Origin of the sequence: Acinetobacter sp. ABJ-A23_2, assembly GCF_044538765.1 — a bacterium.
GTDB lineage: Bacteria > Pseudomonadota > Gammaproteobacteria > Pseudomonadales > Moraxellaceae > Acinetobacter > Acinetobacter nosocomialis_A.
The window spans coordinates 1-57,671 of the sequence record NZ_JBIUCP010000005.1; the positions used below are offsets into that span (position 1 = coordinate 1).

A 57,671-nucleotide genomic window follows, 5' to 3' on the forward strand; every position below is an offset into this window, starting at 1 on the left:
AATGGGTGTTGCATCAATTTAAAATAAATGGTTATTATAAATATAAATAAGGTTGGAGATATTAAAGTGTTCAAAAAAGCGTTGGTTATTGCATTAATGGGGATGTCTTCATTTACTTTTGCTGGTAATTGGCAAGTAAAATTTGGTGGTAGTGTTATTGCTCCATCAGAAGATACAACAACTGCTTTAGGTATAGTAAAGGCTGATAATGAATATGCATTTACACCATCAGTTGAATACTTTTTTGGCGAATCTCCTTTTTCGGCAGAATTATTATTAGCAACGCCAGTTAATCATGATGTTTTATTAGATGGTCAGAAAGTAGCGCGTATTAAACAATTGCCACCGACAATTACCGCGAAATATCATTTTAAAAACTCAACTCGTTTTACACCGTATATTGGTATCGGGGCGACAGCATTTATTCCTTGGGATGAACAAGGTGTTGCTGACAAAGTAAAAGAAGATTTTGGTGTAGCTGGTCAAGTTGGTTTTAACTTTCAACCTGCTGATGCAAAAAATTGGGGTGTATTTGTAGATGTTCGCTACGCGGATATTAGCCCAGAAGTTACTTTAACAAATGGTGCTAAATTCGACTTGGATATTAACCCGTTTGTTTACACTTTAGGTTATAGCTATAAATTTTAAGCATAATAATAAATAGAAAAAATATAATAACAAACCTAGACTCAGGCACCTCACATAGATTTTATGTGAGGTTTTTTATTTTATTTTTCTCACTAAAAAAAGCATAAAACAGACAGTTTTCTACATATTCTTTCACCCTTTATTTTTAAACTATTTTTTATATATCTTTAAAGGAATAACCTCATGAATAGAAAATTCGCCATAGGCTTAGCACTTTTAAGTGGTATGGCTTTTACTCATAGTGTGCAGGCAGCTAGTTTCTCTTGCGATGCAGCAAAAACCAAGACGGAAGTAAGCATTTGTAAAAACCGTTCTTTAAATGATGCAGATGTCAAAATGGCAACGACTTATCAAATTGTTTTACATGCTTTGCCAATGGGTGGTCGTGATAATCAAAAAGATACGCAGCAGCAGTGGTTGAAAAAAAGAAATGCTTGCGCAGCTAATGTAAGTTGTATTTCCAAAGCTTATCAACAGAGGCAACAACAGTTAGATTCTATCTTACAAGATAGGGTATTAAGTCACGGTCCATTTTAGTTAAAGAAAAATTTTTTAATATTCAGGATTGAAAAATTCTAGAAGTACTCCATTCATAAAGCATTCGAGAACAAACAAACTTCAAAATTTAAGGAGTGATTTATGAGTGAACAAGCATCACAAAATTATAGTTTCCAAGCAGAAGTAGCACAGCTTTTACATTTAGTGACGCATTCTCTCTATTCGAACCCTGAAATTTTCTTGCGTGAGCTTATTTCGAATGCATCAGATGCATGTGATAAGTTGCGTTTCGAAGGAATTAATCATCCTGAATATTATGAAAATGATCCGGACTTACATGTACGAATCAGCTTAAATAAAGAAGATAAAACGTTAACGATTTCTGATAACGGTATTGGTTTAAGCCAACAAGAAGCAATTGATAACTTAGGTACCATTGCAAAATCTGGTACTAAAGACTTCATGTCAAAATTGACGGGTGACCAGAAAGCGGATGCTCAGTTGATTGGTCAGTTTGGTGTTGGTTTCTACTCAGGTTTTATTGTTGCCGATAAAATTACGGTGGAATCACGCCGCGCAGGTGTAGATGCTTCTGAAGGGGTGCGTTGGATTAGTGGCGGTACAGGCGAGTTTGAAGTTCAGCAAATTGATAAAGCTTCACGTGGTACTGACATTATTCTTCACTTGCGTGATGACGCGCTTGATTATTTAGAATCTTATAAAGTTAAGCAGATCGTTAATAAATATTCTGACCACATTAGCTTGCCAATTGAAATGCAAAAAGAAGTTTGGCAAGAAGAGGAAGTCGCTGAAGGTGAAGAACCTAAAGGTGGCCAAATGGTCAAAACTGACGAATGGGAAGCGATTAACTCTGCAAGTGCTTTATGGACACGTAACAAGAGTGAAGTGACTGAAGAGCAATATGTTGAGTTCTATAAAAACTTAACGCATGACTTCGAAGCACCACTGGCTTGGGCGCATAACCGTGTAGAAGGTAGTACGGAATATACCCAGTTACTTTATATTCCAAGTAAAGCACCTCATGACATTTTTACACGTGAAGCAAAAGCGGGAATTAAGCTGTATGTAAAACGCGTATTCATTATGGATGATGCGGATAATTTAATTCCAAACTATTTACGCTTTGTACAAGGTGTCGTGGACAGCGCCGATTTACCGCTTAATGTGAGCCGTGAGTTGTTGCAAGAAAGCCGTGACGTTAAGACAATTCGTGAAGGTAACGCACGCCGTGTACTCACTTTGCTTGATGGCTTGGCTAAATCAGAAGATGAAAAAGACCAAGAAAAATTCAAGACGTTCTACACTGAGTTTGGTTCAGTGCTTAAAGAAGGCTTGGGTGAAGACTTCGGTAATCGCGAGCGTATTTTAAAATTATTACGTTATGCAACTTCAACAAATGATGAAGTGGTAACTTCTTTTGCAGACTATAAAGCGCGCATGAAAGAAGGCCAAAAAGCCATTTATTACGTTACTGCTGACAGCTTAGCTGCTGCTAAAAACTCTCCACAGCTAGAGTTGTTTAAGAAAAAAGGCATTGAAGTATTGTTAATGGCAGAGCGTGTTGATGAGTGGGCAATGAACTTTGTTCATGAGTTTGACGGTACGCCATTGAAGAATGTATCTAAAGGCGCTGTTGATTTAGGTGACTTGCAAGATGCAGAAGAGAAAAAGGCACTTGAGCAAGCGGCTGAACAGTTTAAGCCTGTGGTTGAGAAATTAAGTGACTCGTTGAAGGCTAAAACTAAAGAAGTACGTGTAACCACCCGTTTGGTAGATTCTCCTGCGTGTTTAGTAACAAGTGAAGGTGAGTTATCTCCTCAACTGATTCGTATGCTGAAACAAGCGGGGCAAGCTGTACCTGAAATCAAGCCAATTTTAGAAATTAACCCTGAGCATCCTTTAGTGAAAAAACTTGAAGGTTCAGAACAGTTTGATGATTTGGCAAACGTGATTTTTGATCAGGCTGTGATTGCAGAAGGTGGTTTACCAGAAGACCCAGCAGCTTATGTGAAGCGTATTAATAGCCTATTGTTGAAATAATTTTTCGATATAAAAAAAGCCTCTGAACTGTCAGGGGCTTTTTTGTGGATAAAGAAAGAGTTATCCACAACTTAATGATTTTTGGTTAAAAATTAGCTTCCAGATTCATTTGTACACTAAGTTGATGCTTAGGGTCATCATCAATATGATTAAAAAAATTAAGATCATTTTGCATAAAAATCCAATCTCGCCATATAGGCTGACGCCATGAAAGATAGGGGCCCCAACTATTTACCCGCATGTCATTTTTGGTATATACGCCACCACTATAAATACCGTAAGTCAGACTATTGTCTTTTACAAACTCAAATTGTTGAAAAGTCCAATTACCCCAGTTGTATTCTTCATTTTCACTCTTATTCACATTAAATTTGTTAGCGAATAGGGTGTTGTCTTGCATTTTCTGTGTTAAGTTGAGCGTTGTTTCCGTATAGTTTCGGCTGGTTGAACCGTAGCGAAAGACCTGTTCGGTATCTATGCTTATGTTATGTCTTAAATTCCATTTTTTCTTGGCAAGAAATTGTACGTAAACATCACTGTCTGAATTTGAGCCTAAATCAAGATTATTTTCAAATGGCATCCATGTTGAAATCGTATCCCAGCCTGCGGTAAGTGGATTACTAACCGAAATATGGGGTGTTGAAGCTTTCTTCTTTTTCTTACCTAAGGTTTTATAAGGGTGCTTGGGCTGAGTTGCACGGCTCCATAACGTATCATTTCCAAACACCGCCATCAGGTCCTGAATAAGTGCGGCATCTGAATCATTATTTGTTTCTGCTTCACAGGGTGAAGGCGAAAAAGAGAGTATGTGACTATTATTTCTTATGAATAGGGTGGACGAATGTAGAGATCGTCTTGTAGAGCGTTGATGCTTGAAAGAAGTAGAGAAAAGTTGCGTATGAGGGATTAAAACCAGCATACCTAAACTATAAATACAAAGTAAGGCTTTAGATTTATATTCGAATGAAAAAGAAGAGAATTGATTCATTTTTCTGAAAATCAGGAATCAAAAGTTAGCTCAGTATTGTAAGGGAAAAAGCTTAAATTTTTATTTAAAAGTATTTTATTTTTCACCACCTTGGAGGCAACCTCCAAGGTGGTCCGTAGCAATTAGAACAGCGCTTCTAAACGCAAGAAAGTACTCACGAAATGATTACGATCTTCACGGTGGTCATTAAAGTAATTGACGTCGCCTTGTACAAAGAACCATTCACGTAAAAGAGGTTGGCGCCATGAGACAAATGGTCCCCAACTATTTAAACGTAAATCGTTACTATTGTAATAACCGCCGGTATAAATACCGTAGTTAAAACGGTTGTTTGCAAAGAAACTATGTTCACGGAAAAGTCGGTTCTCCCATGTTAAATCATCGTCTTGATCATCGGCATACGTTAAGCTGAACTGATTTGATAATATTGGCTGATTTGGACGAGCATGGGTGAGTTCTAGGTTAGTACGTAAATAATTTTCGCTATGAATACCATATCGATAAATTTCTTCTGCATAAAATTTAAAGTCATTACGGAGTTGCCAATCTCTTGATGCTTTTAAACGGACATACACGTCGTCTCCAGAGCGTATACCCAAGTCGGCATCTGTTTCAAACGGCAATTTTTTAGAGAAATTTGACCATCGTAACGCGATTGAACTATTGTCATCTCGTGTGCGTTTAGCATCAATTTTCTTGTTTGAATCTTGATTTGGATTCTGGTTGATATTGGCCGGACTGTTATTAAATTCATTATCTAATGAGTCATCACCAAATACCACGCTCAAACGTTTCTCTAGTGTAGGAAGCTTGATCTTACCGCGAATTCTGGGCTTTATTTCAAAGTTATCGTACTCATTCCAATAGTTATCAACCATCACACGGATCGTTGCTGTTGCTGGTTTTTGAGGGTCGACTTCACCAAACCAGTTGTCAATTTTTTCAGATGTATGATCGGCCCAATTGCGGATTTTCTTTTGCTTGCGATCAAACCAAGTCTGGTCTTCGGTTTGCTCGGTGGGTGGAACAATCGGTTGATTGGACTGTTCCGGAAAAATCGTTGGGGTGGCATCAATCCACCTTGGAATCTGGTCTAAAAGATTTTCATCTTTATTTTCTTCGGTTTGTACTCCAGATGACGAACCTTTGACTTGCTGAGTTGAAGAAGAGTTTACTTCTGCATGAGCCATGCATACTGAACCAAATCCTAAAGTTACAAGTGCGAAAAGCTGCCGATACGTAATAACGTGAAATGTTTTCATATCTATCTTTTATGTTTTGTTGTTATTGTCACTTTTGTTGATTTTTCTAATAAAATCAAGAGGACGACACAAAAGTTAAGTAAATTTAACTTTTCTTACATATTTGAAATAAGTTAAAAAGTTTAAGCTATTAGCGAGAATTTTTAAGCAAAAAAAATCCCCCAAACTAGGGGGATTTTAGATCAAGGAAACTTCAAATTCCGATCATTAAACACATAAAAAACAGAACATTACAGCGCGAATATTCTAAGCCGCAATCATAAACACATTTTAAACAATTGAATAGTTCTTTTTTTAGAACGCTCTATTGCTAAAACGGTGATAAAACATACGATTTGTTCACACTTTACAATTAAGACTGTTTATCTTGTGGAATATCACATGTTTCATCATTACAAACAGCTGCGTCATCTTGCTCGATTTCTTCAGCATTTGCTTTCAGTTGTGCTTGCTCTAACACTTGTAAAAACACTTCACGAGGCTGTGCACCTGCAAGCGCAATTCTTTGATCAAATACAAAGAATGGTACGCCAGTTACATTGAGCTGCTCGTGCGCAATTTTCTCGTCATGACGAACGAAGTCAGCCAATTCATTCGTATCGAGTACATATTCAACTTCGGCATTATCAAGGCCAATACGAGAAGCAATTTCCTCTACGACTTCACGTTCACCAATCGCTAAACCTTCAGTCATATAAGCATGGAAAAAGGCTTCTTTTGCTTGATTACCTAAACCTTTACTTTGGGCAAGGTGAATAATACGGTGAGCGTTAAAGCTATTGCCTGAGTTGGCTTTTTGCCATTGGAAGTCGATACCTTCAGAGGCAGCCATGGCCGCAATGTTGCGCTCCATTTCTTCCATCTCTTCATAGGTACGGCCATATTTTTTCGCTAAACGCTCAGTATTTGAAGTGTCATGTGTTGCTGGCGCATTCGGATCTAATTCGAAACTATGCCAATGAATATCAAGTTCAATACCAGCTTCAGCCGCGACATGTTCAAGGCGTTTTTTACCGATGTAACAGAAAGGACAAACTACATCAGACCAGACATCAACACGCATGGGAGAATCTCATAAATTTTAATTACTCATCATAATAGGGATGATGTGCAAGGATTTAAAGCATTGAATAGCGAATAGAGTGTTGCGTATTATGAAATAAATGACATATAAAGAAGAAAGAGCTCTATTTTATAACTATAAAGAGCAAAACTATAAGAATGGAAATAGGAGGTGTGTATGCGCCGAATTTTGATTGCAATTGCAGGTCTGGTGGTGATTGCAGGTATTGTCTTTTTTTCCTATCAACATATCAAACAGCAACAAGCTAAAGACAGTAGCGAAATGTTCGATGTCGTAATGAATGAAAAAATGAGTGAACTTTATGAACAGGCTCAAGATTGGTCTAAACCTGTACAACTCGATATTCATGATAAACGGCTTGCAGGACACTATAAGCAAGTCTCAGAGTTTCTTTTAAGTTATTGGGTTCAAAACGTAAATGCCCGCAATGAATATTTAAGAGAACTAAAAGCTGCAAAGTGGGATACTTTTTTAAATGTTGACCGTTTGGACCTTGATAAAAAACAAAAATATGCCGAAACAGAAAAGATGTTGGCGGATGTTCGGAAAGCTTCAGATAAGTATCAGTCTGAATATGAATCGATTCATAAGACCTTTCTCGCTAAAATTCAGGAATTATCTGTTGATGCAGATACGAGACAACTTCTTGAAATGAAATTGGGAACTCAGCAAAAGGCTGATCAAGACCATACGATTTTTATGATTGAGCTACAAATTTTAGATGACGCAGAGGAAATGTTTAAACTTCTAAAAAACTATTCGTGGCAAAAGAAAGATCATATGATCCTTTTTCATGAAAATGCTCAAGTTAAAAAATTTAACGAGCTTTACCAACATGTCTTAAAGCTTAATGCAAAAATTGAAAGTATTAAGAAAAAGAACGTGGCTGCTTTAGAAAATGAGCTAGAAGAATAATTATAGCATGAGCATCAACTACTATGTATTGGTGCTCTCAGCTTTGCCTTTTACCAAGAAAGATTGTAATAAACTTTGAGAAGTTTGTAGTTTGTTTAACTGCTCAGATACATGCATCAGTTCTGTTTGTAGCTTTTCTTGAACAATAGGGCAGAGCGTAAATATCCTTTCATCTAAATCAAAACACGGTAATAACACTTGGATATCTTTTAGCGTCATACCAGCATCATTTAATATTTTAATTTTTCTAATATTTTCAATATCTTTTTGCGTATAGCTGCGATAGTTATTGCTTGCACGATGTGGTTGTATTAGCCCTAAACTTTCATAATAACGCAGCATACGTGGACTAACTTTTGTAAGCTCGGCGACTTTAGCGAGGTTCATAAAATAGGCTTGACCTTAACAGTGGTGTCATAGTTTAGCATGCTTTTATCTTTCAAAATGGTACTTGTTCAATGATCAGAAAACTCATTTTATTGGTGTTATTCGGATCGATGTCATTTGTTGCAAATGCCAAAACATTGGAACTTCAGGAGAAGAACATGCGTCAAATATTTGTACTTCATGGTTATTCAGCTTCTATAAATGATCACTGGTTCTTGGATCTAAAACATCAAATAGAAGATGAACATACGGCTGTGACCTTAATACCATTTCCAGATTCTGAGCATCCCGATGTAGATGCTTGGCAGAAGGTACTAGATGAACAGATTCCTAACGTTAATGAAAATACCTATTTTGTGGCACATAGTTTGGGTGTGATTACTTTGCTGCACTTTTTGCAAAGACATGGTTATCAACATATTGGAGGAATGATTTTAGTATCTGGATTCTCTGGACCAATTGCAGATTCTTCACCTCTCACAGCTTATATAACAAAGAGCAAAATCGACACCAATTACTTTAAGGGTATAAGTAAAAAGCTGGTGTATTTGTCTGATAATGATGATCTGGTTCCACCAAAACTAACAGTTCAATTGGCTAAGGATATTGATGCACCGTACATTACAGTTCCTAATGGCGGGCATTTTTTAGGTAGGGAAGGTTATACGACATTTCCGCAATTAGTCGATTCTTTAAAAGAAATGTTAGAGAATAAATAAAATCTATAAAATAAAAACCACCCTATAAATAGTTATAACTCATTTATAGGGTGGTTTTTCTATTCAGCTTTTTATTAAAAAAATCCCTTACTATTACATTAAAAATTTTAATTATATTTACCGTTTATCCGAGCTTTACTGAATCAAAAAGTAGTTTGTTGTAGCCTATTTATAGAGACCTTTGTTTGAATCTTCATCTTTTAATTGAAATAGGGTGACTGATTTTTGGAGCTAGTTATGAACTTTCTAAAACAATCAGCTTTGATTGCTGCATTTGCTTTTATGGGTTTGCCAACTGTTCAGGCAGAAGAGGTAACGACTTTACCCACTATTCGAGTTATGGCTGAATCTGAGTTACGTGACGAAGTGGGCTTTGTACCGTTTCAAGAAGATAAGAAGGTACGCCAAGCACTACAACACCATGAATATAAAATACATAACAATATACAGAATGCTTTAGTCCCTGAAGGTATGACGACCGTAGATTATCAGCCAGTTATGGCGCAGCCTGATCTCTCACAACTGTCTCCATTTTTACGAGAATATATTTTGGCAGTAGCGGGTGGAATCCAATCTTCTGACCCAACCAATGGTATTTTTGAAATCTTAAAGCCGCTGAATATTAACCGAAGTAATGTTGATGCTTATCGTGATGGTACGATGAAAGTAAATCTTAATGACATTATAAATTTACAGCAGCAAATTCAAGATGGTTTAAAAGGCCGATAAAATAAAAATCCCCGCATTGAGCGGGGATTTTTTTATCTTGGTGTTAATTAAACACGTTCGATAATCGTTGCAATACCTTGACCAAGGCCAATACACATAGTCGCAAGACCAATTTGAGTATCTTGTTGTTCCATTACGTTTAACAACGTAGTGGTGATACGCGCACCAGAACAGCCTAGTGGGTGACCCAAAGCAATCGCACCACCATTTAAGTTAATGATGTCTTGCTTGTCATAAACGCCTAAGCCTTTCATTACTGACAAGCCTTGAGCAGCAAATGCTTCGTTTAATTCGATAGTTTGAATATCAGCCATCGTTAAGCCAGCACGCTTAAGTGCTTTTTGAGTTGCTGGAACTGGACCATAACCCATGATTGCAGCATCACAACCTGCAACTGCCATAGAGCGAATTACAGCACGTGGTTTTAAACCTAATGCTTGAGCACGTTCAGCAGACATAAGCAACATTGCAGAAGCACCGTCAGAAAGAGCAGAAGAAGTTGCTGCTGTTACTGAACCACCTTTAGGGTCAAATACAGGTTTTAATGCTTTGAATGCTTCGAGGTTTGCATCTGGACGAATCACTTCGTCGATGTCGCAAAGGATTTTGAAACCATTTGCATCGTGGCCTTCAACACCAACGATTTCATTTTTGAAACGACCTTCCTGAGTTGCAGCCCAAGCACGGCGGTGAGATTCAACACCGAATGCATCTTGTTCTTCACGAGTAATGCCGTTCATGCGACCTAACATTTCAGCCGTTAAGCCCATCATGTTAGATGCTTTTGCATAGTGTTTAGATGCTTCTGGGTTAAGGTCGATGCCGTGCATCATACCTACGTGGCCCATATGCTCTACACCACCAATAATGAAAATATCACCTTGGTTAGTCGCAATTTGTGCAGCAGCAGTATGAAGCGCTTGCATAGATGAACCACAAAGACGGTTCACTGTTTGACCAGCAACAGTTTTAGGCAAGTCAGCCAATAAACCGATGTTACGGCCAATGTTCATACCTTGTTCTAGAGTCTGGTTTACACAGCCCCAGATCAGGTCTTCAACTTCATTTACATCAAACTGGTTACGGGCAACGAGCGCACGAACCAATTCAGCAGATAAACTGTCGGCACGTACATTACGGAACATACCGTTTTTAGATTTGCCCATGGCAGAACGAACGCCATCAACAATCACAACGTCACGTGGATTTAAAGTAGCCATTCACGTCGCTCCTTAACCGTAGAATTTTTTGTTGTTAGCAGCCATGTCGCGCAACATTTGCGGCGCTTCATAAGCCTTACCTAAGTGTGCATATTTGTCGCAAAGCGCAACATATTCAGCAACACCTGTTTGGTCGATGTAACGGCATGGACCACCACGGAATGGAGGGAAACCTACACCCATAATCATCGCCATGTCTGCTTCAGATGCAGTTGCTACAATCTTGTCTTCTAAGCAACGAACTGTTTCGTTACAGAAAGCAAGCATCATACGGTCAATGATTTCTTGGTTATCAAATTCGCGTTTTTCGCTAGTGACGAACGGTGCAATCACTTCATACGCTGTTGGATCAACAGTTTTTGCTTTCTTGCCTTTCTTGTCGAGTTCGTATTTGTAGAAACCTACGTCATTCTTTTGACCAAGACGCTTCGCTTCATACATTGCTTGGATTGCGCCTTTGTAGTCTGGCTTCATACGGTCAGGGAAACCTTCCGCCATCACTTCAGCACCATGTACACCTGTGTCGATACCTACAACGTCGATGAGGTAAGCAGGACCCATTGGCCAACCAAACTTAGACATTACATTGTCAATTTGCTGGAAATCTGCGCCGTCTTTTACAAGAAGGTCAAATGCACCGAAGTAAGGGAACAATACACGGTTAACCAAGAACCCTGGGCAGTCATTTACAACGATTGGTGTTTTACCCATTTTTTGAGCAAGAACGACTGTTGTTGCAATTGCTTCTTCAGAAGTTTTTTCACCACGAATAACTTCTACAAGCGGCATCATGTGAACTGGGTTGAAGAAGTGCATACCAACGAAGTTTTCAGGACGTTGTAATGCTTTTGCCAAACGTGTAATTGAAATTGTAGAAGTGTTAGAAGCAATGATCGTGTTTTCACGAACATTTTTCTCAGTTTCTGCAAGTACGATTTCTTTAACTTTTGGATTTTCAGTTACTGCTTCGATCACGATATCAACTTCTTTAAACTCATCGTAGCTTAAAGTAGGACGGATACGAGCAAGCGTTTCACCCATTTGCGCAGGTTTCATTTTCTTGCGTTCAACTTGTTTAGTTAACAAGCTGTTTGCTTCTGACATACCTAGTGCAAGTTGTGGGTTACCAATATCCTTCATGATAATTGGTGTGCCTTTGCTTGCCGCTTGGTAAGCAATACCGCCACCCATAATACCAGCGCCAAGTACAGCCGCTTGATTTACAGGGTGAGCACCTTTTTCATGTTGTTTAGATGCTTTTTTCACAACTTGGTCATTGATGAATAAACCAATCAATGCACCAGCTTGTGGAGTAATTGCTGCTTTAGCAAAGCCTTCAGCTTCAACTTTTAAAGCTTCATCACGTGCAAGGCTTGCACCCGCTTGTAATGAATCAAGTAATAATTTTGGAGCAGGGTATTGAGCTGGGTTTGCTTTAGCAAGTACAGCACCTTTTGCTGTGTTGAACGCCATCATTTGTTCAAGCGGGTTCAATTTTACAGCGTCAAGTTTTTCTTGGCGTTTTGCTTTCCAGTTTAAACGACCAGAAATCGCTTGCTTAACCAAGTCAGTTGCAGCATCAAGTAATTTGTCCGCAGCGACAACCGCATCTACAGCACCATCTTTAAGCGCAGCAGCCGGTTTTTTAGGAGCAGCCATTGCCATCCATTCAACCGCGTTATCGATACCAATAACTCGGCTTAAACGAACACTACCACCGAAACCAGGATAAATACCAAGTTTGATTTCTGGTAAGCCCACTTGTGCAGCTTCTGACATCACGCGATAGTCACACACTAAACACATTTCAAAACCGCCACCCAAAGCCATGCCATTAATAGCAGCAACTTTTGGAAGATCTAAATCTTCAAAGCTATTGAAGATTTCGTGAACAGGCATAAGCCAGTCAACAATCGCTTTTTCGCCTTGTGCGAAGTTTTCACCAAATTCAGTAATATCTGCACCAACAATAAATGTAGATTTACCAGAAGTTACAACTAAGCCTTTAATATCGTTATTGGCTTTTACAGCCGCGATAGCAGCTTTGAAATCTTCAATTGTTGCACGGTTAAATTTATTGACCGACTCACCTTGTAAGTCAAAGCGGAATTCTGCAATTCCGTCCGCAAGCATTTGGACGGTAATGGCATTGCCAGCGTGGATCATGCCTGATCTCCTTAGTTTTGGAGGATTTCTAAGTTGATGTTATGAAGCGTGTGTACAGCTCCGGTACACATTTATGCTTCGCTAATCTTACGATAACTATATCTAAAAAGAACCCGACAAGTTGTATCAAGCCGTGACGCAAGGGTCATCTTATTTTTTATTGAATTCATACCACTTAAATGCATAAAGAAAATCATATACATAGAGAGCGTATAAAGGCTTTTGTTTTAGTTTAAGTTTTTATTTATGAGAGACTTGAGTCATGAATTTTCTATATGAAAAATGGCATTTATAAAAAATTAATTTCTTGTCAAAAAAGTCAATTGCTTAGTAATACTGCTTAAAAAACTGAGCTATAAATTCACTAAACTTGGGCTATTTATATCTATAAAAAATAAGTTATGTTTTATATTTTAAGGGGATTGATACATCTAAATAGGTTCTTTAATTTTTTGCATTCGCTTTTTATAAGTCAATTTTGTTAAAATTTGCGCCAGTTAAATATTCTTCTGGTTACTATTACCTTCGAAAATTAAGGTAATGTTGCCCTAAACTTTTGAAAGAGTAGCAATATGATTAAGTGGATCGTATTAGCGATTTTTGTAATATCTGCATTGTATATCCAACATCGCGGCAAAGTGCGTCACTCGTTTTATCGTCAATTTTTTGACCATTCAACCTTGCTCGCACCGATTAACTTTTTAATGTACATCTTTTCAAAGGTACCGAATCAGCCTTATATCGATACTCAACACTTTAAAGATTTAAAAGTGTTAGATGAAAATTGGGAAATGATTCGAGATGAAGCGAAAGCTTTATATGACCAAGGCGGGATTAAAGCTTCGAGTACCTATAACGACTTAGGTTTCAACTCTTTCTTTAAAACAGGATGGAAACGTTTTTACCTGAAATGGTACGAGTCAAGCCATCCTTCGGCTGCTGAGCTTTGCCCAAAAACGACAGCTTTACTGAAAACACTACCGACCATTAAAGCGGCAATGTTTACCGAACTTGCTCCTGACAGCCGTTTGGTTAGACACCGTGACCCGTATGCAGGTTCACTTCGTTATCACTTGGGTTTAATTACACCAAATGATGATCGCTGTTTTATTGACGTTGATGGTGAAAGATACTCTTGGCGTGACGGTCAAAGCGTTGTGTTTGATGAAACGTATATTCACTATGCTGAAAATAAGACCGATCAAAACCGTATCATTTTCTTCGCGGACGTTGAGCGTCCGATGAAAGTGAAATGGATGGAACGTTTTAATCATTGGTTTGGCCGTAATGTGATGACTGCAGCAAGTTCACCGAATGAAACAGGTGACCAAACTGGCGGTTTAAATAAAGCTTTTGGTTATGTGTACCAAATTCGTATTAAAGCCAAAGCATTAAAAGCTAAAAACCGTAAATTATATTACTTCTTAAAATGGTTCCTCATGCTTGGAATTTTCTTCCTGATTTTTGTACGACCATATGTATTTTAATTAAAACGCCCGAAAGGGCGTTTTTTTATTGTGATTATTTAAATAATTTAGATTTATTTTTATGCATTTAAAACGATGATTATTAGCGTGGGGAGTATTTTATTTAAAATTTTAGGTGAATTTTATATTAATTATTGGGATCATAATGCGACTGGTAAATATATGCCTTTCTTGTACTTAATAAATTTTAAAAATTTGCGTGGAATATAAATGAATACGGTGATGAAACAAGCTTTAGTAATAACTACATTCAGTGCAGCAGTAATATTAACTGGATGTGGTAAATCTAAGCCAGAGCCAAAATCAAAAACAGAAAAAGTTGAGGCAATTTCGGATTGGAGCTGTACGCATCCTGACAATTTAAATCAGATTCAAACCTCTTTGAAAAAAGAATATTTGAAGCAAATCGAACGTAGCTTAAGACAAAGTCAATATCAGGTTGATGCTGATATTCTTAATAAAATTAATCAAGGTTTGAAGTTTGAAATTAAAAATATTCGCACTTTACCGTTAGAAGATGAAAGCCAAAAAAATACACAACTCAGCTGTGAAAGCCAGTTAGTTGTTTCATTTCCTAAAGGTTTACAAAAACGTGCGGAAAAAGCATATGTTGAAGAACTGCGTCACTCTAATGAAGAATCGCAAACGCTTAATGACTATTTTTCGGATAATGAATCATCTTTGACTCTTGAAAATGACCAATTGAAAGGTGAATTTTTCTATAACATTACAAAAACAGATAAAGAGGGGTTGGTGTTTGACTTGCCAAGTCAAAACACTGTGATTGAAGGATTGGTTTTTGTTGCTACTAAAGCTGTGCAATATGCTGCTTATGTTAAAGAAAATGAGTTGATTGACGAAAATATTGAAGAAAATCGACAAATATCTGAACAAAATAATGAAGAGCAGACTGCTTTGGCTCAAGAAGCCATGGATGTTCGTAAAAAAGAATTGGATAGCGACAAAGTGAAGCAAGTGGAACGCTTAAATCAGACTTGGGATAAATTGAGCGCTGAGAAAAAAACTCAATTTAAACAAGATCAATCGGATTGGTTTAAAAAACGTGATGTTGAATGTAAAGTACTGGCACAAAAAAGTGTGGAAGAAATTCCCGAAAAGGACTTAGAAACTTACCAAAAGCAATCCGATTATTGGACTGCTGATATGCGTAAACAAAATCAAGAGATGCAATATACTCAGTGCTTTATTCAAAAAACTGCAGAGCGAACAGTTTATTTAAATAATTTAAACTAATCTGAAACCCTCTATAAGTGCTTGGTCAATCGTGTTGAAATAGATGGGATTGACCAATCTTTAGTAAGCTCGAAAGGGATTTTTTATAGAATAAATTCGATAAATTGTTTTTGTGACTCATTTCACAGTGCTGGCAATTTGTTACAACTATTAAAAGCCAACGCATAATTTTGATTCTACAATTGCTCCGTTTTTTCGAAGACTGGTTAGCGGAAGTAGGTTTCAAAATGGCTCATGCTCATCACGTAGCTCATGCACATGTTCACCACATTAAATTGAGAAAAGAAGAAAGTTCTCAGGGTGACTTAAAAACGAAAGCGATGTTAAACAAAGCTTCGGCTGAGACTAAAAAGCATAGCCGATCAACTTCTAAAAGACATAAAGTAGAAGACCAAAATATCGATCTGCATAAGTTCTCAAGCAAACTTGAGAGCATGTCAGCAAAGCACAGTAAAGAAAAATGCGCCAAGAATATCCGTATTGCTTTACAAGCTGCAGGTGCAGATGTTTCAAAGCATCCAGTAGCTGCATCTGACTGGGGGCATACTCTAGAAAAGAACGGCTATAAGAAAATCAAACCAGCATTCAACCGTCCTCAAGAAGGCGATATTTATATTATTGAACGTACCAGTGGCCATACCTACGGACATATTGCTGGCTATACGGGCAATGGCTGGTTCTCAGATTTTCGTCAAAAAACCTATGCGGTGTATAAAGAAAAAGACGTGAAATATAGTTACTATCGTCTCGATTCTTAAAGATGTACGACACACTTTGTCGGTCTACTTTGTCATCCCTTGTCAAATTTAGGTTCTGGCACAGTAAAGCACTTGAAAAGTAAGGATGAAAACATCACATTAGGTATTCAGTATTAAGCCATGCATGCCAATAGTGAATCAAAACGCTCGTCCTCATATTGAAAAAATTTTAGCCCATATGACCCAGCTTCCAGGCGTTTATAAAATGCTAGGGAAAGAGGGTGAATTGTTATATGTGGGCAAAGCGAAAAACCTAAAAAATCGGGTATCGAGTTATTTTGTCAAAACCATTGAGCATCCGAAAACTCAGGCTTTAGTTGCACGAATTTATGATATTGAAACGCTTGTCACGCGTTCAGAAACTGAAGCGCTGCTTTTAGAACAAAACTTAATTAAACAACATCGTCCGCCTTATAACATCATGTTGCGAGACGACAAGTCATACGTCTATATCTTTGTTTCCGCAGATAAGCCATATCCGCGAATTGCCAGTGGACGTGGTAAAGGTAAGCACCAAATTGGCAAATTCTTTGGACCTTATCCAAGTGCTTATAGTGCCCGAGACACCTTACTGGTTTTACAAAAACTTTTTAATGTCCGTCAGTGTGAAAATAGTTACTTCTCACAGCGCAAGCGTCCATGTTTGCAATATCAAATCAAGCGTTGCTCGGCTCCGTGTGTAGGCTTGGTCTCACCAGAAGATTACAAAGAAGATGTGAATAACAGTATTCGATTCTTACAAGGTGACACCAAAGAATTAAACCAAGAGCTGATTGCGAAAATGGAGCAGGCAGCGGCGGATCTTGAATTTGAAAAAGCTGTTTTTTATAGGGATCGGTTATCTTTACTCCGTGAAGTCCAAGCGCAACAAGCTGTTTTCAAAGTAAAAGGTGAAGCTGACATTTTGGCAATTGCCTATCAGGCTGGCGTGACATGTGTGCAGATTATGCATGTACGTAACGGACGTATGTTGGGAGGTAAAAGCTATTTCCCTGACATGTTAGGTGATGACCTTGGTCAAATGCTAAGTGACTTTATGGCAAACTTTTACTTTCAGGTTGCCGATGAAGTACCAAGTGAACTGATTGTAAATACTGCCTTACCTGATCGTAAAGAGTTGGAAGAAGCCTTAGCACAGCAGTTTGGAAAGAAAGTCCAGATTAAGAGCAGTGTACGAGAAACACGTGCTGAATGGTTAGAACTTGCCGAAATGAATGTTCAACATGCGATTAAAGGGCAGTTGAGTAACCACTTAGAACTCAATGAGCGTTTCCACCAGCTTGAGCAGGTGGTTGGCCGTCCAATTGATCGTATCGAATGTTTTGATATTAGTCATACCATGGGTGAAGCACCGATCGCATCATGCGTAGTGTTCGACCAAGGCGGTGCACGTAAACGGGACTACCGACAGTTTGCCATTCAAGATATTACCGCGGGCGATGATTATGCTGCGATGCGACAAGCTTTAACGCGTCGTTATAAAAAGGCGATGCTGCCTGACTTGCTTTTAATTGATGGTGGTAAAGGCCAGCTTCATATGGCAATGGAAGTTATGCAAGAGCTTGGACTTGAGGCTTTTATGATTGGTGTATCAAAGGGTGAAGGACGTAAACCGGGACTTGAAACGCTTCATTTTACTGATGGTACAAAAATTCAGTTGCCTGAAGATAATAAGGCTCTACATTTGATTCAACAGGTGCGTGATGAAGCTCACCGTTTTGCCATTACCAAACACCGAGCTAAGCGTGATAAACGCCGTAGTACCTCAGTTTTAGAAGCAATTCCGGGCTTAGGGCCTAAACGCCGTCGAGATTTATTAACACATTTTGGTGGGATTCAAGGCGTGTTAAAAGCATCGGAAAAAGAGTTGACTGTGGTACCGGGATTAGGTGAAGTGATGGCAAGAACGATTTATAAAATTTTGCATGAGTAGCCACGTATTTAAAATTTGAGTGACAAAAGCGCTCGTAAATTAATAGCTGAATGATCATTCACATGATGGTCAAAATAATGAAAGATACTTCCTAATCACGCACATGACTTAGGGATATGCATGTCATTATTACAGCTATTTGAAGATGTAAAACAAAATGAATGGATTGATATACCCGCAGGGTGGTTACAGGGTCGAACGGTTTTTGGCGGCCTTGTTGCTGGGCTATTAATGCAAAAAGCATACTCCCACATTCAAGATTCAAATAAAAGATTATTAAGTTGTAATGTTACTTTTGTGGGCCCTGTACAGCAAGGTTCTGCCCGATTGACTACTGAAATTTTAAGAGAAGGGAAGTCAGTCACTACGCTTGAGACACGTTTATGGCAAGATGGTGCAGTACAAACCATTTTGGTCGCAAGTTTTGGGGCATCTCGTGTATCGAGTATTGAGGTAAAACAAGAACCTGTTGCTCCTACATATGTGCAACCTGAAAATTTATCTGTTATTCCTTTTGCCAAACATATGCCTGAATGCTTTCAGCATTTCGAAGTGTGTTGGGCTGATGGTAATTATCCAGTGACAGCAAGTGAGCATCCGGACTTTGGTGGCTGGTCAAGGTTCTCACCAGAGCAACATGAAAATCGTCAACTAACATTGCCTGATTTGATTGTTTTGATGGATATTTGGCCGCCGGGTGTTTTGCCCATGTTTAAGCAAGTTGCGCCTGCAAGTTCTTTAACGTGGCATATTACTTATATGAACCCAGTCCAGCATCAATTGTGTGACTGGTTTAAATATAAAGTTGTCACAGAACATGCAGCTGAGGGTTATTCCACAGAATATGCATATCTTTGGGACCAAAGTGATCATTTAATTGCAATTTTGCGGCAAACTGTTACGGTATTTACCTAAGCAATCTACTTTCTCGATTCACATATTTCGTATAAAGTGGCTGTTACAGATAGATACAATATTGAAGTATGTGTCTTTGTCTGTTAAAAGATGCGTGAAGACTAAATTGGCGGTGTTTATGACCACAGGGCGAATCCTGAATATCCCAAATATCCTAACTTTGGCGCGTATCGCGCTTATTCCTGTATTTTTGGTGATTGCATATTGGCCGCCTGCAATAGGTATTGGTGAGCACGTAGGAAGTATGACTCGTCATATTATCTTGACTGCAATTTTTGTGCTGGCTGCCGTAACCGATTGGTTTGATGGTTATCTAGCACGAACGTTAAACCAGACTTCAGCATTTGGCCGATTCCTAGACCCGGTTGCAGATAAACTGATGGTCGCAGCTGCACTTATTGTTCTAGTGCAGTGGAAACCTACCATTGCGATGGCTTTTGCTGCAATTGTTATTATTTCACGGGAAATTACTGTTTCTGCTTTACGTGAGTGGATGGCAGAACTTGGTGCGCGAACCAGTGTAGCAGTGTCAACTGTAGGTAAATATAAAACCGCATTTCAAATGATTGCGATTAGTGTATTCCTACTGAATTGGCAGCCTTTAGAAATGCTGGCTTATGCTTTGTTATATACGGCTGTCATTCTGACTTTGTGGTCAATGTTTATTTATTTAAAAGCCGCGTGGCCATATCTAAAGCAGCCATAAAACCAAATAAGATTCTAAAAAGCCTTTCCTTGAGAAAGGCTTTTTTATTGCAAAGTGCCAGAATAGAGTGACTCACATAATCAGTATGGTTAATAAATACCATTGGCAAAAAGGGTGTAAACTGGCATTGTTAGCTTGAGAAATGGCTAAATAGCAAGGGGAGATTGCATGACACTAGATTTATTTTCTCCAGAACCTTGTACAAATTTATTACCATATGATGGCGAAGTTCAGGACTACGGATGTATTTTAAGTGCCGAAGAAGCCGAGCAATATTTTCATTATTTTTACCAACATCTGGCGTGGCGACATGATGAAGCGAAGTTATACGGCAAGCACTTTATTACTCCCCGCAAAGTTGCTTGGTATGGTGACGAGCATTATCGGTATAAATATTCTGGTGTTTTTCGTGATTCTTTACCGTGGGACAGAGCACTTGCCAAATTAAAACAGCAAGTAGAGCAGATACTTTCAGAAAAATTTAATTCTTGCTTAGCCAATCTTTATGAAGACGGAACTCAAGGGATGGCTTGGCATAGTGACTCGGATGTATCTTTAGCCAGAACAACTACTATTGCTTCTTTAAGTTTTGGAGCAACGCGAAAGTTCTCTTTTAGGCATATTCAAAGCAAAGAAAAAGTTGAAATGTGGTTACAGCCAGGTCAACTCATTGTGATGCGCGGTGAGACTCAACAATATTGGCAACACCGTTTAAATCGTTCGACAAAAATTTTACAGCCACGTATTAATCTGACTTTTCGTCAGTTCAAGTTTTCATAAGTTTTTGCTAAAAATTAAGCAAGAAAAAAGCCCATGATGGCAGCATGAGCTTATTCCTCTGAGGGAGAGCCTTCTATTGATGAGCTGCTGATGAAAAGAATCATCAATAGGTGCTAAAATCATAATATGAGAATATTTAGATATTTTCAATGCTCTAAAGTGTAAGAAAACTTTAAATTATCAAAAATATTATTTTAGATCTCACCTTTTTCTGAAAGTTCCATAAAACGCTGCTCAATCAATCCAGCATTTTCTTGCAAAATTTCAATCAGTTTTTGAATATTTAAAAAGTCAAAACGGTTCTTGGATGCCACTAGCGTTAATGCTAAAGGAACTTCTTTACTCGAAAAACGAACGGGTACGGCAAGGCCTGAAACATTAGGGTCAATCTCACCTTGTGAGAAATAGAAGCCTTGTTTCTTTATTTTACGCATGCGTTGAATAAAGCTTGGTTCGTCTAGAGCAAACCCTGACTGCGACAGTTCATGTTTAAAACGTTCATAGTAGTCATGCATGCGCTGTTTACTTAAATGTGACACCATTGTTTTTGGTGATGCACCGACATAAATCGGGCGCGGACAGCCTCGGCCATACGAAAGTAATTCAGTATCTTTAAAAATCTCATGATGAATATCAATGCAGTAGTCATCATTTAAATAGGTGAGTAAACAGCAAAGTTCAGTACGCTCTACAATATTGCGCATAAACGGCGTACTGATTTGGACCAATGGGTCTGTTGTTCTTGATACATAGTCAAGAACTGCTATTTTTGAGCCTAAAGTGTAATCGCCAGAAGTACCATTAATACGTTTTAATAAGTCGGCTGATACGAGTTCTTTTAGATAACGGTAGCTGGTCGGTTTAGACAAGCCAAGTTCTTCGCAAATAATATCGACATTAATCACTGGTCGTGAAACTGAAAATAAATCCAGTACGGTTAAAATTTTGCCAAAACTTGAAATTGCCATGATGTCTTATTCGTATCCTTAATAAACGGGTCACACTTGAGTTCTTATAACAGAAAAATTGAAGCTTTGTCTCAATTCCAAGATAACTACCTGATTTAAATATTTTACGCTCAGAATCAGAAAAGTTCTCTTGATTCGCACATCATATATGATTAACTGAAAACATATCAAATTATCAAATAAAGATATTTTAGTTGACTAAATTACTTTAATTTGAAAAAATTGTGCAACAAAATATCTAATCGAGAAATTGGTTTATTCTACCGGCTTTCTCGATGTCTCTTCTTTCCTAAGCTTGGTCGTATAAATAGCGGTCAAACTGAAATCATCTCGGTACATCATGCAGAGATGTAGGAAAAATCATTGTATTGAAGGATGCTCTCATTAACTCATTTGTCTTATAGGCAAATGACAAAGTCGTATTGTCTTTTTTTAAAAGCAAACGGACACTGATGAGCATGCTCATCAGTTCAAATCTATATTTGAGATGAGTTCATGTTATTAAAGCAAATACTGGCTTTCCGCCCGAGTAAGCTTGATCTAATTTTTGCAATAAAGACATTTATTGCCGGTATGTTGGCATTATTTGTTTCGTTCGAATTAGACCTGATTAATCCAATGTGGTCGATCGGTACCGTCCTGATTATCGCCAATCCTTATTCGGGTATGGTGTCGTCTAAATGCGTTTATCGTTTATTGGGAACGGTAGGCGGGGCCATTATTGCCTTAACCATTACTCCGCATTTGATTAATACGCCGTGGATCTTTACGGTTGTGTTATCACTATGGGTGGGCTTTGCGCTTTATGTGTCTTTATTAGATCGGACTCCTCGCAGTTATGCATTTATGTTGGCTGGTTATTCAACCGCAATGATTGTGTATAACGCGATTACTTATATTGATCAGTACAATATTTTTGATATTGCTTTGGCTCGTGTACTTGAGATTTCAATTGGTGTGATTTCGAGTGCGGTTGTGTCTGCGACTATTTTGCCCATGCATATTGGTTCGGCAATTAAACAGCGTGTAACGAAAACCCTCAAAGATACAGAAAACCTGTTTGCTAATTTGTTAAATGCAGATCAACAGCAAAACAATACACAGCTTTTAGCTGCTATTACTCGTGATACGACCGATATTCATGCTCTGGCAGTTCATTTGAGCTATGAAAAAGGTGAGTTGCATGGCATGACCAAACCTTTGCAAGAAATGCTCCATCAAATGTCGATGGTGGTCGCGAACTTGGTTGCTTTATCTGAACGAATTAAACAACTGCAAGAACTCAATTTTATTGAAAGTCATTCAGATAAATTAAAGCAGCTTTCAGGGCATGTGATTCATTTTCTGGAACAAAAAGATCAGATGACTGATGAAAATATTCTGCAGTTACCTGACGAGTTTGAAAATGATTTCTTGAACTTAAATGATTCGGCTTCTGAACATCAGCAAGTGTTATTGGCTGCCATGAAAATGGATGTGCGTCATTTCATTAGTAATGTTTTAGCTGTAAAAGTTTTATGGCAACGCATCAAGCAAGGTAATAAAGAGATTCCAGATAACATTACCCCAATGACTACGACCTATCCAAGTTTACACCGAGATCATGGTGTGGCAGTCAGAGGTGGTATTAGTGCAGTGCTAATTACATTTATTGTGACTGGTGTGTGGATTCTTTCTGGCTGGAAAGCTGGGTTCATGATGGCACAGATCGGTGCAGTCACTGCCTGTATCTTAACGGCCCTAGATAACCCTGTTCCTGTCTTGCGTATTTTTATATGGGGCAGTGTGGCCTCGGCGGTTTTAGTTTTTATTTACGCGTTTGGTATTTTTCCTCATGTCACCACATTTTGGGAACTTGGACTCGTTTTATTACCAATGTTCTTGTTTGCGGTTTCCATGATGGCGAATCAGGCACTCATGCCGGTCGGGATGGTGCTAGGTATTAATACTATGATGGGGCTGAACTTGCACAATGCTTACAGCATGGACGCAGTGTCTTATTTAGATAGCTCATTTGGTATGGTCATGGGCGTATTAGTGTCATTAGTCGTTATTGATGTTGTGCGTGCTATGTCACCCGATACCAGTGCAAACCGTATTTTGGCTTTACATTACCGTGCGATGCGCCAAGCCATATACATTCCTTATGGTATTGAATTCAAAGTTCATTTACGTGCGATGTTAGACCGTGTGGGTGTTTTAAATACCAAAATGGTTCAGTCAGAAGAGATTAAAAAATCGATTCATCAAGCATTGGTTGAATCAAGTGCGATTGTTGATTTAAGCCGACTTCAAGAGTTAGCAAATCAGCTTCAGCCATCTTCAGAACTAGCTCATCACATTGGCCGTTTGCAACAAGATTTAGATGAGCTGTTTAGAGCCAAAGAAAATGAAAAAGATGAAAGTGATGTATTAGTACAGCACATTCATCAGACCTTGTTTGAACTTAAACAACTTGCTTCAAATATTGAAGATATGACTTTGCGTCAAAGATTATTTATTTCGCTAAATAATATTGCTTATAGCATGTGTCATGTTTCATCAAACCAAATGAATGCAGATCGTACGCTTACAGGAGCCACAGCGCATGGGTGAGTTTAATGTCTACGGTATTTACGTGCCCGCTTTGCTCGTCCAAGCCTTATTTGCATATATATGTTTCCGCTTGTTAAGTCCTTTAACTAACAAATGGATTGCACAAGGCTGGATTGCACTACCCAGCATTTTCAATTTGTGTTTTTACCTTTTACTACTTTTGGTGATACACCAAATTTTTGTTGGGTTAGGTGCTTAAAGATGATTGCCAGATTAAAGATTGAGTTAGGTGAGTAAAATGAATCAATTGGAGTTGAAAAAAGTCATTCGTCCAGTGATTTTGATTGTCGCATTAATGATTGCGGTCTATACCATTGTGCATTTATGGAACTATTATAATGCAGCGCCGTGGACACGTGATGGTCGAGTTCGTGGTGACGTTATTCAGGTCTCTTCAGATGTAGCAGGGCTTGTAACGGAAGTATTGGTTCAAGATAACCAGACTGTCAAAAAAGGTCAGGTACTTTTTAAAATTGATGTCTCTCGCCGAGCTTTAGATGTAGAGCAAGCAAAGTCTGATTTGGCAAAAGCAAAAGCGGCATATGCTCAGGCACAAGCAGGTTTAGCACAAGCCAAAGCAAACTTGATTAAGTCGAGCACGAACATTAAGTTAGCTGAGAAAAATGCAAACCGTTATTCAAACTTAATGGATGGCGCGATTTCTAAACAAGAACAAGATCAGGTTTTTGCAACTCGCGATCAATCACATGCAGAACATGAGCAACTCCAAGCTGCGATTCAACAAGCTGAAGCGACTATTAAACAGCAACAGGCACTGGTTGAAGCAGCGACAAGTAACTTACATTTAGCAGAACTCAATATGCACCGTGCGGCTGTTGTTGCACCGGCAGATGGAACACTTTCTAACTTTGATTTGCGTCCTGGTAACTATGTTCAAGTCGGACAAGCAGTTGCAGCATTGCTCGATCGTAAACAGCTTTATGTTGTGGGATATTTTGAAGAAACAAAATTAGACCGTATTCATATTGGCGATCAGGCAAGTGTGCAATTAATGGGTGACAGTCAGAAAATTAAAGGACATGTGCAAGGTATTGCATCGGGTATTGAAGACCGCGAGCGTTCAAGCAGTTCTAAATTGCTTGCAAACGTAAACCCAACCTTTAGCTGGGTTCGTTTAGCGCAGCGCGTACCTGTAAAAATTGTATTAGACGAAGCACCAAAAAATCAGTTGGCGTTTGTATCTGGCCGTACTGCGACAGTACATATTATTGAAAAATAAAAAGCTTAAGTTTTTAAACTCAATAAAAAAGCATGTGTAAAACATGCTTTTTTATTTTATGGCGTTAAGCCAACAGGATTACGATACCAGCTTTGAATCAGCAAAGCTGCGGCAAAACTATCTGCTGATAATTTCTTTGCACGGCCTTGTTCTTGATAAAAACCAAGTTCTTCTCTTGCTTCACGGGTGGTGAGTCGTTCATCTACCATCCATGTTTCAATATTGGTTTGATGGCGTAAACGGCGTGCAAACTTACGTGCACGTGTAGAAAGCTCTGATTCGCTATCATCCATATTTAATGGAAGACCGACAATAAACAAATCAGGTTGCCATTCTTTGACAATTTTTAAAAGTTGGTCCCAGTTGGGAATCCCATCTTTCATCACAAATAATGGCAATGGATTAGCACTTTCAATTGCAGATTGGCCGATCGCCATTCCCATTTTTTGAGTACCAAAGTCAAAAGCCATAATTGATTTTGATTGTGTTGCAGTCATTAAGCATGTCCGATTTCAGAAGCCAGCCATGTACGATCTACACCAATTTTTTTATAGGCTGCATCCCAACGGTCATCATACGGCAAGTTGAAAATCAGATCCATGTCGGCATCACAGATAAGCCAATCACCACGAGCGATTTCATCTTCTAACTGGTTTTTACCCCAACTCGCATAACCAAGTGCGATTTGGTAACGCCCAACACCTTCGTTATGTGCGATTGCATCGAGAATATCTTTACTGGTAGTAATGCAGACATTTTCCCCCACAGCAATCGAAGAGTGCCATGTTGGTTGACCAGTATGAAGCACAAAACCAGCTTCTGGGCGTAAAGGACCACCTTGTAAAACCTCATGCGGATTTACATTGTCTGCATCAATGTCTAAATCATTGAGTAGTTCTTTAATTTGGATGCCAGCAGGGCGATTGATAATAATACCTTGAGCACCTTCTTCGTCATGACGGGCAAGATAAATTACAGTATTTGCAAAAAAGTCATCTGCCATTTCTGGCGGGGCAATCAGACAACGGTGAGTCATATATTGTTTGGTCACCTAAGCGGTTCTCCCTCAAAAAATGTCGCTATAGGGTCTCTCGACCCTTTTATCTATATAGGTTCTTTTTATCAACATACAAGAGTTAATCGGATTTCGCCAATCTTTTTCTCTCATTTTCTTTATTAATTTGAAGAAGCCTGAAATTTAAGTTGGCGTAATTGTTTAGCGTGCTGCAAGGTTGTTTCATTAATTTCAACACCACCCGACATACGTGCCAACTCAGAAATAATCTGATTTTCATCGAGTTGTACAATGGTACTGCTTGCCGGATCAGTTTGTTGCTTTTTAACTAACAAATGTTGGTCAGATTGTGCAGCGACCTGCGCTTGGTGAGTAATACATAGCAGTTGGACATGCTGAGCCAAATCGGCAAGTAAACGACCAACCACTTCAGCCGTACCACCACTAATCCCGACATCAATTTCATCAAATACCAAAACTTCTGCCTCGGTCTTTTCAGCATTCATCACTTGCATGACAAGTGCAATACGTGAAAGCTCACCACCTGATGCCACACGTGCCAATGGTTGTGGTGGTATGCCTTTATTGGCAGTAAATAAAAGTTGAATAAAGCTTAAACCTTCTGAGCTTGGTTGTTCTAGTGGTTCAAACTTAAACTCAAAGTGTGCTTCAGGGAGTGCTAAAGGCTTCACTTGTTCAGTTAATTGTTTTGCAAGTGGAGTAGCAGCTTCACGACGAATATTGTCTAAATGCTGGGCTTTTTCTAAGAACTCTTGATGTGACTTTTCTACTTGTTCTGCCAGAGTCTCTGGGTCTTCAAGTTGATGCAACTGTTCAAGCTCATTTTGCCATGTTTCATACTCTTCTTTCAGCGTCTCTGGCTGAGTACGGTATTTACGTGCCAGACGATGGAAAACTTCCAATTTGGAATTCAGTTCTTCCATCCGTTCAGGGTCAAAGCTCTGACGGTCAATAAACTGGCGTAAATTTGATGTTGCATCATCAATTTCACTTTGAGCATTAAGTAAAGAATTATAAATTTCAGAAAGCTGTTCACTACGCCCCGCATGAGATTCTAGTCGGCGAATGATCGATGACATTTCTTGAGTAATGTTTTGTTCAGCTTCATCAAGCGCATTCAAGCTATAGCTACAATCTTGCATGATATGTTCATGATGACTGAGACGATCAAACTCTTGCTCGATTTCTTTGTAATCGGTCTGAATGACTTCCTCAAGTTCTTCGATTTGCAGCTCTAAGGTCGCAATACGTTGTAGACGAGTTGCTTGAGCATCTAAGGCTGCTTGGTGTAAACGAATCGTGCGTTGCCATGTGCTATAAGCTTCGCGGACATCATTCGCTTCAGCATAAAAATTGTTATAACGGTCTAACCAATGCTTTGGATAAGGTGGTTCAAGAAGCTGTTGCTGGCTGTGCTGGCTATATAATTGGACCAATAGGCGCCCCAATTCTTTAAGCTCAGAGAGACTACTTGGGCGGCCATTCACCCATGCTTTACTACGGCCAGTTGCGAAAATAACACGACGTAAATGAATTTCCCCAGAATCATCATCTAGCTCATGGTCTTGTAACCATTTTGCCTCTGGGCTATTGTCCTGATAAGTAAAAACAGCGGTGATATCCGCTTTGTCCGAACCATAGCGGACATAATTTGTATCTGTACGTTCCCCTAAGCAGGCAGAAAGTGCATCCAGTAATAATGATTTTCCGGCACCTGTCTCACCTGTTAGAACATTAAATCCTTGTTCTATATCAATAGCTAAATGATCAGCTAATGCAAAATTGATTAAAGTTAAATGTGTGAGCATAAACGCATCCAACGCGCCAAATTATGGGTTAAAGATAGAGAAGTTTTGAATTTGCTACAAGTGATCTATTATTCTAACTGAAATAATAGAACAGCAAGATTGCGGATCTTTACAATGAAAAAAACATTAAGCTTACCGAAAGCACCAATAGGAATGATGAACCGCCATAAAAAAATTAATCCTGCTGAAATGAATAAAATTTTAAATCAGCATTTTAATGCATTTAAACAGGCTGCTGCACAAGGCGATTATGCCAAAGCTTATCAGCATGTAAAAAAAGCGGTAAATCTAGTACCACAGCATCCGGGAGCATTATCTGATTTAGCTTATACTGAGCTGCGGTTATGCCGTTATGAAGATGCATATCAACATTATATGCAAGCCATTCAAGCAAGTGGTTCTAACGTTAATACAAATCTATACGATGGATTAACTGAAGTTTGCCATCATTTAAATAAAAAGGAAGAAAAGATTAAATTTGGGCGTTTAGCTATTTCAACAAAAAAAGAACTCACAAAGAATGAGCCTGCTTTAAATATATCCACTCATAAGCCTGTCCCCTTTAGTTCCAATCCTCAAGAAAACATTATTGCTTTTTCTTTATTTGGAGCAAATCCGCGTTACTGTGAAACTTCAATTTTAAATACCAAGCTCGCTCAAGAGATATACCCTGAATGGACTTGTCGGTTCTATATAGATGATACCGTTCCTGAATTTGTGCAGCAGCGTTTACAAGCAAATGGGGCACAAGTGGCACAGGTGAGTACCTCACAGAAACAATTATCCGGCTTATTTTGGCGCTTTTTAGTTATGGATGATCCAACCGTTAAGCGCTTTTTGATACGTGATGCTGACTCTATTGTGTCTTATCGTGAGAAAGCTGCCGTTGATGCTTGGCTCAAAAGTGATGAATGGTTTCATTTAATGAGAGATAGCTACTCTCATACTGAATTGATTTTGGCGGGTATGTGGGGTGGATGCTCAGGTATTTTTCATAATATTGAAGCACATATCAGAGATTATGTTGCCACTGGAAGGTATCCGGACAATCGAGTCATAGATCAACATTATCTGCGTTATTGTATTTGGCCGACTTTAAAACAAAGTGTACTCGTACATGATAGCCAGCAATTTGATGAAAATAGTGCCGATTTTCCGGTTTATGAGTCAGCTTCAATGCAAAATGACCCAGACAATTTTCATGTTGGCATGGATAATGGTTCACCAGTGGTTACAACTGCTGTTACTCACCCAACAGCAGAGAAAGTTTATTGGGTTTTACTCGATGAAAATTACGATGAAGTTTGCAGATATGATGCAATAGTGTCGAAGAGTCGAAATATTGAAGTAAGTTTACCCCACGCTTTTGCTAAAAAAATTCAGTTACAGCAGTGGAAATTACAAGTCTATCCATATGAAAACTGATTGATTAGTTATTTAGGCACAATTAAACTACATTCATCATAATTTATATAAATGCGGCATTATCTGGAGAGTGTGCATGAGTTCAACCCAATTTGATCATGTAACGGTCATCAAAAAATCAAATGTTTATTTTGGTGGAGCATGTATCAGCCATACCGTGCAATTTGAAGATGGAACGAAAAAAACATTAGGTGTTATTTTGCCGACTGAGCAGCCTTTAACATTTGAAACACACGTTCCTGAGCGTATGGAAATTATTTCAGGTGAATGTCGCGTTAAAATTGCAGACAGCAATGAAAGTGAATTGTTCCGTGCTGGTCAATCATTTTATGTACCAGGTAATAGCGTTTTCAAAATCGAGACTGATGAAGTACTCGATTATGTTTGCCACTTAGAAGGCTAAGAAATTACTGTTTAAATCGGGTACACTATGCCCAAAGAAATCCTGTGAAGTTGGCTTTACAGGATTTTTATTTTTTGCTTAAACGTTGTTAGAGGTCATGCATGGCAAAACCGGAATATTATTATGGCGTTCACTCAGTGGAGTCATTGTTAGAACTTGAGCCGGAGCGCGTGCTGACCTTGTTTACATTGAAAGGGCGCGACGATCAACGTTTGCAGAAGATTCTGCAATTGGCTGAGCCTTTTGGAATTAGTGTACAAAAAGCAAGCCGTGATAGCCTCGAAAAGCTTGCGGGCTTGCCATTCCACCAAGGTGTAGTGGCAGCAGTACGTCCGCACCCGACTTTAAATGAAAAAGATCTGGATCAGATCTTGGCTGAAACTCCAGATGCTTTATTGCTGGCATTAGATCAGGTGACCGATCCACATAACTTAGGTGCTTGTATTCGTACAGCCGCTGCAATGGGTGTTCAGGCTGTGATTGTGCCTCGTGATCGCTCAGCAAGTTTGACCCCAACTGCTCGTAAGGTTGCAGCGGGTGGAGCCGAGAAAGTTAAGTTCATTCAAGTAACAAACTTAGCTCGTACATTAGCCCATCTAAAAGAAACCACTCATACACGTGTGATTGGCACCATGCTTGATGAAAGCGCATTACCAATTCAAAAATGTGATTTCTCTGGTCCAGTCGTAATCGTGATGGGAGCTGAAGATACGGGTTTACGTCCAATTACTCAGGCACAGTGTGATCATAAAGTTTATATCCCGATGTCTGGGAATTTACAGAGCCTAAATGTGAGTGTGGCAACAGGTATGGCACTTTATGAGGCTTGCCGTCAGCGTTCTGAGGTATAATAGAGCTGCCTTTCTCGTTTTAAAGCAGTCTTAATATGTCTCCCCGTAAGCAAGGTTATTTCTTTGTATTGGTGACCATGTGCATTTGGGGCGGGTTTACACTTTTTGCCCGTTTAAATGCACAGTGGCATATCAGTGCTTGGGATATTGCTGCACTGCGCTTTGCTATTGCTTTTCTAATTTTGATGCCTATCTTAATTTATAAAAAAGATCTCGCTTTTTTATGGAGTAAGCATGCGGTTATTTTGGCGCTCATTGGTGGAGTGATTTATTGTCTTACCGTCTACACCGCGTTTCTTTATGCCCCTGCTGCACATGCTGCAATTTTCTTAAATGGTTGTATTCCAATTTGTACTGCAATTGCAGCATACATTTTATTTAGACAACCATTTGATAAGCATACATGGGTGAGTCTGGCAATTATGATCACTGCCTTGGCTCTCATGAGTGTGTTGATGTTGCAAGGTAATGCTTCTGCTTTTGGCCTGGGGGATTTGCTTCTTTTTATTAGTGCGATTTGGTGGGGTATTTTCACTGTATTACTTAAACAGTGGAAACTTTCCGCATGGCACTCTATGGCAAGTGTTGCGATTTGGTCTGCAATTATCTATTTACCCATCTATGCTTTATTTCTGCCTAAGCATTTTATGGAAGTTAGTCCTGTTCATTTAGCGATACAGGGCATTTTCCACGGTGTATTTGTCGTTATTATCGCAACTTTGACTTATGTTGCTGCCATTCAGCGACTAGGCGCTTTTAAAACGGGAAGTATTGTGACTTTGGCGCCGTTTATTGCTGCTATTTTAGCTGTACCTTTACTTGGCGAGTCATTAAGCCCATCGATTGTGGTGGGCTTAGTAGGTATGGGAATAGGTGCTTTACAGCCTTGGCGTTGGTTTAGGCAAGATAGCTTGGCACAAAAGATTCAGCAGCAAAATAAGCAAGATTAGTTGGCGCGCTTCAAATAGCTTTGATGTAAAGGCTCTAATTGCTGATATAAATGTTCGAGTAATCCGTCATTAAACACAATGTCATTGGCAAGTTCACGTTTACGCTCGCGTGGCATTTGTGCAGCAATAATTTTCTGGATTTGTTCTTGGTTTTGCCCATCGCGCTGACTTGCACGTTGAATTTGAGTTTGTTCGCTCGCATCAACTAATAGGGTGTGATTAACCAATTCATGCTGGTTGGTTTCAAAAAGTAGTGGTGAAACTAAAATCACATAAGGACTTTTAGGATTTTGTAGCTGTTGAATAATAGATTGACGGATTGCAGGGTGGGTAATTTTTTCGAGTGTGTGGCGCGCTTCTGGATTTTGGAAAATATATTCACGTAAGGCGCGGCGGTCTAAACTACCATCGGGTTGAAGTACCCAGTCTCCAAAAGTTTGCTGAATTTTTTGGAGAGTAGGTTGGCCTTTTTCAACGACTTCACGCGCAACGATATCGGCATCGACGACTTGAATTCCTTGGGACTCGAACCATTGTGTTGCAGCAGATTTTCCACTGCCAATACCACCTGTGATTCCCAGAATAAAAGCCATCTTAACCTCCTAAATAAATTTTCATAATCTGATTACCCCATAAAAAGGCAACCCAACCCGCAATCGCAATATACGGCCCAAAAGCAAAAGGTTGATTGTCATTTCTTAACTTTAATAAGATGATGCCAATGATTGCACCCAATAAAGATGACAATAACACAATTAACGGTAGCATCAATGGCCCCATCCATGCACCTAATGCTGCAAGCAATTTAAAGTCGCCGTAGCCCATACCTTCTTTGCCAGTAATTACTTTAAATAAGTAATAGACAATCCAAAGACATAGAAAACCAATGAGGTAACCCCAAATGGCCGAGTTGGGTGAGGTGTAGATATTAAAGGTGTTAATGCCTAAACCAAGCGCAGCTAAAGGAAGAGTAAAGCGATCAGGCAAAAGTTGTGTATCAAAGTCAATAAAGGTCAGTGCTATCAGTACCCATGTGAGGATGAGTCCAAAAAGCATTTGTATAGTTGGACCAAACACCATAACCACCACCAATGAACATAGCATGGTAAGTAGTTCGATGGCTGGATAACGAATGCTGATAGGATGTTGGCAATGACCACATTTTCCTCTTAGCACTAACCAGCTTATGACAGGAATATTTTGATACCAACGAATCGATTGATGGCACTTTGGACATGATGAAGCAGGTTTACTTAATGTCAGTTTTCCATGGTCAATAATGGGGTGTTCTAGATTGAGGAGCATTTGACATTCTTGCTGCCAGTCTTGCTCCATCATCTTTGGAGTACGATAAATCACTACATTTAGAAAGCTACCAATACATAGGCTCATGAGTGCAACCGCAACATAAAGTGCAGTTACATTTTGAATAAAATAAGCAATAATATCTTGCATTATATAACTGAGCCCATTTGGAAAATTGGAAGATACATGGCAATCACTAGACCGCCTACCAGTACCCCTAAAATTGCCATGATTAAAGGTTCCATCATTGCAGTTAAACCATCAACGGCATTATCCACTTCATTTTCATAATAGGTAGCAACTTTATCGAGCATGCTGTCTAGTGCACCAGATTCTTCACCAATTGCAACCATTTGTACAGCCATAGAAGGAAAACGGTTAGATACACGCATGGCAAACTGAAGTTGCTGACCTGTTGCGACATCTTCACGAATTTTCATGACAGCTTGCTCATAGATGACATTGTTGGTTGCGCCGGCGGTTGACTCAAGTGCATCAATTAGTGGTACACCAGCTGCGAATGTGGTCGCAAGCGTACGGCTATAACGTGCAATAATTGCTTTATAGACCAAATCCCCAAAAATAGGTAATTTAAGCGCGAGTTTATCTAAGCCGTCACGAAACTTCTTACTGCGTTTTTTAGCTTCTAAAAAGGCGGCAATCATTGCACCAATCGCGATAATCATAATAAACCAGTATTCTTGCATCCATTTAGACATATTCACGACCATTTGGGTGAATGCTGGTAATTCTGCTCCGAATGAAGAAAACAGATCCTGAAACACGGGTACGACTTTAACCATCAAAATAATGGTCACCACAATGGCTACTACAATAACTGTCGCCGGGTATTTCATTGCTTTCTTGATTTTCTGTTTTAACAATTCACTTTTTTCTTTGTAAATTGCAACGCGGTCCAACATTGTTTCGAGCGCACCTGATTGTTCACCAGACTCAACAAGTGAACAAAACAAATTATCAAAATATTGAGGATACTTTTTTAAAGCTGAGGCAAAGGTACTACCACCTTCCACTTCACCTTTAATACCGAGTACTACCTCACGCATGGCTGGATTTTCTAAACCTTCTGCTACTATTTCAAAGCCTTGTACCAGTGGTACACCAGCTTTCATCATGGTCGCCAGTTGTCGGGTAAAAATCGTAATATCAAGTGTGGTGACTTTTTTCTTGAATAAACCTTCAAGAATATTTTTACGTTTCTCACGTATGGTTCGAACAGTAACCCCTTGTTTGCGTAAGGTCACTTTAGCTAAAGCCATATTTTTAGCTGGCAGTTCTCCCTTAATTTTTATGCCTTTACGGTCAACCCCTTCATAAGCAAAAGTCGGCATCATTTGTGCCTTTTTGACAGCCATCAGATTATCCTTATTTTAAATAGTGTCTTATTCACTGGTCACACGGTTAACTTCTTGTAGGGAAGTCACGCCTTGCATCACCTTTTTTAAACCTGAACGACGTAGATTATTAAACCCCAGTTTTTCAGAAGCAGCCGCGATTTCTAGAGCGTTGCCATCTTCCATAATAATCTTGGAAATCTCAGGTGTAACTTTCATTACTTCATAAATACCGACACGGCCTTTATAGCCTTCACGACATTCAGGACAACCTACCGGTTGAAAAACGCGAAAGTCTGGATGTGCTAAGTCTTGTTCGGTAAAACCCATTTCTAATAGGCTTTGTTTAGGAATATCAGCAGGTATTTTGCACTGAGAGCAAAGACGTCGCGCTAAACGCTGTGCAATAACGAGGTTTACTGATGTTGCAATATTAAAAGAGGGGACTCCCATATTGCGTAGACGGGTTAGCGTTTCTGGAGCACTGTTGGTATGTAGCGTCGACATCACCATGTGACCCGTTTGTGCAGCTTTAATTGCGATTTCTGCTGTTTCCAAGTCACGAATCTCACCCACCATAATAATGTCAGGGTCTTGACGTAAAAAGGATTTAAGCGCGGCAGCAAAAGTGAGACCTACTTTTGGGTTCACGTTAACCTGATTAATACCTTCGAGGTTAATTTCCACTGGATCTTCGGCAGTAGAAATATTAGAACTTTCAGTATTTAAAATATTTAAACCTGTATATAAAGATACAGTTTTACCAGAACCTGTTGGTCCAGTAATTAAAAGCATGCCTTGTGGTTTATCTAAAGCTTCCATAAATAAAGCTTTTTGTTCTTCTTCGTATCCTAATGCGTCAATCCCTAGCATTGCGCTTGATGGATCAAGAATACGTAGAACTAGCTTTTCACCAAACAAAGTCGGAAGTGAGTTCACACGGAAATCAATTGCTTTAGTTTTTGAGAGCTTAAGTTTGATACGACCATCTTGTGGGACACGTTTTTCGGAAATATCCATTTGAGACATTACTTTTAAACGTGATGCCAAACGGTTCGCAAGTTGTAAAGGCGGATTGGCAATTTGACGTAACACGCCATCGACACGATAACGTACCCGATATGACTTTTCATACGGTTCAAAATGTAAATCTGAAGCACCCATACGAATGGCATCAATGAGCAACTTATTAATATATTTAACAATAGGTGCTTCATCACCTTGTGGCGTTTCTTCTTCATCCTCTTGAGTGGTAGGGCCATCAAGACTGACATCAAGATCAAACTCTTCATCATTAAAGTCAAAGCTGCTTTCTTCTGCAAAATGTTGACCTAAAACTTTTTCGAGTTTATGGTGCTCGACAATGACAGGCTCAACCATCAGTTTGCTGTTAAAACGGATCGCATCAATCGCTTCAATATTGCTTGGATTGCTGGTCGCGACATATAAAATTTGCCCTCTTTGAATAAGTGGCAAAATCCGATGTTTTAAAATCAGTTTTTGATCGACCAGATCTTTAGGAATCTGAGATGTGTCATAAACATCTAGATCAAAATATGGTTCAGCAAACTCAGCAGAAATTGTTTCAGCCAATAAAGAAGGGGAGAGATGAACCTCTTCAATTAAATATGCGACTGTATCCTGCTTAGCTCTCTTTGCTGCATCTAATGCATTTTGCATGGTCGCTGCCGACACATGCTTTTCTTCGACTAAACGCCGAAAAAACCCCGTAAATTTTGGAGATGTATGTAATGCTGACATCTGCCTGCCTATGCTAATGTGTTTATAATTGGTATATGAAAAATTATACTTTTGTTATGTAAAATTACTACCTTATAAAATGTTGCTCTAGTCCTACTCAGACTGTTAAAGCTTGAACCAGTCGAAGTTTTTATAGATTAATTTTTAAAATGTTTAAGTTTGAGTCCTTATAAAGTTTTTTTAATTTCAAAGAGTAGAAAAGATATAAGTAATCCCATTAAAGAAAAGTATCTGAAATTTGTATAAATGCGTGTAGAATGTGCTGCATTTTTGATGAAAGGTGAGCAGTATGTCGGGTTCGACGATTACGCCTTGGGTAGTTGGCAACTGGAAAATGAATCCAATGCGTGCTAACGCCAACCAACTTATAGAAGAATTTAAACAATTATTGCAACAAAACCAAATTGCAGATGAAAGCTGCCATGTGGGCGTTGCCCCTGTTTCTATTGCACTTACAATAGTACAGGCGCAATTGCAGGATGCTGCAAGAACAGTATATACGGTTGCGCAAGATGTATCGCGTGTTGCAGGTACAGGTGCTTATACGGGCGAAGTTAGTGCAGAATTATTAAAAGATAGTCAAATTAATTTCGTACTGGTCGGACACTCTGAACGCCGTGATATTTTTGGCGACAACGTGGAAATTTTGAAAGCGAAACTCCAAAATGCATTAAATGCGGGTTTGACTGTCATTTATTGTGTGGGTGAAAGTCTTGAACAGCGTGAGCAAGGTCAGGCAGAGCAAGTTGTTTTACAGCAAATTTGTGATATTGCATCGGTAGTGACCGCTGAACAATGGCAAAACCAAGTCGTGATTGCTTATGAACCTATTTGGGCAATTGGTACAGGTAAAACAGCTTCTCCACAAGATGCACAAGCGATGCACGCTAAAATTCGTGAAGGCTTATGTCAGCTTACTTCAGCAGGTTCAGATATTGCTATTTTATATGGTGGTAGTGTAAAAGCTGAAAATGCTGTTGAATTAGCTGCATGTCCAGACATTAATGGTGCGTTGGTCGGCGGTGCTTCATTAAATGCAGCATCTTTTTATCAAATTGTACAAGCCTTCGCGCAAAGCAAATAACGAGGATAGGGTATGCACTCTTTTGTACTTGTTGTACATATTATTTTAGCGGTACTGATGATTGCATTGATTTTAGTGCAACACGGTAAAGGCGCAGATGCTGGTGCTTCTTTTGGCGGCGGCGGTGCAGCAACTGTATTTGGTGCATCGGGTTCGGGTAATTTCCTTACTCGCCTGACTGCTGTTTTAACTGCGTTGTTCTTTGTAACGAGTTTAACTCTCGCTGTTTTTGCGAAAAAACAGACGACGGAAGCATATAGCTTGAAAACTGTACAAACAACAGCACCAGCTCAAACAACATCGCCTGAAACTTCACCAAATGCACCAAAAACGGGTCAATAATTCGAAATAGGGCTTTCCTTTTGCAGTTGGAAGGACTAGAATGCGTCCCACAAGCTGCGGTGGTGGTGGAATTGGTAGACACGCTACCTTGAGGTGGTAGTGCCTTCGGGCGTGGGGGTTCAAGTCCCCCCTTCCGCACCAACTTTGAACCAGAAAGTTGAGTGCAAGCAGTTTATTGATGCGGGATGGAGCAGTCTGGTAGCTCGTCGGGCTCATAACCCGAAGGTCGTTGGTTCAAATCCAGCTCCCGCTACCAATTTGATTAAGGTGCAACTTAATCAAGCGAATATTGGGTAAGTTTACATTGACTTTTTTCGATATTTGTATATAATTTTTGCACGTTGATGCGGGATGGAGCAGTCTGGTAGCTCGTCGGGCTCATAACCCGAAGGTCGTTGGTTCAAATCCAGCTCCCGCTACCAAGTTTCTTAAAAGAGGCTCACAGACAGGTGGGCCTTTTTGCACAGTGGACTATTGTTTTCTGTGCTACATAGGGGCGATTAACGCCCTTTTTTATTGGTTATCGTATCGCTATCGTGTAGTGTCGACATCAATTGGTCAAATAGTCATGCTTCACTATAGTAGGTCTGTGTCGGTTAAAACAACCGATTGAATCGCACGAGAATGACGAGAGTAAATGAAATTATCAAATAAATCCCAAGCATTGTATGACATGATTGCTCCAGCAGTGCAGGCATGTGGTGTTGACCTGTGGGGAATTGAATTCCTTCCACAAGGTAAACGTTCATTATTGCGTATTTATATCGATAGACCGGTTGATGAAAATGCTGAACCAGTGATTAATGAAGATGGTGAAGTAGAACAAGGTCGTGGTATTGGCGTACAAGATTGTGTACGAGTTACACAACAAGTCGGCGCGATGTTGGATGTTCATGATCCGATTTCAGGTGAGTATTCTTTAGAAGTTTCTTCACCAGGTTGGGATCGCCCATTTTTTCAACTCGAACAATTGCAAAGTTACATTGGACAACAAGTTGCTTTGCGTTTAATTGCAGCAGTAGAAAATCGCCGTAAATTTCAAGCAAAACTCCTTGCTGTAGACCTTGAAAATGAAGAGATTCAGGTTGAAGTTGAAGGAAAGCATGTGCTTGATATCGACAGCAACAATATCGATAAAGCAAACTTGATCTATCAAGATTAAATTTATTTAAATTATATAAGAAATCGGTAGGTGACTTATGGGCCGCGAAATTCTTACCGTTGTAGAAACGGTTAGTAATGAAAAAGGTGTTAGTCGTGAAGCGATCTTCGAGGCTTTAGAACAAGCTTTAGTTGCTGCAACGAAGAAAAGATTTTACGAAGGTACGCATGCTGAAGAAGCTCAGCTTCGTGTAGAGATTGATCGTAAAACTGGTGATTACCGTACGTTCCGTCAATGGACTGTAGTGGCAGATGAAGATCATGAAATGCCAGCTTGCCAAGATGCGATTTCTGACGTTGATCCATCTAAATGGTCAATTGGTGACGTGCGTGAACTCGAAGTAGAATCTATTGAGTTCGGTCGTATTGCTGCACAAATTGCAAAACAAGTTATCGTACAAAAAATCCGTGAAGCTGAGCGTGCTTTAGTTGCTGATGCATACGAATCTAAAGTGGGTGAGTTGATCTACGGTGAAGTGAAAAAACAAACCAAAGATGGCTTTATCATTGACTTGGGTGATAACGCAGAAGCTTATCTTGCTCGCGAAGAAATGATTCCTAAAGAAATCCTTCGTCCAAAGCAACGTGTAAACGCTATCTTGTATAATGTTAACCGTGAAGGCCGTGGCGCACAGTTGTTGTTATCACGCGCTAAGCCTGAAATGTTAATTGCTTTGATGAAAAAAGAAATTCCTGAAATTTCTGAAGAAATTATTGAAATTAAAGCAGCAGCACGCCAACCGGGTGTTCGTGCTAAAATTGCAGTTAAAACAAATGATCACCGTATTGATCCTGTAGGTGCATGTATTGGTATGCGTGGTACGCGTATTCAAGCCGTACAGCAAGAGTTAAACGGTGAACGTATTGATGTAGTGGTCTGGTCTGATGATCCAGCTCAATACATTGCTAGCGCATTAGAACCAGCTGATGTTTCAGGCATCGTGCTTGATGAAGATGCAAGAAGTGCCGATATTATTTTTGCAACCAGCGATCAATTAGCTCGTGCAATTGGCTCACAAGGTCAAAACGTTCGTTTAGCTTCTGATTTAACTGGCTACAAACTCGACATGATGCTTGAAGAAGAGTATCGTGCTCGTCAGCAAAATGAAGCTCAGCAATATCTCGACATGTTTGTATCACGTTTAGATATTGAAGAAGATTTAGCAATGGCATTGGTAGAAATGGGCTTCACTTCTTTAGAAGAGATTGCTTATGTTCCTGCTGAAACTTTTGACGAAATTGAGCTTGATGCTGAATTGGTTGAGTTATTGCAAAGTCGTGCAAAAGAAGCAGCTCTTACTGATGCTTTGAAACAGCAAGAAAATATTCAAGAACCGAGCGCAGACCTTCTCACAATGGAAGGCATGACTTCTGAGATCGCTTACTCGCTTGCCGCTCGCGGTATTATTACCGTTGATGATTTGGCAGATCAGGCTACTGACGATATCTCTGATATTGAAGGTCTTGGTCATGAAAAAGCTGGTCAATTGATCATGAAAGCTCGCGAATCATGGTTTAACTAGGAGATGAAATATGACGGACAAGTCGATTAAAGAGTTAGCTCTCAGTGTAGGACGTCCTGTTGAGAAGCTCCTAGAACAGGCTCGCGAAGCAGGTTTGCCTCAACGTACAGCAGACGACATTATTACCACTGAACAACAGGACACTTTAGTCAATCATTTGAAAAAAGTGCATGGTCAGGAAAGTGGTAACACAGGAAAAATTGCGTTGAAACGTAAAACAACCAGTACCGCTAAAGTTGCAAGTACTTCAGGTAAAGCAAAAACAATTAACGTAGAAGTACGTAAAAAACAGGTTTTTGCTAAACCAAATCCAGAACAAATTGCAGCAGAAGCTAAAGCGCGTGCAGAAGCAGACGCTAAAGCACGTGCAGATCAACAAGCGCGTGATACTGCAGAGCAAAAAGCGCGTCTTCAAACAGAGCAAAAAGCAAAAGCAACTTTAGATGCGATGCGTGCTGCTCACCAACAAGATAGCGCTGCACAGTCAGCTCCTAAAGCTGCTGTTGTAGTGAAAAAACGTGGTGGTGGTACAGTAAAACCTGCACCAAAACCAGCAGAAACATTAGAGCAAAAGAAAGCGCGTGAAGCTCAAACAGCTCAGTTAAAAGCAACTGAAGAAGCTGCACGTCGTAAAGCGGCTGAAGAAGCTCAGCAACGTACGCTTGAACAAATGCGCAAAATGGCATCTAAATATTCAAATGACGATGCTACTACTACAATTCGTGTAATTGATGATTCTCCACTTGCTTCAGGTCTTGTTGGCCAAGCTTATGAAGATTCATTCAAGCAAGAAGACCGTGAAATTAAACGTGGTGGCGCAACTACTAACCCGCGTGCTGGTAAGAAAGGCGGCCGTCGTGGTCAAGAAGAGCAAAGCTTCGTTAACCATAACAAACGTGGTTTAAAATCAAGCCAAGCAAATAAGCATGGATTTGAAAAGCCAGTTAAAAAGCAAGTCTATGATGTAGAAATCGGTTCAAGTATTGTTGTTGCCGATCTTGCTCAAAAAATGGCGATTAAAGTACGTGAAGTTATCAAAACACTTATGAAAATGGGTGAGTTGGTTAACCAAGATCAAGCGATTGACCAAGATACAGCGGCACTTGTTGTAGAAGAAATGGGACACAATCCTGTTCTAGTTTCTGATACACAAGCGGAAGATAACTTGCTTGAAGCGGCTGAAGAAGCACGTGGTGAGCAAACAACTCGTCCACCAGTTGTTACGATTATGGGTCACGTTGACCATGGTAAAACATCATTGCTTGACCGTATTCGTCGTTCGAAAGTGGCGGCAGGTGAAGCAGGCGGTATTACACAGCATATTGGTGCGTATCACGTTGAAACAGACAAAGGAATTATTACATTCCTTGATACACCGGGACATGCTGCGTTTACTTCAATGCGTGCACGTGGTGCTAAAGCAACAGATATCGTGGTATTAGTTGTTGCGGCAGATGATGGTGTAATGCCACAAACTGCAGAAGCAATTGACCATGCTCGTGCAGCAGGTACTCCAATTATTGTTGCAATCAACAAAATGGATAAAGAATCTGCTGATCCAGACCGTGTGTTAAATGAATTAACAACGAAACAAATCGTTCCAGAAGAATGGGGTGGTGATGTTCCGATTGCTAAAGTTTCTGCACATACTGGACAGGGTATCGATGAACTCCTTGATTTAATTCTTATTCAATCAGAATTGATGGAATTAAAGGCATCTGCTGAAGGTGCTGCGCAAGGTGTTGTTATTGAAGCGCGTGTTGATAAAGGCCGTGGTGCAGTAACTTCTATTCTTGTTCAAAACGGTACATTAAATATTGGTGACCTTGTTCTTGCAGGTTCATCTTATGGTCGTGTCCGTGCAATGTCTGATGAAAACGGTAAGCCGATTAAATCAGCAGGACCATCTATTCCAGTAGAAATTCTGGGTCTTCCAGATGCTCCAATGGCAGGTGATGAAGTTCTTGTTGTAAATGACGAGAAGAAAGCACGTGAAGTTGCCGATGCTCGTGCTGACCGTGAACGTCAAAAACGTATTGAACGTCAAAGCGCGATGCGCCTTGAAAATATCATGTCGTCAATGGGCAAAAAAGATGTTCCTACAGTGAACGTTGTTTTAAGAACAGACGTACGTGGTACTTTAGAAGCATTGAATGCCGCTTTATATGAACTCTCTACTGATGAAGTAAAAGTTCGTGTAATTAGTTCGGGTGTTGGCGCGATTACAGAGTCTGATGTGATTCTTGCTGAATCTTCAGAAGCTGTATTGTTAGGCTTTAATGTTCGTGCTGATACAGCTGCTCGTCAGAGAAGTGACCAAGATGGTATCGACATTCGTTACTACAGCATCATCTATGAATTGATTGATGATGTGAAAGATGCCATGAGTGGTAAACTTGCTCCTGAACACCGTGAAACAATCTTGGGTGTTGCTGAAGTACGTGAAGTATTCCACTCAAGTAAGTTTGGTGCAGCAGCAGGCTGTATGGTACTTGAAGGTACATTACATCGTAATAAACCGATTCGCGTATTACGTGATGACGTGGTTGTGTTCCAAGGTGAGCTTGAATCATTACGCCGCTATAAAGATGTAGTTGAAGAAGTTCGTGCTGGTATGGAATGTGGTCTTGCGGTGAAAGGTTATAAAGACATCAAAGTACAAGATAAGATCGAAGTATATGATGTTCAATTGATTAAACGGAGTCTTTAATGGCGGGTAGCCAACGCTTAAAGCGAATGGCGGATTCAGTACAGCGTGAGCTGTCTGATCTAATCCGTCAGGAGTTAAAAGATCCGCGTCTGGGTGGTCTAGTGACCATCTCAGCCGTGAAAGTCAGTGCTGATATGGGATATGCTGAAGTTTACGTTACCGTTATGGGACGTGAGCTCGGTGACGAACAAAGTGAAGCAGCGAATAAAGAAACTTTAGATGTATTGAATAAAGCTTCTGGTTTCTTGCGTCATGAACTTAGTCGTCGTATTAAAACCCGTATTACACCTCGCTTACGTTTCCATTACGATAAGACGAATGCATATGGTAACTATATGTTTGGTCTTATTGAAAAAGCGGTACAAGATTTACCGGAACGTAAGTCAGATGACGAAGAGTAATTCCTACTCAAAATAAAAAAGCCACCTTTGGGTGGCTTTTTTATTTATTCAAATTTTTATTCCTTGGGAGGTTCCATCGGAGGTTTGTTTTGTGAAAAGCGCTGTCCGATTTTGTAACGATCCCATGGTAATGGGCGTTCAATAGCTTCAGGAACTTCACCACTCAGCGAGCGTAAGCGTAAATGTAGCGCTGCTTGAGCAATTAAATTGGCTGAAACAGGTGCCGTAATAAAAGCCAAAAGTGTAATAAGTAATTCGGCAAAACCAAAGCGACCTTGGAAAGCAAAAAAGATCATTGAAGCAATTAAAAAGCTACCTAAGCCTAATGTGCTCGACTTGGTAGGTGCATGTAATCGCATAAATAAATCGGGTAGGCGTACCATTCCGATTGAACCGACCAACATAAAGAATGAGCCAAAAACTAGAAAGATCGAAACAATAATTTCCATTGTAAATTGCATTTTGACCTCCCTTTAATCGATCACATGGCCAGTGGTGAAATAACGTGCCAAAGCAGCTGTCGAAACAAACCCTAGCATGGCAACCAATAAAGCCCCTTCAAATAAAGAGGTGGTGGTCCAATAAATACCTAATACAACAATGAGGCAAGTTGCATTTAGAAAAAGAGTATCGAGTGCTAAAAGGCGGTCTACAATTGATGGTCCCATCACCATCCGAAAAAGACACAGCAACATAGAGATCGTGATGGCAATCAAGCTAATGCCAAGTGCATAAGGTAGGATGGTCATGTGTTGTCCTCCGATTTGCTTCTCACATCAAAAATTTCCATGAGTGGAGCCTCATAGCGTTGTTTGATGTCTTGCACATCACTTTCAGTATTTTCTGTACTGAGCGAGTGTACCAAAATGTCACCACGCTCTTGATCAATACCAGCAGAGACTGTACCCGGTGTTGTGGTAATAATCATTGCCAGTAAAGAATTTACTTGCTCATGTTCTGTTTCTAGCGGTACACGGTACCATTTTGGATGCAATTTTTTTGGTGACCCTAACACCAGTTTAGCAACGCGAAAATTGGAAACAATAATATCCCACAGTACAACAAAGCATAGTTTTACTGCTGGTTGCCAATGAATGTGGGGTGTTCTAGTAATAAAAGGTCGAACCAATCGAGGAATCACAAGTCCCAAAATTACAGCCATAAGTAGGTCGCTCGCATCAAGACTATGCGAGAGCATTAACCAAAAGATAATAATTAAAAAAGAAACAAATGGATGCGGGAACCAGCGGTCAAGCAATTTAGATAGCTGCATTGTTATGGCTCCATAGGTTTCAGTTGACTTTCATCAGCAATGGTTGGTGTTTGCAATTTTTCTTGCTGCTGAATTTGGCGATGTTTATATTCAGAAATATGTACACCGTTGAATGTGTCTTTAGAAATAATGTCCGGAACGAGATAGGCATTATGATCTTCAACTTCTCCACCGTATTTTGTTTCAGGTAAATAAGTTGAGTCATAAGGCTGGACACTAATGACTTCGCCGTTTTGATCAGTCTTAAGAATAGATTGCTGATATAAGGCATGATTTTGAATTTGCTGAGCAGTACTTGTGGTGTAGTGCAACACAGGTGAAGCAAACACAACATAAGCCACTAAGCCTGCAAGCAAAATATAAATCACTGAATCATTACGTGGCGGTGCTCGTTCAGGTAAAGCACGATAAATAATATAAGCAGGATTGATTGGGTCTTCCTCTGGTGGTGAAGCACGCCAGAATAAAATAAATCCGACTCGTGTTAACGCAATAATACTTAATAGACTGACCACAAGCACAATACCAATAACCCAGCCTTGATATGCAGTTTCAACAGTCGCTTGTAAAATAAATACTTTACCAAAGAAGCCACTAAAAGGTGGTAAACCTGCGAGCATCATGGCAATTAAGAAGTAAGTCAGCATCGCTGCTTTTTCTTGCTTAATTCTTGGCGCAATTTTTAAATGGTCTTTAAAGTCACCACGCTGTGACGTCATCCAGCCACAGAACAAGTAAAATGCTGCACCAATCAGTGTACTGTGGACTAAATAGAATAGTGCCCCTGACCAAGCTTGCGTATTTGACATCGCAATGGCAGTCAATAATGTGCCAATCGAAGACAGCACCATAAAACCAACAAAACGTCTGAGGCGATCTGCACCGATTGCACCAATCACGCCATATAAAGAAGTCACTAAGCCAATTGGAAGTAACCAACTTTTAAAGATTTCTTGGCTAAGTACATCGTTAAATACCGTTCCATTGACACGCAAAATAGCATAGATGCCTACTTTGGTCATAATGGTAAAAATCGCTGCGACAGGTGTACTTGCAACGGCATAAGTTTTTGGTAGCCAAAAACCAACTGGTAGCATGGCCGCTTTAATACCAAACACGACAAATAAGAGTAAGGCGCCAGCGACTGCTAATTTGTGTTGATCTGCATCTAAAGTGGGTAAAAGGCGTGAAACGTCAGTCATATTTAGACTGCCTACACTGCCATAAATCATACCAAGCCCAATTAAGAATAGAGCAGAGGCTAAAAGGTTGATAATGACATAGTGTACGCCAAGCTGAAAACGCGGTTTGCCTTGTCCATGTAATAAGAGGACATAGGACGCCATAAGCAAGATTTCAAAGAAAACAAAAAGGTTGAATAAGTCGCCTGTCAGAAATGCTCCGCATAATCCCATTAAAAGAAAATGGAATATGGCGTGGAAATAGCGGCCTCTCGTATCCCAGTTTTCACTGGCATACCATAAAACTGGAACTGCTAATGCATAGGTTAAAACCAGCATAAATGCAGAAAGTCGGTCGAGTACCAGCACAATACCAAACGGTGCTGACCACTCGCTCAACTGGTAAACCGTAATTTGATCAGTATTTGCAACAATAAGATAATTAATCGCAGTGACTAAACCCGCAATTGCTGAGACGAGGCTAATGCCACGGCGCCAAGGTTGTCGCCAATCTTCTTTTAATGCACCAGCGCCAGGGTTACCTAAAAGCAATAAGATAAAACCAGTGAATGCTGGGATGAGGATACTGAAAATTGGTGTATTAGCTTGCCAAAAAGATAAAAAATCAAACATCACGGCTCATCCTCACGTGGGTCGTATGTTGGAGAAATATCTTCTTTAGCATCAACGTGGTCACTACCTGATTCATAACGGCTGCGTAGGGCCAGTTGTACAATAAACGCGGTGGTCGCAAAACCGATAACGATTGCAGTTAAAACAAGTGCTTGCGGAAGTGGGTCTGTAATATTGGTGGTTTCAGTCAAGATTGCTGGTGAGCTCACTTGCAAGCGGCCCATCGCAAACAAAAATAGGTTAACTGCATAACCGAGTACGGCTAATCCCAATACCACAGGGAAGGTACGTGCACGTAAAATGAGATAGATGCCTGTCGCAACAAGTAGCCCAATCGCAGAGGCCAGTAAGAATTCTAAACTGATCATGATGATTTCTCTCCATGAGGTACAGGACCAGACATACTCGAATGGCGAGAGTCCCCTAATACAGAAATGAGTAGCATAGTGGCGCCTACCACTGTGATATACACACCCAAATCAAAGCTTGCTGCTGAAGCCAGATGTAGTTTTCCTAAAACTGGTAACTCAACATAGACATGAGCACTGGTTAAGAATGGACGTGCCCAGAACCATGCAGCAATACCTGTTAAGCCTGCAATTGTTAAACCGGAACCAATCCAGACCTCATAAAGACGACCAGATTGTGCTTTTAACATTTGTTCTGCTTGGTCTTGACCTAAAGCAATGTACTGAATAATGAGTGCCATTGAGGTAATTAAACCTGCAATGAAGCCACCGCCAGGGTAGTTATGTCCGCGCATAAAGATATAGACACTTACCACTAGCGCTAAAGGCAACACCCAAGAGGCTGTAATACGGAACATGAGCGGAGATGGGTTAAAGCGATAGGTGAGGCCTTGTGTCATGGTGGTGCCGTGTACGCGCATGCCATCCATAAGACAGAGCGCACCAATCGCAGCAATCCCTAGTACGGTAATTTCACCAAAGGTATCGAAACCACGGAAGTCAACTAAAATGACATTTACAATGTTAGAGCCGCCGCCAAGTGGTAAAGATTGCTGAGCAAAGAACCATGAAATCGAATTATGGTCACGCGTTAAAATGAGCCACGTAATCCAGCCAATACCCAAGCCACCAATGATTGCTAAAAATGCATCTCTCAAACGTCTAGTGCGAGTAGATTCATAAGGCGTAAGCTGTGGTAATAGAGATAAACTCATCAATAAAAGTACAGTCGTTACAACGTCTACTGTAATTTGAGTGAGAGCTAAGTCAGGTGCTGACATGGTAACAAATACCATAGTAACCACGAGACCAATTGCACCACTAATGAGTACCGCTTTAATGCGCTCATGATGGAACCAGAGCATCATCCAGCAACCCGAGAATAAGGTCAGCCAAAGAACAACTGCAATCCATGGTGCATGTGTGAGTTCGCGTGTACCTGTGGTAAGGCCTTGATTGAGTAAAGGCAAAGTGACCAGAATGATGCTAAAAGCAATCATTAAGAACAGGTAACTTTGTAGTGAACCATTCTCAGTTTTTTGTTTGATTTTTCGGCTGGTTAATAGCAAATGTTTTAAGAACAAATCAAATAAAACACGACCTTGTAAACGACCAAGTCGTGGGTCGAGGTCGATTTTACGAATCATGCCATCTTTTGCTAAAGCAAAATAGAAAAGCGTGCCGCCAATCAAAGCAATAATACTCATCACAAGAGGAGCATTAAATCCATGCCAGATTGCAAGATGAGTTCCTGCAAAATCAGGTTGCATTAGACTTGCACGTGTCACGCTATTAACTAAAGGCTCAACCAGTAGGGCAGGGAAAATACCCACCAAAATACATAGTGTCGCAAGTAATATGGCTGGTGCTCGCATGCCAATCGGTGGTTCATGGGCATTTTTATTTGGTACTTGTTTACCCAATGGACCATCAAAAAATACGCCGTGCACTAAACGAATTGAATAACTGACTGCAAAAATACCGGCAAGCGTTGCAATAATACTTGCAAAAATAACAGCTGAGCCTGAAAGGTTCGCCAACAGTTCAGTAAAGAACATTTCTTTAGAAATAAAGCCATTGGTCAGTGGAACACCTGCCATTGATGCAGCGGTAATCATGGTTAGCGTTGCGGTAAACGGCAGTAATTGCCATACCCCACTTAATTTTCTAAGATCACGTGTACCTGTTTCATGGTCAATAATCCCTGCAATCATAAACAGGGCAGCTTTAAAGGCTGCATGGTTAATAATATGGAAAATTGCAGCGGCAACCGCTAAAGGTGAACCAATACCTAATAAGCAGACAATAAGGCCTAAATGACTAATGGTGGAGTAAGCCAATAACCCTTTTAGATCTTCTTTAAAAATGGCAAAGCATGCAGCCATACAGAGTGTAAATAGGCCGACAAATGTGACAATGTTGTGATAAAGCGCGGCACCAATAAAGATAGGTGCAAGACGTGCTAATAAGAAAATACCTGCCTTAACCATGGTTGCAGAGTGCAAATAAGCCGACACCGGAGTGGGTGCTGCCATTGCATTGGGTAACCAAAAATGGAAAGGGAACTGAGCACTTTTAGTAAAAGCACCAAGTAAAATAAGCAAAAGCATCGGAACGAAAAGATGATGACTTTGAATAAGGTCTTTCATTCCGACAATATCATTAATTTCGTAAGTACCGGTGATTTGTCCTAGTAAGACAAATCCACCTAGCATGGCGAGTCCACCCATTCCTGTAATGGTGAGTGCCATACGCGAGCCGCGTTGCGCTGCTTCGTAATGACTCCAGTAACCCACCAGTAAAAATGATGAAATACTGGTAAGTTCCCAAAACACTAATAAAATAATTAAATTGTTAGAAAGGGAAATACCCAGCATTGCTGCCATAAACAGCATGAGTAATAAATAGAGTTTACTTAATGAATTTTTAGGGCCTAAATAATAATAGGCATAAATATAAATGAGTGTACCGATACCGGTAATAAGAAGAGAAAATAATAAACCAAGGGCATCAAGTCTAAAGCTCAGATTAATTCCTAATTGCGGTAACCAATCCCAACTTTGTTGAATGCTTGCACCACCAAGCACAGTTTTAGCCTGAGTCAGTAATAAACCAAAACTGGTTAAACTGACTCCGATCGCCCCTAAAGCCGTTACTCCACGTGAAAACCGTTGAAGCAATGAAACAAGGGTGGTGCCTAATATTAACGGTAATAAGATAATTATCGGTAGCACACTCGTATCCATATATAATTTAGACCGAAGCCTAAAGGTGAAATTTTAATTTCAGAATAGATAGGAATTCAAAGAGATTTCCAAAGCTTATATTCTGAAAACCCGACCAAATTAGAAAAATAAAGCGAGAAACAAGTTGTATTGCGCAACTTGAATAATAAAAACGCAAAATGAAATTTATTGTACACTAAAAAATCATTAAAAATCTGATGTTATTACATGCGGTAACAACATCTAGTGATTTTTCAGCTCAAAAACCAGATTTCATCATATATTTAGCGAATTCGGTTTTATTATAAAAATTGAGCTAAATGGATAATAAATTTTAAAGAGATGAGGTTTCTTCCGAAGTATCTCCTGTATGAATCATACGTAATAATTCATTTTTTTGTTGTTCATTTAAGCTTTGGATTTGCTGATACAAATTGTCAATTTGAGTGGTTGTAGGTTCGGTATCAAGCGGTAGAGGATCTATATGTGGCGCTAAAACTTCATCTCGGTGCAAGAGGGTGTAAAGGTGTTCAAGCTGCTGCTGAGTCGTATTTAAATCAAGTTGGCTTGCTTTGCCATGTTCTAATTTAAGGCATTGATAAGCAGCTGCATGTTCAAGTAACTCTTCACGGCTTCCAGTCACTATAATTTGTAAACGCGGAAATGCCTGATGAAGTCGATTTAAAATTTCTGAGCAATGCAGAGCATCTAGTTGTGAATCGATTTGGTCAATTAACAAAATTCCTTCACCTTCAAGGCAAGGGTCTAAGCTCAATGGGTTGAGCAAACAAAGTCTACGTACGACATCACCTATCAATGCAATCCATGTTTTAGTGGTATTGGAAAGTTGCTGAAAGACTAAAGCTTCACCCTTGTAATGCGCCATAAGTTGAAGACGTGGATGATATTGTAAATAGATGTCTTCAAGTTCCGGAAAAATAATCTTTAACGCCGATTTAAGTGCATATAAATTTGGCGAAGGCAGTTGTTTAGGTTGACCTGCCAATTCGATTTGAAGTTGACGTAAAAGTTCTTCCTGATTTTGTGGGTTTGATTGTTGAGAAATAATTCGTTGTACAACATGAGCTGCTTGTGCATTTTCAATATCGCTAATTTCACGCAGCCATTCAAAAAAACGAGCAAAGGTGGTAAACGGGATTAAGCTTATTTCATAAGCAGAAATAGACTGAGTAATCCCTGGCAGGTTTTTATTCAGCAAATTTATATCGTTAACAAATCGCTCAGATGGGTAGTAGGCAAGTAAGGGAAGGCCTTGAAGTGGGTCTTTTCTTGTGACTTGATGATAAAGGGTAATGGTTTGATCGAGCTGCTGAGTTTCGACCTGACTAATGCCCACGCCAGTTGCATTTAAGGTTTTAAATAGCTTCCAGCTACAAACAGATGTGTCGGTTTGCTGTGCAGAAGTGGTTTCAGGCAGTTGCCCGAACTCTGATGGAATATGAATGCTGACTTCTATTTTAGACTGTAACCGAGAATGGGTAATGTCTTGATCAGGCATGACTACGCCCGGGGTACGAACATCTTTCAAGCGAGCAGGAAACCACGTTAAAGCATGGTAAATATGCTTGAGTAGCATACTTTTACCGGTTGCCTGCTCACCTAAAATTAAAGTAATCGGTTGTTTATCATATTGAAACTGGATCTTTAGGTCATGAAACAGAGCAACATGTTTAAATTGGATGGATTCAAGTCTCATAGGCTCACCTAATTATGAGCGCTTCAACCAACCGACTTACGAAGACTTAAAGGCGCCCTTACTTTTAATTGTTGTATCAGATCATAAAGATGATGGATGTTTAGACTTACTTTAGCACGAGTACAGGCCACGTAAAGTAATCTTAATTCTTCATCTGTAATCTTGTGTTCTAAGCCATTAATTTTAAATTGATAGTCATCTTCAATATGGACACGATTCCACTCTAGTCCTTTTGCTTTATGGGCAGTTGAGATGACATAGTCAGCTTGCTCAAGGGGAGTAATTTTAGCAAGTGCCTTTTTTAATGGATCAGTACCGTGATCATCTACCAGTTTAACCAATGGTTTGATATCACTTCCTTCATTGGTTTCACAGTATTCATGTACATCGTGCCATGAGTTAAACCATGCTAACTCGGGAACGTCAGTAACTCGTTTTCCTTGCTTCAAGAGGCTTGCAGCATCTACAAAACGGTTTAGTTTTTGATGGTCTGCCTGCAAACTTACTTTATCGCCGTGAACTAAGCCTGCTAATAAAAGCTCCATTGCCCGAGCATTGGTACGACACAAAATCGCATCACGCATCTTGGTATGCGGTTTATTGACTACACTCGATTTCTGGTTCGGATTGCCAAGCAGCGGAACTGTTTCATTTAAACCACCTAGCAACGCATTGGCGACATCGGCAATTGCCTCTCCAAAACGGAAAGAAGTCGTTAAGCGAGACTCTGGCAAAGGCAGTTGTTGCATCGCATTAACTGCACCACGCCACGCGTAGATTTGCTGATGTGCATCGCCTACATAAATAACCTGCGTACTTTTTTGACGTAGTAAGATACCCAACATTAAAGGATCAGCATCTTGTGCTTCATCAAATAAGACATAATCGGCTGGAATGTTTGGTTCAGACAATGCCCAAAGTTTGAGGTAAATATCGTGACCAATTCCGGCTTGATGATTTGGGTCGATAGACTCTAACCAGCGCCGTTCAACAGCAGGGTAAAGGTGGGTCTGTAGCTCGGTAATATCGTCTGGATGTAACCAGTTGGGTGCCTGAATGTGTCGAGGAGCTGGGTATTGTGAGCTAGTCGAACAGAAATAACTCACCGCATTGGCAACAAGACTCGCTAGACGACTTGGCATTAAGACGTATTTTTCATAACGTCCACCCATCATGCGTCGTAACGTAATCGGTTCTAGTCGATATTCTTTAGCAATAAAGCTTGGACTTAAGCGCGGCAAGCGTAATTTATCTGTCACACCACGTGGCACACTACGAAACGCGAGCGAGTGGAAAGTACGGCAGTCTACATTGCGATGAAATTTGTTTTGAGCTTCGCCTGCAATCGCTTTGTTAAAAGCCAAATACATACCGCGCCGTTCAGGCATGGCATCGCTAATCATTTGTAATGTAGTAGTTTTACCTGTACCCGCATAGGCAATCACTTTAAATGATTGCCCAAGACGTCCGTTATCTATGGCAATGGCTTGCTCATAGGTGGCTTTAGGTTTTTCGATATTCGACACTGAGTGATTTTAAACCTTGTTACGGTTAGCTTTTTCAACTAAACCAGATAAACCCTGACGACGAGCTAATTCGTCAATAATAAGTTGTGGATTAAGATCGAAATAACCCAACATGACAATGCTATGGAACCACAAATCGGCAGTTTCATAAATCAAGTCATTTAAATTGCTTTCTGTATTTTGAGCAGCGTAGTCTTTCGCAGCAATAATAGTTTCTACGCCTTCTTCGCCGACTTTTTCCAAGATTTTATTGATGCCTTTTTTATAAAGGCTTGCAACATATGACGTATCCGCTTCAGCTTGCTTACGCTCTTGCATTAATTGCCCTAAGTGAGCAAGTACATCGACTTGTTCTGTGGTGTGAGCATGATCGTGGCTTTCAGTTTTGGCTTTGTCACCATAAATTGCAGTAGGGTCTTTTAATTGCGCGTCTACAATTTCCCAGCCCTGTGGGGTAAGTTTACGGTAGAAACAAGACTCACGACCTGTATGACATGCGATACCACCATGTTGCTCAACTTGTAATACGATTACATCACCATCGCAATCTAAACGAATTTCATAAACTGTTTGAAAATGGCCTGACTCTTCACCCTTGTGCCAGAGTTTTTGGCGAGAGCGAGAGAAGTACACAGCTTGATTTTTTTCTGCTGTGAGCGCAAGTGATTCACGGTTCATCCACGCCACCATCAAAATACGTCCGGTTTGATGATGTTGAGCAATGGCAGGGATAAGACCTTGTTCGTTAAATTTTACTTCATCGAGCCATTGCGTGTTATTCATGAGGAACCACCAAAGAAATATGAACTATAAATTGATTTCAATCAGATGCTAAAAATAGCTTGTATAGTGTACGGCATCAACGTCGCTTTGCGGAAAAATTCTTTGTCCTTTTTGTCTTTGTCAGCGTATTGAATAGCTTGTAACGCTTACCAATCGGTATCTTATTCAAATGACTAAGGCGTGAGGATATTTGAAATCTCAAGCAAATTTTGATCTGGATCACGAATATAAACTGAAAGAATAGGGTGCACTGCACCCGTACGTTCAACAGGACCTTCTTCAATTGTAATATTTAACTGATTAAGGTGTGTAACCACTTCTGAAATAGGAGTGTCTGAAATAAAACATAGGTCGGCAGATCCAGGAGTCGGTTGCAATGCCTTAGGTTCGAACTCGTTACATTGCTGGTGTAAATTTATTTTTTGACTTCCAAACTGTAGGGCCTTTCTATCACCTTTAAACGTGATGGCTTCAAATCCCAATACGGTTTGGTAGAAATTGCAGGTATTTTCAATACTGGCAACAGTTAAAACAAGATGATCAAGATGGCTGATTTTCATGTGTTACTCACTATTATTTGGTTGGGTTAATAGTCAGACAAAGATTCATTTTTTAAATGAAACGCACTGCTTTCTTTAGGTAATTGAGCGACTTGATCATAATCAATTTGCTGAAATGGACCAGTCTTTAATCCTGAAATCGTGATTGCCATTTCTTTTCGAAAATAAGGGATTTGATACATCCACGGAAAAACTAAATCTCTTAAGCCTCCAGCCCACCAATGATCAGATTGATAAAGTGGAGTTAATAAGCGACTAAGGAACTGATAAAACTGGGTGGATGAACGGCGAAGCTGGTGGTAGTGCTGCCAGAGCAGGGACCAATCAATATTCTGGTTCTTTTGAGCATGTCGCAATGATTGAGAAAAAGCCCAAGCATCTAATAATGCCTATTGGCCCCTTGTCCTAACTGCGGACTCATTGCATGAGCTGCATCTCCAATGACTCCAATTCGTCCTTGACCAAATTGAGTCATGACGACATCACGGTAGTTTGCAGATAGCCATTTAGGCTGAGTTGGACTGTTATACAAAATCTCTTTTAGCCATTCTGCAACTGTGGGCCAACGCTCCGAGACTTGCTTTAACCAAGCTTGTTTCGCCTGTTCATCTTGCAAAAAGCTTTGTAATTGGGAGGTAGGTAAGCTCCAAAATATACTCGAAAGGCGCTGTTGAGGTTCTGTGGGAACTGCTCCTGTAGGAAGAATTCCCATCATAATTTTCGAGCGATCATAAAATTGATGCAGAATTTCAGAGTCGAGTACTTGGCACTCAGGCACGATACTCCACGCCGCTCCCCATGGATAAGCTTTGTCAACCTTTACCCATGCTTTGGGGCGTAACTGGCTACGCGCACCGTTGGCAATGAGTAGGCCATCAAAGCAAGCATCAAACTTTTGGTTTTGATGACTGCCGAATATCCGAACCTCATTGTTATGTTCTTCAAATCTTTCAACAGAATGGTTCATGCACCAAGTAATCTGGCTTGAATATTCGCTAAGCTTTTGAGTGAGAACATGGCATAACGTAGCTCGGTGTATACCTAGTCCATAGAGGTTTGCTGATGCTTCGCGATAATGACTGTTAACTAAAAGGCGTTTGTCCGGAAGTTGTCCTTCTAGGCCTGTGACTCTCGCACCTAAGGTTAAGGCTTTGTCTAGTACACCTAAATGTTCAAATACAGCTAAGCCAGCAGGTTGTAGCAGTAAACCTGCACCTACTGGAGATAACTCATCAACTTGTTCAAAAATAGTAACGTTATTGCCTTCTCGGGCAAGCAAAATGGCAGTGGCTAAACCTGCGGTACCTGCACCAATAATGGCAAAATGAGGTGTTTTCATTGTTTGTTCTTTTCAAGCATTTATGAATGCTAATTTAGCAATGAACAAATAATTGATCTATTTTTTTTAAAATTAAAGTGCACCCAAAAAAAATCCCTTGCGAGGGCAAGGGATTTAGAATTTATTTCAATATACGCCAAAGCGCTAATAAGCTACTCAGCACAATTAAAATAATAGAAACAAACCAAGGGCTAATAATTGCAATGGTCAGTAAAATCAGCATGCTACTACCAAACATCCAGCTACGGCGCTGTTGATGTTCCATTTGCAAACGAAGCTGTTGAATTTCACGTAACTGGCGGTCTTGCCAAGCAGACTGGTTCTTTAAACCATTTAGGCTGTCAATAATTAAGCTTGGGAAATCCTGAGCACCTAAAAGCAGGTCAGGTAGTTGCTGGCCAAGTTCTTTTACATTTTTGACTGGGTTCATGTTGGACTTAACCCATTCTGTCAAAATAGGTTTTGCCAATTTCCAGATATCGAGCTGTGGGTAAAGGTCCGTACCTAAGCCTTCTACATGCACTAAAGTTTTGAGCAGCAGCATGAGCTGTGGTGGAATCTCAAGATGGAAGCGACGCGCAATATCCATCACTTGAATTAAGATACCCGCAAAATCAAGCTGGTCCATTGGTTTAGAAACCATTGGCCCAACAGTACGGCGCATCTCACGTGCTAAAGCGTCTTGGTCTGTACCCGGTGGAATCCAGCCAGCCTGGTGCACAATTTGAATAAGCTGCATAAAGTTGCTGTTCATGACAGCAAGCAACATGCGGGCAACCGTCATCTGGTCGTGCTTAGAAAGCTCACCCATAATCGCACAGTCCAGTGCAATAAAGCGTGGATTGCTTGGATTGATGGTTTCTACAAAGACATTACCGGGGTGCATGTCGGCATGGAAAAAGTTATCGCGGAATACTTGCGTAAAGAAAATGGTTAATCCTTTTTCTGCAAGTTGTGCGCGGTCCATGCCTAAACGGTCAAAGGTTGCCGTATCTGAAATAGGCACACCAGTAATACGCTCAGCCACCATGACATCTTTGGTGTCCATGTACACTTCGGGCACATACATCATGGTTGAACCAGTGAAGTAATGGCGCATACGACGTGTGTTATCTGCCTCAATACTCAAGTCCAACTCATTTAAAATGATCTGGCGGTAGTCTTGAATAATTTCAGATAAATGTAATGCACGGGCAGCTTCAAGACGACTTTCTAAGGTATTGCCTAGCCAAGCTAAAATTTCAAAGTCTTGTAAAATCTGGCTGCGAATGTCCGGACGAGTAACTTTAACAACAACTTCACGGCCATCATGCAGTGCTGCTGTATGTACTTGTGCAATTGAAGCTGCAGCTAATGGTTGGTCATCAAAACGGGCAAATAGGGTATTTACGTCTGCCTTTAAAGAATCTTGAATACGTTGTTTGGCAACATTGCTATCAAAAGGTTTGACTTGATCTTGAAGTAAGACCAATTGCGCGAGTATTTCAGGTGGAATCAAATCACGTCGAGTTGATAGCAATTGCCCAAGCTTAATTGCAAGCGGGCCCATGTCTTCTAAAGCTTCTTTGAGCTTTAAAGGATTTTTACGTTCGCGACTCGACCATGCAGCTGGGTGCATCTTAATAATATTTAATGCACGTTGAGCTTTAACAGGTAATTCATCCGCAGGGAACAACGTATCGAGTCTATAGTGCGCTGCAATACGCCAAAGTTCGAGTAAACGTGAAACGTGCGGAATCATATACAGTCTTACCTAGTCTTGAGTGGGTTGTAGTTGTGCATTGAGCTGCTGTAGCTTAGCTTCTAGACGGTCAATGTCTTGATTAAGCTTACGCGTAGCCTGATTTAAATCGTCCATTTCCCAACGTGGGGCAAATAAACCACTGTCTTCTTTTAAGGCATCTTCAGCAAAAAATAGATGGCTTTGCACGGAGCGTTTTAAATGCTTTGGTGCAAGTTGAATTTTGCCAATTTCATGAGCGAGTTGAGGGCCAACCCATTTTGATAAATGCGCAGCTAAATCAGGTTCAGCTTGCTG

The 57,671-nt window shown here is 40.0% G+C and carries 52 protein-coding genes, 3 tRNA genes and 2 pseudogenes (1 of these 57 running past the window's edge); 30 read left to right on the forward strand and 27 right to left on the reverse strand.

Annotated elements, in window-relative coordinates:
• Positions 1 to 66 precede the first annotated feature (66 nt).
• The 3 genes from ACH63V_RS02885 to htpG all read left to right on the forward strand — a co-directional run bounded on the left by ACH63V_RS02885 (position 67) and on the right by htpG (position 3,207).
• The gene (locus ACH63V_RS02885) at positions 67 to 648 is read left to right on the forward strand and encodes an OmpW family protein (RefSeq protein WP_396462670.1); all 582 of its coding nucleotides are present in this window, start codon (positions 67 to 69) and stop codon (positions 646 to 648) included.
• Between the two features lie 183 nt (positions 649 to 831).
• On the forward strand, positions 832 to 1,185 hold the full coding sequence (locus tag ACH63V_RS02890) for a lysozyme inhibitor LprI family protein (protein ID WP_263612775.1): 354 nt from the start codon (positions 832 to 834) through the stop codon (positions 1,183 to 1,185).
• Between the two features lie 102 nt (positions 1,186 to 1,287).
• Positions 1,288 to 3,207: a molecular chaperone HtpG gene (gene htpG, locus ACH63V_RS02895; RefSeq protein ID WP_396462671.1), complete on the forward strand. Its 1,920-nt coding sequence runs from the start codon at positions 1,288 to 1,290 to the stop codon at positions 3,205 to 3,207.
• An 85-nt stretch (positions 3,208 to 3,292) separates the two neighbouring features.
• Here the strand turns inward: htpG and ACH63V_RS02900 are convergent, their stop codons facing one another.
• The 3 genes from ACH63V_RS02900 to ACH63V_RS02910 form a co-directional block, all read right to left on the reverse strand.
• Entirely contained in the window at positions 3,293 to 4,195 is a 903-nt protein-coding gene (locus ACH63V_RS02900) for a selenocysteine synthase (protein WP_396462672.1), read from the reverse strand.
• A 122-nt stretch (positions 4,196 to 4,317) separates the two neighbouring features.
• Entirely contained in the window at positions 4,318 to 5,457 is a 1,140-nt protein-coding gene (locus tag ACH63V_RS02905; RefSeq protein WP_396462673.1) for a hypothetical protein, read from the reverse strand.
• 352 nt (positions 5,458 to 5,809) lie between these two features.
• The gene (locus ACH63V_RS02910; RefSeq protein ID WP_263612779.1) at positions 5,810 to 6,520 is read right to left on the reverse strand and encodes a DsbA family oxidoreductase; all 711 of its coding nucleotides are present in this window, start codon (positions 6,518 to 6,520) and stop codon (positions 5,810 to 5,812) included.
• 177 nt (positions 6,521 to 6,697) lie between these two features.
• On the opposite strand from ACH63V_RS02910, the gene ACH63V_RS02915 reads away from it, so the two are divergent.
• Complete coding sequence (locus ACH63V_RS02915) at positions 6,698 to 7,456, forward strand: hypothetical protein (protein ID WP_396462674.1); 759 nt, start codon at positions 6,698 to 6,700, stop codon at positions 7,454 to 7,456.
• Between the two features lie 21 nt (positions 7,457 to 7,477).
• Here ACH63V_RS02915 and ACH63V_RS02920 read toward each other — a convergent pair whose 3' ends face one another.
• The gene (locus tag ACH63V_RS02920; protein WP_396462675.1) at positions 7,478 to 7,843 is read right to left on the reverse strand and encodes a MerR family transcriptional regulator; all 366 of its coding nucleotides are present in this window, start codon (positions 7,841 to 7,843) and stop codon (positions 7,478 to 7,480) included.
• Positions 7,844 to 7,914: 71 nt separating this feature from the next.
• Here ACH63V_RS02920 and ACH63V_RS02925 point away from each other — a divergent pair, with 71 nt between their 5' ends.
• Together ACH63V_RS02925 and ACH63V_RS02930 are read left to right on the forward strand one after the other, a co-directional pair.
• Positions 7,915 to 8,562, forward strand: coding sequence for an RBBP9/YdeN family alpha/beta hydrolase (locus ACH63V_RS02925; RefSeq protein ID WP_396462676.1), 648 nt, complete (start codon positions 7,915 to 7,917; stop codon positions 8,560 to 8,562).
• A gap of 237 nt (positions 8,563 to 8,799) precedes the next feature.
• Positions 8,800 to 9,291, forward strand: a complete 492-nt coding sequence (locus tag ACH63V_RS02930; protein ID WP_396462677.1) for a hypothetical protein — start codon at positions 8,800 to 8,802, stop codon at positions 9,289 to 9,291.
• A gap of 47 nt (positions 9,292 to 9,338) precedes the next feature.
• Here the strand turns inward: ACH63V_RS02930 and fadA are convergent, their stop codons facing one another.
• Complete coding sequence (gene fadA, locus ACH63V_RS02935) at positions 9,339 to 10,511, reverse strand: acetyl-CoA C-acyltransferase FadA (protein ID WP_335864134.1); 1,173 nt, start codon at positions 10,509 to 10,511, stop codon at positions 9,339 to 9,341.
• A gap of 12 nt (positions 10,512 to 10,523) precedes the next feature.
• Positions 10,524 to 12,677, reverse strand: a complete 2,154-nt coding sequence (gene fadB / locus ACH63V_RS02940) for a fatty acid oxidation complex subunit alpha FadB (RefSeq protein WP_396462678.1) — start codon at positions 12,675 to 12,677, stop codon at positions 10,524 to 10,526.
• 572 nt (positions 12,678 to 13,249) lie between these two features.
• Here fadB and lpxO point away from each other — a divergent pair.
• From lpxO to ACH63V_RS02980, 8 genes and pseudogenes are all read left to right on the forward strand, one after another.
• Complete coding sequence (lpxO, locus tag ACH63V_RS02945) at positions 13,250 to 14,164, forward strand: lipid A hydroxylase LpxO (RefSeq protein ID WP_004699120.1); 915 nt, start codon at positions 13,250 to 13,252, stop codon at positions 14,162 to 14,164.
• A gap of 87 nt (positions 14,165 to 14,251) precedes the next feature.
• Positions 14,252 to 14,378, forward strand: a pseudogene (locus ACH63V_RS02950) (hypothetical protein).
• Positions 14,375 to 15,418 carry a DUF1311 domain-containing protein gene (locus ACH63V_RS02955; RefSeq protein WP_396462679.1) on the forward strand — a complete coding sequence of 348 codons (1,044 nt, stop codon included), beginning with the start codon at positions 14,375 to 14,377 and terminating at the stop codon, positions 15,416 to 15,418. Before ACH63V_RS02950 ends, ACH63V_RS02955 begins: the two are co-directional and overlap by 4 nt.
• Positions 15,419 to 15,645: 227 nt before the next feature.
• A complete protein-coding gene (locus ACH63V_RS02960; protein WP_077162870.1) occupies positions 15,646 to 16,176 on the forward strand; it encodes a CHAP domain-containing protein in 531 nt (176 codons plus the stop codon).
• A gap of 133 nt (positions 16,177 to 16,309) precedes the next feature.
• Positions 16,310 to 18,109 carry an excinuclease ABC subunit UvrC gene (gene uvrC / locus ACH63V_RS02965; protein WP_396462680.1) on the forward strand — a complete coding sequence of 600 codons (1,800 nt, stop codon included), beginning with the start codon at positions 16,310 to 16,312 and terminating at the stop codon, positions 18,107 to 18,109.
• Positions 18,110 to 18,229: 120 nt separating this feature from the next.
• Positions 18,230 to 19,024 (forward strand): thioesterase family protein, encoded by a 795-nt coding sequence (locus tag ACH63V_RS02970; protein WP_396462681.1) that lies wholly within the window; start codon positions 18,230 to 18,232, stop codon positions 19,022 to 19,024.
• 118 nt (positions 19,025 to 19,142) lie between these two features.
• Positions 19,143 to 19,730, forward strand: a complete 588-nt coding sequence (gene pgsA, locus ACH63V_RS02975) for a CDP-diacylglycerol--glycerol-3-phosphate 3-phosphatidyltransferase (protein ID WP_002156973.1) — start codon at positions 19,143 to 19,145, stop codon at positions 19,728 to 19,730.
• A 168-nt stretch (positions 19,731 to 19,898) separates the two neighbouring features.
• Positions 19,899 to 20,510 carry an alpha-ketoglutarate-dependent dioxygenase AlkB family protein gene (locus tag ACH63V_RS02980; protein WP_396462682.1) on the forward strand — a complete coding sequence of 204 codons (612 nt, stop codon included), beginning with the start codon at positions 19,899 to 19,901 and terminating at the stop codon, positions 20,508 to 20,510.
• Between the two features lie 194 nt (positions 20,511 to 20,704).
• On the opposite strand, the gene ACH63V_RS02985 is transcribed toward ACH63V_RS02980, so the two are convergent.
• Positions 20,705 to 21,478 carry an IclR family transcriptional regulator C-terminal domain-containing protein gene (locus ACH63V_RS02985; RefSeq protein ID WP_263612792.1) on the reverse strand — a complete coding sequence of 258 codons (774 nt, stop codon included), beginning with the start codon at positions 21,476 to 21,478 and terminating at the stop codon, positions 20,705 to 20,707.
• Positions 21,479 to 21,973: 495 nt separating this feature from the next.
• On the opposite strand from ACH63V_RS02985, the gene ACH63V_RS02990 reads away from it, so the two are divergent.
• The 3 genes from ACH63V_RS02990 to ACH63V_RS03000 are packed head-to-tail and all read left to right on the forward strand — an operon-like array spanning position 21,974 to position 25,313.
• On the forward strand, positions 21,974 to 24,073 hold the full coding sequence (locus ACH63V_RS02990; RefSeq protein ID WP_396462683.1) for an FUSC family protein: 2,100 nt from the start codon (positions 21,974 to 21,976) through the stop codon (positions 24,071 to 24,073).
• Positions 24,066 to 24,272 (forward strand): DUF1656 domain-containing protein, encoded by a 207-nt coding sequence (locus tag ACH63V_RS02995; RefSeq protein ID WP_263612794.1) that lies wholly within the window; start codon positions 24,066 to 24,068, stop codon positions 24,270 to 24,272. The genes ACH63V_RS02990 and ACH63V_RS02995 overlap by 8 nt, the downstream gene beginning before the upstream one ends.
• 39 nt (positions 24,273 to 24,311) lie before the next feature.
• Positions 24,312 to 25,313, forward strand: coding sequence for an HlyD family secretion protein (locus tag ACH63V_RS03000; protein WP_174723304.1), 1,002 nt, complete (start codon positions 24,312 to 24,314; stop codon positions 25,311 to 25,313).
• 56 nt (positions 25,314 to 25,369) lie between these two features.
• Here ACH63V_RS03000 and ruvX read toward each other — a convergent pair whose 3' ends face one another.
• The 3 genes from ruvX to recN all read right to left on the reverse strand — a co-directional run bounded on the left by ruvX (position 25,370) and on the right by recN (position 28,157).
• The gene (ruvX, locus tag ACH63V_RS03005) at positions 25,370 to 25,810 is read right to left on the reverse strand and encodes a Holliday junction resolvase RuvX (protein ID WP_000127528.1); all 441 of its coding nucleotides are present in this window, start codon (positions 25,808 to 25,810) and stop codon (positions 25,370 to 25,372) included.
• Complete coding sequence (locus tag ACH63V_RS03010) at positions 25,810 to 26,364, reverse strand: YqgE/AlgH family protein (protein WP_001979301.1); 555 nt, start codon at positions 26,362 to 26,364, stop codon at positions 25,810 to 25,812. The genes ruvX and ACH63V_RS03010 overlap by 1 nt, the downstream gene beginning before the upstream one ends.
• 125 nt (positions 26,365 to 26,489) lie before the next feature.
• Complete coding sequence (gene recN / locus ACH63V_RS03015; RefSeq protein WP_396462684.1) at positions 26,490 to 28,157, reverse strand: DNA repair protein RecN; 1,668 nt, start codon at positions 28,155 to 28,157, stop codon at positions 26,490 to 26,492.
• A 114-nt stretch (positions 28,158 to 28,271) separates the two neighbouring features.
• On the opposite strand from recN, the gene ACH63V_RS03020 reads away from it, so the two are divergent.
• The 4 genes from ACH63V_RS03020 to ACH63V_RS03035 all read left to right on the forward strand — a co-directional run bounded on the left by ACH63V_RS03020 (position 28,272) and on the right by ACH63V_RS03035 (position 31,786).
• Complete coding sequence (locus ACH63V_RS03020; RefSeq protein ID WP_396462685.1) at positions 28,272 to 29,582, forward strand: tetratricopeptide repeat protein; 1,311 nt, start codon at positions 28,272 to 28,274, stop codon at positions 29,580 to 29,582.
• A gap of 76 nt (positions 29,583 to 29,658) precedes the next feature.
• Positions 29,659 to 29,985, forward strand: coding sequence for a pyrimidine/purine nucleoside phosphorylase (locus ACH63V_RS03025; protein WP_000099685.1), 327 nt, complete (start codon positions 29,659 to 29,661; stop codon positions 29,983 to 29,985).
• A 101-nt stretch (positions 29,986 to 30,086) separates the two neighbouring features.
• Complete coding sequence (gene rlmB, locus ACH63V_RS03030) at positions 30,087 to 30,836, forward strand: 23S rRNA (guanosine(2251)-2'-O)-methyltransferase RlmB (RefSeq protein WP_311070293.1); 750 nt, start codon at positions 30,087 to 30,089, stop codon at positions 30,834 to 30,836.
• A 35-nt stretch (positions 30,837 to 30,871) separates the two neighbouring features.
• Complete coding sequence (locus ACH63V_RS03035) at positions 30,872 to 31,786, forward strand: DMT family transporter (protein WP_311070292.1); 915 nt, start codon at positions 30,872 to 30,874, stop codon at positions 31,784 to 31,786.
• Here ACH63V_RS03035 and coaE read toward each other — a convergent pair.
• The 4 genes from coaE to pilB are packed head-to-tail and all read right to left on the reverse strand — an operon-like array spanning position 31,783 to position 36,207.
• The gene (gene coaE / locus ACH63V_RS03040; RefSeq protein ID WP_311070291.1) at positions 31,783 to 32,379 is read right to left on the reverse strand and encodes a dephospho-CoA kinase; all 597 of its coding nucleotides are present in this window, start codon (positions 32,377 to 32,379) and stop codon (positions 31,783 to 31,785) included. The two genes, ACH63V_RS03035 and coaE, sit on opposite strands and share 4 nt — an antisense overlap.
• A 1-nt stretch (position 32,380) precedes the next feature.
• Positions 32,381 to 33,241, reverse strand: coding sequence for a prepilin peptidase (locus tag ACH63V_RS03045; RefSeq protein ID WP_396462686.1), 861 nt, complete (start codon positions 33,239 to 33,241; stop codon positions 32,381 to 32,383).
• A complete protein-coding gene (locus tag ACH63V_RS03050; protein WP_311070289.1) occupies positions 33,241 to 34,467 on the reverse strand; it encodes a type II secretion system F family protein in 1,227 nt (408 codons plus the stop codon). The genes ACH63V_RS03045 and ACH63V_RS03050 overlap by 1 nt, the downstream gene beginning before the upstream one ends.
• Before the next feature lie 27 nt (positions 34,468 to 34,494).
• Positions 34,495 to 36,207, reverse strand: coding sequence for a type IV-A pilus assembly ATPase PilB (gene pilB / locus ACH63V_RS03055; RefSeq protein WP_311070288.1), 1,713 nt, complete (start codon positions 36,205 to 36,207; stop codon positions 34,495 to 34,497).
• Positions 36,208 to 36,496: 289 nt separating this feature from the next.
• On the opposite strand from pilB, the gene tpiA reads away from it, so the two are divergent.
• The 9 genes from tpiA (at position 36,497) to ACH63V_RS03100 (ending at position 43,428) form a co-directional block, all read left to right on the forward strand.
• Entirely contained in the window at positions 36,497 to 37,291 is a 795-nt protein-coding gene (tpiA, locus tag ACH63V_RS03060; protein ID WP_396462687.1) for a triose-phosphate isomerase, read from the forward strand.
• 12 nt (positions 37,292 to 37,303) lie between these two features.
• Complete coding sequence (gene secG, locus ACH63V_RS03065; RefSeq protein WP_002156913.1) at positions 37,304 to 37,633, forward strand: preprotein translocase subunit SecG; 330 nt, start codon at positions 37,304 to 37,306, stop codon at positions 37,631 to 37,633.
• 56 nt (positions 37,634 to 37,689) lie between these two features.
• A tRNA-Leu gene (locus tag ACH63V_RS03070) sits at positions 37,690 to 37,774 on the forward strand.
• Positions 37,775 to 37,812: 38 nt separating this feature from the next.
• Positions 37,813 to 37,889: transfer RNA gene (locus ACH63V_RS03075), tRNA-Met, on the forward strand.
• 89 nt (positions 37,890 to 37,978) lie between these two features.
• Positions 37,979 to 38,055 (forward strand) — tRNA-Met (locus tag ACH63V_RS03080).
• A gap of 215 nt (positions 38,056 to 38,270) precedes the next feature.
• Positions 38,271 to 38,795: a ribosome maturation factor RimP gene (gene rimP / locus ACH63V_RS03085; RefSeq protein WP_151283486.1), complete on the forward strand. Its 525-nt coding sequence runs from the start codon at positions 38,271 to 38,273 to the stop codon at positions 38,793 to 38,795.
• A gap of 37 nt (positions 38,796 to 38,832) precedes the next feature.
• Positions 38,833 to 40,317: a transcription termination factor NusA gene (nusA, locus tag ACH63V_RS03090; RefSeq protein ID WP_263612804.1), complete on the forward strand. Its 1,485-nt coding sequence runs from the start codon at positions 38,833 to 38,835 to the stop codon at positions 40,315 to 40,317.
• Positions 40,318 to 40,327: 10 nt separating this feature from the next.
• The gene (gene infB / locus ACH63V_RS03095; protein ID WP_396462688.1) at positions 40,328 to 43,027 is read left to right on the forward strand and encodes a translation initiation factor IF-2; all 2,700 of its coding nucleotides are present in this window, start codon (positions 40,328 to 40,330) and stop codon (positions 43,025 to 43,027) included.
• Complete coding sequence (locus ACH63V_RS03100; RefSeq protein WP_002157043.1) at positions 43,027 to 43,428, forward strand: ribosome-binding factor A; 402 nt, start codon at positions 43,027 to 43,029, stop codon at positions 43,426 to 43,428. Before infB ends, ACH63V_RS03100 begins: the two co-directional genes overlap by 1 nt.
• Before the next feature lie 56 nt (positions 43,429 to 43,484).
• Here ACH63V_RS03100 and ACH63V_RS03105 read toward each other — a convergent pair whose 3' ends face one another.
• The 13 genes and pseudogenes from ACH63V_RS03105 to ACH63V_RS03165 all read right to left on the reverse strand — a co-directional run.
• Positions 43,485 to 43,889 carry a Na+/H+ antiporter subunit G gene (locus tag ACH63V_RS03105; protein ID WP_396462689.1) on the reverse strand — a complete coding sequence of 135 codons (405 nt, stop codon included), beginning with the start codon at positions 43,887 to 43,889 and terminating at the stop codon, positions 43,485 to 43,487.
• A gap of 12 nt (positions 43,890 to 43,901) precedes the next feature.
• On the reverse strand, positions 43,902 to 44,177 hold the full coding sequence (locus ACH63V_RS03110) for a monovalent cation/H+ antiporter subunit F (protein ID WP_002053531.1): 276 nt from the start codon (positions 44,175 to 44,177) through the stop codon (positions 43,902 to 43,904).
• Positions 44,174 to 44,701 carry a Na+/H+ antiporter subunit E gene (locus ACH63V_RS03115; RefSeq protein ID WP_263612807.1) on the reverse strand — a complete coding sequence of 176 codons (528 nt, stop codon included), beginning with the start codon at positions 44,699 to 44,701 and terminating at the stop codon, positions 44,174 to 44,176. The genes ACH63V_RS03110 and ACH63V_RS03115 overlap by 4 nt, the downstream gene beginning before the upstream one ends.
• 2 nt (positions 44,702 to 44,703) lie before the next feature.
• Positions 44,704 to 46,515: a monovalent cation/H+ antiporter subunit D gene (locus ACH63V_RS03120; protein WP_396462690.1), complete on the reverse strand. Its 1,812-nt coding sequence runs from the start codon at positions 46,513 to 46,515 to the stop codon at positions 44,704 to 44,706.
• Positions 46,515 to 46,883: a Na+/H+ antiporter subunit C gene (locus ACH63V_RS03125; RefSeq protein WP_000624229.1), complete on the reverse strand. Its 369-nt coding sequence runs from the start codon at positions 46,881 to 46,883 to the stop codon at positions 46,515 to 46,517. Before ACH63V_RS03125 ends, ACH63V_RS03120 begins: the two co-directional genes overlap by 1 nt.
• On the reverse strand, positions 46,880 to 49,729 hold the full coding sequence (locus tag ACH63V_RS03130; RefSeq protein WP_396462691.1) for a monovalent cation/H+ antiporter subunit A: 2,850 nt from the start codon (positions 49,727 to 49,729) through the stop codon (positions 46,880 to 46,882). Before ACH63V_RS03130 ends, ACH63V_RS03125 begins: the two co-directional genes overlap by 4 nt.
• A gap of 313 nt (positions 49,730 to 50,042) precedes the next feature.
• Complete coding sequence (locus ACH63V_RS03135; RefSeq protein ID WP_396462693.1) at positions 50,043 to 51,425, reverse strand: AAA family ATPase; 1,383 nt, start codon at positions 51,423 to 51,425, stop codon at positions 50,043 to 50,045.
• A gap of 23 nt (positions 51,426 to 51,448) precedes the next feature.
• Complete coding sequence (locus ACH63V_RS03140) at positions 51,449 to 52,951, reverse strand: UvrD-helicase domain-containing protein (RefSeq protein WP_016803971.1); 1,503 nt, start codon at positions 52,949 to 52,951, stop codon at positions 51,449 to 51,451.
• Positions 52,952 to 52,960: 9 nt separating this feature from the next.
• A complete protein-coding gene (gene hisIE / locus ACH63V_RS03145) occupies positions 52,961 to 53,734 on the reverse strand; it encodes a bifunctional phosphoribosyl-AMP cyclohydrolase/phosphoribosyl-ATP diphosphatase HisIE (RefSeq protein ID WP_263612811.1) in 774 nt (257 codons plus the stop codon).
• A 173-nt stretch (positions 53,735 to 53,907) separates the two neighbouring features.
• On the reverse strand, positions 53,908 to 54,294 hold the full coding sequence (locus tag ACH63V_RS03150; RefSeq protein ID WP_396462696.1) for a VOC family protein: 387 nt from the start codon (positions 54,292 to 54,294) through the stop codon (positions 53,908 to 53,910).
• Positions 54,295 to 54,320: 26 nt separating this feature from the next.
• Positions 54,321 to 55,633, reverse strand: a pseudogene (locus ACH63V_RS03155) (FAD-dependent oxidoreductase).
• A gap of 121 nt (positions 55,634 to 55,754) precedes the next feature.
• Positions 55,755 to 57,374 (reverse strand): ABC1 kinase family protein, encoded by a 1,620-nt coding sequence (locus ACH63V_RS03160; protein ID WP_396462698.1) that lies wholly within the window; start codon positions 57,372 to 57,374, stop codon positions 55,755 to 55,757.
• Positions 57,375 to 57,386: 12 nt separating this feature from the next.
• Positions 57,387 to 57,671: the final stretch of an SCP2 domain-containing protein gene (locus ACH63V_RS03165; RefSeq protein WP_263612815.1), read on the reverse strand. It continues 384 nt past the right edge of the window; the window shows 285 of its 669 coding nt (coding positions 385–669); the start codon falls outside the window, past its right edge; it ends in the stop codon at positions 57,387 to 57,389.

Excerpts from the sequence above, each read along its gene's own strand:
- ACH63V_RS03000 (WP_174723304.1), top strand. The coding sequence starts at position 24,312 with ATGAATCAATTGGAGTTGAAAAAAGTCATTCGTCCAGTGATTTTGATT.
- ACH63V_RS03050 (WP_311070289.1), bottom strand. The coding sequence starts at position 34,467 with ATGGCTGTCAAAAAGGCACAAATGATGCCGACTTTTGCTTATGAAGGG.
- ACH63V_RS02925 (WP_396462676.1), top strand. The coding sequence starts at position 7,915 with ATGATCAGAAAACTCATTTTATTGGTGTTATTCGGATCGATGTCATTT.
- ACH63V_RS02985 (WP_263612792.1), bottom strand. The coding sequence starts at position 21,478 with ATGGCAATTTCAAGTTTTGGCAAAATTTTAACCGTACTGGATTTATTT.
- ACH63V_RS02930 (WP_396462677.1), top strand. The coding sequence starts at position 8,800 with ATGAACTTTCTAAAACAATCAGCTTTGATTGCTGCATTTGCTTTTATG.
- ACH63V_RS03130 (WP_396462691.1), bottom strand. The coding sequence starts at position 49,729 with ATGGATACGAGTGTGCTACCGATAATTATCTTATTACCGTTAATATTA.
- fadA (WP_335864134.1), bottom strand. The coding sequence starts at position 10,511 with ATGGCTACTTTAAATCCACGTGACGTTGTGATTGTTGATGGCGTTCGT.
- ACH63V_RS03150 (WP_396462696.1), bottom strand. The coding sequence starts at position 54,294 with ATGAAAATCAGCCATCTTGATCATCTTGTTTTAACTGTTGCCAGTATT.
- ACH63V_RS02900 (WP_396462672.1), bottom strand. The coding sequence starts at position 4,195 with ATGAATCAATTCTCTTCTTTTTCATTCGAATATAAATCTAAAGCCTTA.
- ACH63V_RS03115 (WP_263612807.1), bottom strand. The coding sequence starts at position 44,701 with ATGCAGCTATCTAAATTGCTTGACCGCTGGTTCCCGCATCCATTTGTT.
- ACH63V_RS03105 (WP_396462689.1), bottom strand. The coding sequence starts at position 43,889 with ATGCAATTTACAATGGAAATTATTGTTTCGATCTTTCTAGTTTTTGGC.
- lpxO (WP_004699120.1), top strand. The coding sequence starts at position 13,250 with ATGATTAAGTGGATCGTATTAGCGATTTTTGTAATATCTGCATTGTAT.
- ACH63V_RS03135 (WP_396462693.1), bottom strand. The coding sequence starts at position 51,425 with ATGAGACTTGAATCCATCCAATTTAAACATGTTGCTCTGTTTCATGAC.
- ACH63V_RS02955 (WP_396462679.1), top strand. The coding sequence starts at position 14,375 with ATGAATACGGTGATGAAACAAGCTTTAGTAATAACTACATTCAGTGCA.
- ACH63V_RS02960 (WP_077162870.1), top strand. The coding sequence starts at position 15,646 with ATGGCTCATGCTCATCACGTAGCTCATGCACATGTTCACCACATTAAA.
- recN (WP_396462684.1), bottom strand. The coding sequence starts at position 28,157 with ATGCTCACACATTTAACTTTAATCAATTTTGCATTAGCTGATCATTTA.
- tpiA (WP_396462687.1), top strand. The coding sequence starts at position 36,497 with ATGTCGGGTTCGACGATTACGCCTTGGGTAGTTGGCAACTGGAAAATG.
- nusA (WP_263612804.1), top strand. The coding sequence starts at position 38,833 with ATGGGCCGCGAAATTCTTACCGTTGTAGAAACGGTTAGTAATGAAAAA.
- hisIE (WP_263612811.1), bottom strand. The coding sequence starts at position 53,734 with ATGAATAACACGCAATGGCTCGATGAAGTAAAATTTAACGAACAAGGT.
- rimP (WP_151283486.1), top strand. The coding sequence starts at position 38,271 with ATGAAATTATCAAATAAATCCCAAGCATTGTATGACATGATTGCTCCA.
- ACH63V_RS03045 (WP_396462686.1), bottom strand. The coding sequence starts at position 33,241 with ATGCAAGATATTATTGCTTATTTTATTCAAAATGTAACTGCACTTTAT.
- ACH63V_RS03125 (WP_000624229.1), bottom strand. The coding sequence starts at position 46,883 with ATGATCAGTTTAGAATTCTTACTGGCCTCTGCGATTGGGCTACTTGTT.
- ACH63V_RS03100 (WP_002157043.1), top strand. The coding sequence starts at position 43,027 with ATGGCGGGTAGCCAACGCTTAAAGCGAATGGCGGATTCAGTACAGCGT.
- ACH63V_RS03110 (WP_002053531.1), bottom strand. The coding sequence starts at position 44,177 with ATGACCATCCTACCTTATGCACTTGGCATTAGCTTGATTGCCATCACG.
- ACH63V_RS02995 (WP_263612794.1), top strand. The coding sequence starts at position 24,066 with ATGGGTGAGTTTAATGTCTACGGTATTTACGTGCCCGCTTTGCTCGTC.
- ACH63V_RS03160 (WP_396462698.1), bottom strand. The coding sequence starts at position 57,374 with ATGATTCCGCACGTTTCACGTTTACTCGAACTTTGGCGTATTGCAGCG.
- ACH63V_RS02910 (WP_263612779.1), bottom strand. The coding sequence starts at position 6,520 with ATGCGTGTTGATGTCTGGTCTGATGTAGTTTGTCCTTTCTGTTACATC.
- ACH63V_RS02980 (WP_396462682.1), top strand. The coding sequence starts at position 19,899 with ATGACACTAGATTTATTTTCTCCAGAACCTTGTACAAATTTATTACCA.
- coaE (WP_311070291.1), bottom strand. The coding sequence starts at position 32,379 with ATGGCTTTTATTCTGGGAATCACAGGTGGTATTGGCAGTGGAAAATCT.
- ACH63V_RS02990 (WP_396462683.1), top strand. The coding sequence starts at position 21,974 with ATGTTATTAAAGCAAATACTGGCTTTCCGCCCGAGTAAGCTTGATCTA.
- pilB (WP_311070288.1), bottom strand. The coding sequence starts at position 36,207 with ATGTCAGCATTACATACATCTCCAAAATTTACGGGGTTTTTTCGGCGT.
- ACH63V_RS02970 (WP_396462681.1), top strand. The coding sequence starts at position 18,230 with ATGTCATTATTACAGCTATTTGAAGATGTAAAACAAAATGAATGGATT.
- infB (WP_396462688.1), top strand. The coding sequence starts at position 40,328 with ATGACGGACAAGTCGATTAAAGAGTTAGCTCTCAGTGTAGGACGTCCT.
- ruvX (WP_000127528.1), bottom strand. The coding sequence starts at position 25,810 with ATGACTGCAACACAATCAAAATCAATTATGGCTTTTGACTTTGGTACT.
- ACH63V_RS02920 (WP_396462675.1), bottom strand. The coding sequence starts at position 7,843 with ATGAACCTCGCTAAAGTCGCCGAGCTTACAAAAGTTAGTCCACGTATG.
- ACH63V_RS02915 (WP_396462674.1), top strand. The coding sequence starts at position 6,698 with ATGCGCCGAATTTTGATTGCAATTGCAGGTCTGGTGGTGATTGCAGGT.
- ACH63V_RS02905 (WP_396462673.1), bottom strand. The coding sequence starts at position 5,457 with ATGAAAACATTTCACGTTATTACGTATCGGCAGCTTTTCGCACTTGTA.
- ACH63V_RS03025 (WP_000099685.1), top strand. The coding sequence starts at position 29,659 with ATGAGTTCAACCCAATTTGATCATGTAACGGTCATCAAAAAATCAAAT.
- htpG (WP_396462671.1), top strand. The coding sequence starts at position 1,288 with ATGAGTGAACAAGCATCACAAAATTATAGTTTCCAAGCAGAAGTAGCA.
- ACH63V_RS03120 (WP_396462690.1), bottom strand. The coding sequence starts at position 46,515 with ATGTTTGATTTTTTATCTTTTTGGCAAGCTAATACACCAATTTTCAGT.
- ACH63V_RS02890 (WP_263612775.1), top strand. The coding sequence starts at position 832 with ATGAATAGAAAATTCGCCATAGGCTTAGCACTTTTAAGTGGTATGGCT.
- secG (WP_002156913.1), top strand. The coding sequence starts at position 37,304 with ATGCACTCTTTTGTACTTGTTGTACATATTATTTTAGCGGTACTGATG.
- fadB (WP_396462678.1), bottom strand. The coding sequence starts at position 12,677 with ATGATCCACGCTGGCAATGCCATTACCGTCCAAATGCTTGCGGACGGA.
- rlmB (WP_311070293.1), top strand. The coding sequence starts at position 30,087 with ATGGCAAAACCGGAATATTATTATGGCGTTCACTCAGTGGAGTCATTG.
- pgsA (WP_002156973.1), top strand. The coding sequence starts at position 19,143 with ATGACCACAGGGCGAATCCTGAATATCCCAAATATCCTAACTTTGGCG.
- ACH63V_RS03035 (WP_311070292.1), top strand. The coding sequence starts at position 30,872 with ATGTCTCCCCGTAAGCAAGGTTATTTCTTTGTATTGGTGACCATGTGC.
- ACH63V_RS03020 (WP_396462685.1), top strand. The coding sequence starts at position 28,272 with ATGAAAAAAACATTAAGCTTACCGAAAGCACCAATAGGAATGATGAAC.